Source organism: Paraburkholderia sp. A1RI_3L, from assembly GCF_048957895.1.
Classification (GTDB): domain Bacteria; phylum Pseudomonadota; class Gammaproteobacteria; order Burkholderiales; family Burkholderiaceae; genus Paraburkholderia; species Paraburkholderia kururiensis.
Genome location: NZ_JARCHA010000017.1, coordinates 57,672 through 106,916, shown reverse-complemented (window position 1 = coordinate 106,916; position 49,245 = coordinate 57,672). Strand labels below are relative to the sequence as shown.

The following is a 49,245-nucleotide window of genomic DNA, read 5'->3' as shown; positions in this document are numbered from 1 at the left end:
CGGCTCCGGCACCGGCACCGGCACCGTCGGGGGCTCGCGGCGGTAACGGCGGCGGTGGCGGTGGCGGGGGAGGAACCCGGCGCGGCCCGCAATGGGGCCAGGGCGGCGGCTGGCATTGATGGACCCTAAGGGGTCCCGATGAAGCGCCGAATGAGCGCCAGGAAGCGCTCTGACGAAAGGTAAATGAAACTTTGTGTGCCGCTTGCCCGTCTGCAGCGGTGCGCGCACATGAGCCTCGCGCCTCGCCTCCTTTGGGCGCTTGTCGGAAAACCCCTACACGCAACTCGTCCTGCGCTGATTTCTTCGAATCGGCGTGTTGTGGATACTGCACCTATGAATGCGGAAACCCTCGTGCCCTCCCTGAACATCTTTCTCGTGGAAGATTCGACGCTCGTGCGCAAGCGGCTTGCCGCTTTGCTAGAGGCGCTCGGTGGCGTGAAGATCGTGGGCGAAGCGGACGAACCGGTCTCGGCGCTGGCGGGCATTGCCGCTGCCGAAGACGTGGACATCGCGATCGTCGATCTGCAACTGCTCGAAGGCAGTAGTGGCCTCACGGTGCTCAAGGGGCTTGCGAGCCAGCATCCGGGCATCGTGCCCATCGTCCTCACCAACTCGGCTTTGCCGCAGTACCGCGACGCGTGTTTTGCCGCGGGCGCGCGCTACTTCTTCGACAAGGCCACCGAAATCGGCACGCTGCGCGACGTGGTGCGGCGCTTTGCCGAGGGCACCGAGTCTGTCTGAGCCGACAGACGCCCGTCTGCTCCCCGCCTTACCTCCTCAGCGTTTCTCTTCCCACACCGGTTGTCGCACGCTCCGCGTCGTCTGCGCGAGCCGGTTGACGCACGTCAATGCCGCGACCCCGCCGCGTTCTACGCTGAACACGCGCTTCGTCAATGGTCGTCGGAGGCAGACAAGAGGAATTGCATCATGCACGTCGGAAAAATCGTTACGCGTCCCGTGGAGACCTGCGGCGTCAACGAGAGCGCCTCGGCGCTCGCCGCACGCATGCGCCAGTCGCACGTGGGCAATCTCGTGGTCATCGAATATCGCAACGGCGAAGCGGTGCCGGTTGGGCTCGTGACCGACCGCGACCTCGTCGTGACCGTGCTCGCCAACAAGCTGGACGCCGAGCGCGTCACCGCGGGCGAGATCATGTCGCGCGGCATCGTGGTCGCCAACGAGGGCGACGAAGTGAGCGTCGCGCTCGAACAGATGCGCCGCTCGGGCGTGCGCCGCCTGCCGGTGGTCGATGAAACCGGCAAGCTCACCGGCATCGTCGCGATGGACGACGTGGTCGAATATCTCGCCTCGATGCTCGTCGACGTGTCGCGCGTGGGCCGGCTGCAGGCGATCGAGGAGCAGCGCTTCAGGGGCTAGGGAAGTGGGCTGGCGCGTAGCCTCAGTGAAACTGAGCCGTGAAACCTGGCCGCGAAATCTGGCTGTGAAGCCCGGCTGTGAAGCCCGCGGCAAGAAAACCGCATGCTGCACTGCGGCGCTAAATCGGCAAACCCGATAAGCAAGTGAGAAATTGCTGGTAGGGCATCGCGCCCCGGGCTGTTCCAATGGAGGCTTTCGGCCCGTCCATTCGCCTTTGTGCGGGACGGGCGCGTCATTCCTCCGATTCGAACTGCCATGCCGCTCACGTCGCCCAGGTCCATCCAGCAGTCAACGTCTTCAACGCCTCGCCTTCCCCGACCGCCCGATCCCGCACGCGTGCAGCGCATCGCCGACGATGCCGCCGCACTCGCCGCCGCCCGCACGCTGGCCAGCGCCGTCGCAGCAGGCGCTGCGGCGCGCGACCGCGAGCGCGCATTGCCGTGGGACGAACTCGACCAGTGGTCCGAAAGCGGACTCGGCGCCATCACGGTGCCGCGCGAATACGGCGGGGCCGACGTCTCGTACGCCACGCTCGCCGAAGTGTTCGTGACGCTGTGCGAAGCGGACCCCGCCCTCGGCCAGATTCCGCAGAACCACTTCGGCGTGCTCGGTCTGCTGCGCGAAGCCGGCACGCCGGAACAAAAAGCGCGTTTCTACGGCGAAGTGCTGGCAGGCCGACGCCTTGGCAACGCGGGACCCGAGCGTCGCGCCACCCCGGCCGGCGCCGTCGCGGCGCCCACCATCCTGCACGGCACCACGCGTTTGCAGACCACGCCCGACGGCCTGCGCCTCTCGGGCCGGCGCTTCTATTCCACAGGCGCGCTCTTCGCGCACCGCATTCCGACGCGCGCCACCGACGACGAGGGCCGCGCCGTGCAGGTCTGGGTGCCGCGCGACGCGCCGGGCGTCACGGTCATCGACGACTGGAGCGCCTTCGGCCAGCGCATCACCGCGAGCGGGACCGTTGAATTCGACAACGTTCCCATTGACGCGGGCGACGTGGTCGCGGTCTGGCCGCTCGCCGACCGTCCCGGCCTGTACGGTCCGACTTCGCAGTTGATCCAGGCCGCCATCGATCAAGGCATCGCCCAGGCTGCCGTTGCCGACGCGCTCAGTTTCGTGCGCGAGCGCGCCCGGCCCTGGATCGACTCAGGCCTAGAGCATGCGAGCGACGACCCTTACATCATCGCGGACGTCGGCCGGCTGCAGATCGACCTGCACGCCGCGCACGAAGTGCTGATGGAGGCGGGCCGCACGCTCGACGACCTCGCGGCCCGGCAACAGGCCCGGCAACAACAAGGCCCGCTCGATGCCGAAGCGAGCGCGCGTGCCTCGGTGGCCGTGGCCGAAGCGAAGGTGCTCACCACGCGCATCGCGCTCGAAGCGAGCGAGAAGCTCTTCGAACTGGCGGGCTCCGCGGCCACGCGCGCCGCGCACAACCTCGACCGCCACTGGCGCAACGCCCGCACGCATACGCTGCACGACCCGGTGCGCTGGAAGCTGCACCTGCTCGGCAACTATCACCTGAACCACGTGCTGCCTGCGCGCCACGCCTGGAACTGACAAGGAGCCCGACGATGACCGTCGAACTGACCGCGGCGCCCGATGCGGCCGCTACGACCTCGGTTGCGCACGCGCCGCAGCCAGCGGGACTGACGGCCCCCAGCGTGCCCGCTCGAATCGAAACCGACGCCCACGCCGTTCAGACCGCCGTTCGCCTCGCCGCGCAATTCGCGCCGCAGGCCGCGCTGCGCGACCGCGAGCGCCGCCTGCCGTGGGCCGAACTCGATGCCTTCGTCGCGAGCGGCCTGTGGGGCATCACCGTGCCGCGCGAGTACGGCGGCCCTGGCGTCAAGGCGGGCACGCTCGCAGAAGTGATCGCGACGATTTCCGCCGCGGACGGCTCGCTCGGCCAGATTCCGCAAAATCACTTCTACGCGCTCGAAGTGCTGCGCGTAGGCGGCAGCGCGGCGCAGCAGCGCTTCTTCTACGACCGCGTGCTGGCGGGCGAGCGCTTCGGCAACGCGCTCGCCGAGATCGGCCAGCGCGATTTCAAACGCCGCACGCGGCTCACGCGCACGAGCGCAGGCTCGCACATCGACGGCCGCAAGTTCTACTGCACCGGCGCGCTCTACGCGCACTGGATTCCGACGCTCGTCGTGGCCGAAGAAGATGGCCGCGATGTCTCGTATCTCGCGTTCGTGCCGCGCCACGCGCGCGGCGTCACCGTGATCGACGACTGGGACGGGTTCGGGCAGCGCGTGACCGGCAGCGGTTCGGTGCAGTTCGAGCACGTCGAGGTGGAGCCCGAATGGGTGGTGCCGTTCCAGGCGTCGTTCGATCGCGCGACCCCTATCGGCCCGGTTGCGCAGATCATGCATGCCGCCATCGACCTGGGGCAGGCGCGCGGTGCGTTCGCCGCCGCGCTCGAGTTCGTGCGCGAGCACGCGCGGCCGTGGATCGACGCGAAAGTGGCGCGCGCCGCAGACGACCCGCTCGCCATCGTGCAATTCGGCGACCTGGCGGCGCGTCTGCGCGGCGCCGAGGCGTTGCTGCGCCGCGCGGGGCGCTTCGTCGACGCCGCGCAGGCCGCGCCCGACGAAGCCGCCGTTGCCGAGGCGTCGATTGCCGTGGCCGAGGCGCGCGCGGCCACCACCACCATTTCGCTCGACGCCGGCTCGCGCCTCTTCGAGCTCGCGGGCACGGCGGCCACGCTCGACGGTCTCGGCCTCGACCGCTTCTGGCGCAACGCGCGCACGCACACGCTGCACGATCCGGTGCGCTGGAAGTACCACGCCATCGGCAACTTCTATCTGAACGGCACCCGGCCGCCGCGCCACGGAGCCCTGTAATGCCGAACACGCGAGCCCGCAAACGCATCCTGCTCAACGCGTTCAACATGAACTGCGTGGGCCACATCAACCACGGTCTGTGGACGCATCCGCGCGACCGCTCCTCGGACTACCGGCTGCTCTCGTACTGGACGGACCTCGCCCGCACGCTCGAACGCGGCCTCTTCGACGGGCTTTTTCTCGCGGACATCGTGGGCGTCTACGACGTGTATCAGCGCAACGTGGACGTGACGCTGCGAGAGTCGATCCAGCTGCCCGTCAACGACCCGACGCTGCTCGTGCCCGCGATGGCCGCCGCCACGCAGCATCTCGGCTTCGGCGTGACGGTCAATCTCACGTACGAGGCGCCGTATCTGCTTGCGCGGCGCTTCTCGACGCTCGACCACCTCACGCGAGGCCGCATCGGCTGGAACATCGTGACGGGGTATCTCGACAGCGCGGCGCGTGCGATGGGGCAGCCCGCGCAACTGCCGCACGACGAGCGCTACGACCGCGCCGACGAGTATCTGGAAGTGCTCTATCAACTCTGGGAAGGCAGTTGGGAAGACGGTGCCGTGCGGCGCGACAAGGCCGCGCGCGTCTACGCGGACCCGGCAAAGGTGCACCGCGTGGAGCACACGGGCCGCTATTACGACGTGCACGGCTACCACCTCGCCGAACCATCGCCGCAGCGCACGCCGGTGCTGTTCCAGGCGGGCAGTTCCGGCCGCGGCCAGCGCTTTGCCGCGCGCCACGCGGAATGCGTGTTCATTTCGCCGCCCAACCGCGAGGTGGGACGCGAAACGGTGCGCGCGTTGCGCGAGCAACTCGTAAAAGCGGGCAGACGGCCCGAGGACGTGAAGGTGTTCGTCGGCGCGGCCGTGGTGCCCGGCGCAACCGAGGCCGAAGCGCGCGAGAAGCACGCCGACTATCTGCACTACGCGAGCCGTGAGGCGGGCCTCGCGCACTTCGCGGCGAGCACGGGCATCGACTACGCGCAGTACGACCTCGACGAGCCCGTGGACTACTCGCCGGGCAACGCCATCGAATCCGCGACGCACACCGCGCAGGCGCACGGCTGGACGCGCCGCAAGCTGCTCGACCTGTTCGCGTTGGGCGGCCGCTATCCGGCGATCGTCGGTACGGCGGACCAGGTGGCCGACGAGTTGCAGAAGTGGGTGGACGATGCCGACGTGGACGGTTTCAATCTGAGCCGCACGGTGGTGCCCGAAAGCTACGAAGACTTCGTGGATCTCGTGGTGCCCGAACTGCAGAACCGCGGCATCTACAAGACGGCTTACGAAGCGGGCACGTTGCGGCACAAGCTGTTTGGCGAAGGCGACACGCTGCCCGCGCGGCATGCGGGGGCGTCGTTTCGCGTGGGGCGTGCGCATGCTTCGGAACCCGAAGTAGCGGCCGGCAGCGAACGAGGCGACTCGCAGCTGTTCGTGTCCACGTCCGCGAAAAGCATATGAAAAAACGTTGCTTGGTGCGCTGCGGCGCGTTCGCTACGATGCAGCGGACTTGCCACCATCGCGCATAAGCGCCTCGTCCTCATGTCCACCGTTGCCGACGCTTCAAATCTTCCCACCGCCGTTTCCATCGATGCCGCCGATGCGGTCCATCAACCGTTGCACAACGACATCGCAGCACCGCTCGTCGTGCGATCCGCCGAAGACGTGGCGCGCATTGTCGGCTCGGGCGCCGCGAAGGGCGGCAACGCGCGCTGGGTTATCGCGATTGCGCTGGGCGGCGTGTTCCTCGATGCCTATGACCTCACGTCGCTCGCGTATGGCGTGAAGGACATCGCCCGCGAGTTCGCGCTGAGTCCCGCCCAGGTGGGGCTCGTGTCGGCGGCCATTACGTCTGGCGCGATCCTGGGGGCGCTCGTGGGCGGCTATCTCACCGATCGTATCGGGCGCTATCGCGTCTTCATGGCCGACATGCTGTTCTTCGTGGTGGCCGCCATTGCGGCCGGCCTCGCGCCGAACGTGTGGGTGCTGGGTGGCGCGCGTTTTCTGATGGGCTTCGGCGTTGGGCTGGACCTGCCGGTGGCCATGGCGTTTCTCGCGGAGTTCTCGAAGGTGACGGGCAAGGGCAGCAAGGCCGCGAGCGTCGCGGCATGGTGCCCGGCGTGGTACGCCGCCACGAGCACCTGCTATCTGCTCATTCTCGGGCTCTACGCGGTGCTGCCCGAGCATCAGCTGGGCTGGCTGTGGCGCTTCACGCTCGCGTTCGGCGCGGTGCCTGCGCTGCTCATCATCGCCGTGCGCAGCCGCTATATCAGCGAGTCGCCCGTGTGGGCCGCGAATCAGGGCGACCTGGAAGGCGCGGCGCGCATTCTCAAGCGGGCGTATGGCGTCGAGGTCGTCGTTCAACGCGACGCCGCGCCCGTGTCGAAACCGCGCGTGGCCTCGTGGCGCAGCTACGGCGCGCTCTTTCGCGGACGCTACGCGCGGCGCACCGTGCTGGCCGCGACGATCGGCGCGGCGTCCTCGTTCGGCTACAACGCGATCGTTTACGGCTTGCCCGTGATTCTCGCGAGTTTTCTCAAGCAGGGGCCGCTCACCACCATCGTCGCGGCCTTGGCCCTGAACCTGCTGTTCGCGTTCGTGGGCGGCTTGATCGGCGTGCGCTTCGTGTCGCGCTTCGGCGCCTGGAAGATGACCGCGGTGGGGCACGCGTTGCAGTTCGCGTCGCTGATCGGGCTCGCGCTGATCGGGCGTCCGGGCAGCGGCCTCTTCGTGGTGCTCGCCATTCTGCTGCTGGGCGGGTATCTGCTGGGGCAGGGGTTCGGGCCGGGCGCGCACAGCATGAGCTTCGCGTCGCTCAGCTACCCGACTTCGTTGCGCGGCGTGGGCGTGGGCTTCAACCAGACGCTCGTGCGCACGGCGTCCACGGTCTCGCTGTTCCTGTTTCCGATTCTCGCGGCGGCGCTCGGCACCCAGGTGTTCTGGGTCATCGCGCTCGCGCCGTTGACGTCGCTCGTCGTGCTGCTGCTCATCCGCTGGGACCCGGCGGGCTACGACATCGACGCCGAGGACTACGGGCGAGGGGCGGCGGTCGGCGCAGCGTAGGCCGCTTCTTTTCTCCAGGGCTTCGGGCCGGGCTGCTCGCCGGCCCGAACGGTTCGCACAAAGAGGACTTCGCGAGGCACGAACAGGAATCGCCCCTGCGTTCCCCTTGCGTTCCTTTGTGTCCTGATATGCGAGGCGCGGCTTCTGAGCCGCCCCTCGTGTGTCGTTTCGGCAAGCACGTGACACGTCGCCGCACCTGGGTGCGGCGCGCGCCTTTCGTCGCCTTTAGTGGCCTTCAGTAGCCCTTCGCGGCTTTCCCTGACGCTCCCTCGCTTTCTCTGACGGATACCTGCCATCAGGCCTGGGGAACGCGCCCATTTCGGACTATCGTGGAAGAGTCAGCCTGCGTGTCGGTCCGGCTCATCGTCAAAGCTATCGCGCCAGCCCGCCCGCAGGCCGCGCCCGAGAAACACAGCACCGCGCGTCTTTGCGTTCTGCCCTTGATTTCTCCGCCACCGCGCGCACCTTGCAGAAAGCGCACAGGTGCGCGGTTTGCGCGTCCTGTGTTTTGCGGTCAATGGCTGCGCCGGCCCGGCGCGCCGTCACACAACGGGAACCCGATATGGCACGACAGACCTGTGAAATCTGCGGCGCGCGGCCCGCCGCCGTTCGCGTCGCAATCATCCAGAACGGCTATCGCCGTTTCCTCGACGTCTGCGACTACCACTACGCGCAACTCACGCGCCATCAGCGCACGCTTTCGCCGCTCGAATCGCTGTTCCTCGGCGCCATGGCCGACAACGGCGGTCAACCCGCGGGCTACGGCCAGCCGCAACCGGACACGCCCGCGGGCGTCGCGACCGGCGTGCCGCCCGAGGAAGGCCCCGGCCTCGAACGCTACTTCAGCGAAACCGCGCGCGAGCTGCTGCAGCGCGCCGCGGAGCGCGCGGTGCAGTGGGGCCGCCGGCAGATCGAGTCCGACCACCTGCTGTACGAACTGGCACGCAACGACGTGGCGGCCGGCATTCTGGCGCGGCTCGGCGTGGACCCGAGCCAACTGCGTGCGTACATCGATGCGAACGCGCCGAAGGGCGCGCCCAGCGACGTGCCCGAAAACGACGCGATTGCGGTCTCGCCGCGCGTGAAAAGCGCGCTGGACCGCGCCTTCCTCGCCTCGCGCCAGCTGGGCCAGGGCTTTGTCGGTCCGGAGCATCTGCTCGTGGGTCTTGCCGACGTGCCCGACAGCTTCGCGGGCAACGTGATGCGCAACTACGGCATCGACGCGCGCAAGCTGCTGGAACAGATGGTGCAGTCGGGCACGGTGCAGGCCGGGCGCGACCGCGCGGGCCCGCCTAGGGGACCGAGCACGCCGCATCTGGACCGCTATAGCCGCGACCTCACGGCGCTCGCGCGCGAGGGCCGGCTCGACCCCGTGATCGGCCGCTCCAGCGAGATCGAAACGATGGTCGAAGTGCTCGCGCGGCGCCGCAAGAATAACCCGGTGCTGATCGGCGAGCCCGGCGTCGGCAAGACCGCCGTGGTGGAAGGGCTCGCGCAGCGCATCGTGGGCGGCGACGTGCCCGAGTCGCTGCGCGACAAGCGGCTCGTGGAACTCAACGTGAACTCGCTCGTGGCGGGCTCGAAGTATCGCGGCGAATTCGAGGAACGCGTGAAGCAGGTGATCGATGAAATCACCGAGCACCGCGAGGCGCTCGTGGTGTTCGTCGACGAGATTCATACGATCGTAGGCGCGGGGCAGGGCGGCGGCGAAGGCGGGCTCGACATCGCCAACGTCTTCAAGCCGGCCATGGCGCGCGGCGAACTGAACCTGGTCGGCGCCACCACGCTTTCCGAGTACCAGAAGTACATCGAGAAGGACGCCGCGCTCGAACGGCGCTTCCAGCCCGTGTTCATCGCGGAGCCGAGCGTCGAGCAGACCATCACGATTCTGCGCGGCCTGCGCGACAAGCTGGAGGCCCACCACAAGGTGACGATCCAGGACTCGGCGCTGGTGTCCGCGGCCGAGCTGTCGAACCGCTACATCAGCGGCCGCTTCCTGCCCGACAAGGCCATCGACCTCATCGACCAGGCCGCGGCGCGCGTGCATCTGTCGGGCACTTCACGGCCCGCGCGCATTCTGGAACAGGAAGCACAGCTTGCGCAGTTGCGCCGCGACCAGGACTACGCGGCCTCGCGCAAGCAGTACGAAAAGGCCCACACGCTCGGCGAGGAGATCACCCAGGCCGAACGTGCGCTCGCCGAGGCGACGGACTCGTGGAAGCGCCAGATGGAGTCGAACACGTCGGACGTGCGCATCGAGCACATTGCCGAGATCGTCGCGAAGATCACCGGTATTCCGGTCACGAACCTCACCACCGAGGAGCGCGAGCGCCTGCTGCACATGGAAGAGCGGCTGCACGAACGCGTCATTGGCCAGCAACGCGCGATTGCCGCGGTGAGCGACGCGGTGCGCCGTTCGCGTGCGGGGCTGCACGACGTGCGGCGTCCCACGGCGGTGTTCCTGTTCCTCGGGCCCACGGGTGTGGGCAAGACGGAACTCGCGAAGGCGCTCGCGGAAGTCGTATTCGGCGACGAGAACGCTGTGGTGCGCATCGACATGAGCGAGTACATGGAGCGCCATTCGGTGGCGCGGCTGATCGGCGCGCCGCCGGGTTACGTGGGCTACGAGGAAGGCGGGCAGTTGACCGAGCGCGTGCGGCGGCGGCCCTATTCGGTGATCCTGCTCGACGAGATCGAGAAGGCGCATCCGGACGTCTACAACGTGCTGCTCCAGGTGTTCGACGATGGCCGCCTCACCGACGGCAAGGGGCGCGTGGTGGACTTCAGCAACGCGCTCATCATCGCGACGAGCAACCTCGCGTCCGACGTGATCGCGGGTCAGCGCCAACGCGGCCCGGGTTTTCTGTCGGGCGGTGCGGCGTCCGTGGAAAGCGGCGTGATGGGCGAGTTGCGCCAGCACTTCCGGCCCGAGTTCCTGAACCGCATCGACGACATCATCATCTTCAATGCGCTCACGCAGGAAGAAATGCGCGCCATCACGACGTTGCAGCTCGACCAGGTGAAGCGCGTGGCGCGCTCGCAGAACGTGGAGATCGACTTCGACGAGAGCGTGGTGGACCGGCTCGCCACTCAGGGCTACCGGCCCGAGTACGGGGCGCGCGAACTGCGGCGTCTGGTTCGTCAGACCATCGAGAACGAACTGGCGAAGCGCATGCTGAGCGGCGACATTCGCGAAGGCGCGCACGTGCGATGTGCCATCGACGCGGCAACGGGCGAGGTAACGTTCGAGCCCGCGGCATCGGGCCCGGGTCGCGCGGACGGCGAGACGAAGGTGGTGAAAGAGGAACCTTCGATCCCGCCGCTTCATGAGCGCAGTGCGGACGGCGCGGCGCGAGGACCCGCAGGCAGTGAAGCGCGACCGCCCTCGGCCGAGGGCAACTCGCAGCAGCGGGGTTCCGGGCCGCTGCACTGAGAAGGGACGCCCTCGCGTCACTTCACGTAGAACGGCAGAACGACGCGCGCGGCGGGGCAACCCCTGCGCGCGTCACTGCACGTCCTGCTTCAACGCGCCCGCCATCCACCGTTCTTCCGACGCCTTCAGGTGAGCGCGCATCGCGGTCTGTGCCGCGATGGGGTCGCCCGCCTGCAAGGCCTTCAGAATGTCTTCGTGCTCGCGCACGGCCACCGACCACGTCTGCGCGCTCTCGGCGTGCCCGCGCATGGCCGCGGCAATGGGGTCGTGCCGGCTGTCGAACAGTTCGCCCACGAAGCGCGCGAGCACCGAATTGCCGGTGGTCTCCGCAATCAACATGTGGAATTGCCGGTCGGCATCCACCGGCGACTTGCCGGCCGCCGCCAGTTTTCGCATGCGTTCCACCACGCGGCGCAGGCGGTCCAGGGTCGCCGCCGTGAACTTGCCGGTGGCCAGCACGATCACGGTGCCCTCGATCGCGATGCGCGCCTGCATCAGCTCCGACGGGCTTTCGCCCAGCGCGGCGATGGCGTGTTCGCCGCCTGCGCTGCCGCCGCCCGCCACGTCGCGAACGTACACGCCCGAGCCCATGCGAATCTCGACCTGACCACCTATTTCCAGCGCGATCAGCGCCTCGCGCAGCGACGGACGCGACACGCCCAACTGCTGCGCCAGCTCCCGCTCGGGCGGCAGACGTTCGCCCGGCGGAAATTCGCCCTGGCGGATCAATGCGAGGATCTGCGCAGCCACGGATTGGTAAAGCCGCTTGGGTTCTGTCTGTTTCATCGGAGGCTCGTTTCTGAGCGGTTTCACGCGCGAACGACCAGTGTCGCAAGCGGGGACGGAGTCTAGCATACGCGCCTCCTGCCCCATTCGGCGCGGGTTTGCGCGTTCCTCGGGGTTTTCACCAATGGTCAGGGCACTTATAAAAAAACGATATTGGCTTGACCAAACGGACGGCGGCGACACGAAATTCAGTTGAATTGATCGCAACCGGCCTGACCGGTGCCAACCCGGACTGACGTAGAGATGGCGCGAGACTGCGCGAAATTGCAGGAGCGGGCAGGTCCGCAGCCCGGGTTTTCGTCACACAGAACAACCATGGAGACGGGAATGGCAAGTCCCAGCGTCCAGCCGGCCGGCACGGCCGCGCCGGAGCAGTCGCTGCGCGAGATCCTGCGGCTGGAAGGCGTCGGCAAGCGCTTTCCGGGCGTGGTCGCGCTCGACGGCATCGACCTCGATCTGCGTTACGGCGAGGTGCATGCCATCTGCGGCGAAAACGGCGCAGGCAAATCGACGCTGATGAAGATCATCAGCGGACAGTACCGCGCGGACGAAGGCGCGATCCACTACAAGGATCAGCCGGTGCAGTTCCAGTCCACCACGCAGGCGCAGGCCGCGGGCATCGCCATCATTCACCAGGAGCTGAACCTCGTTCCGCACCTCTCGGTCGCGGAGAACCTCTACCTTGCGCGTGAGCCCAAGCGCGGCCCGTTCGTCGATTACCGCCGGCTGCACGAGAACGCGCGGCGCTGCCTCGTACGCATCGGACTCGACGTGTCGCCCACCACGCTCGTGGGCGCGCTCTCCATCGCGCAGCAGCAGATGGTGGAGATTGCGAAGGCGCTGTCGCTCGACGCGCAGGTGCTCATCATGGACGAGCCCACGTCTTCGCTCACCGAGCAGGAGACGGTGCAGCTCTTTCGCATCATCAAGGAACTGCGCGCCGCGGGCGTGGCGATTCTCTACATCTCGCACCGGCTCGACGAAATGGCCGAGATCGTGGATCGCGTCACCGTGCTGCGCGACGGTCGCCACATTTCCACCCAGGACTTCGCCGCCACCACCGTCGATGAAATCGTCGCACGCATGGTGGGACGCCCGCTGCACGACGCGTATCCGCCGCGCCAGTCGGTGCCCACCGACGAAATCCTGCTTGCCGTGAAAGACCTGCGGCGCGAGGGCGTGTTCGGCCCCGTGTCGTTCGAGTTGCGCCGCGGCGAGATTCTGGGCTTCGCCGGGCTGATGGGCGCGGGCCGCACCGAGGTGGCGCGCGCCATCTTCGGCGCCGACCACACGGATGGCGGCGCAGTGCTGCTCGCCGGCAAAGCGGTCACCATCCGCTCGCCGCGCGAAGCCATCAAACACGGCATTGCCTACCTCTCCGAAGACCGCAAGAAGGACGGCCTCGCGCTCGCCATGCCGGTGTCGGCCAACGTGACGCTCGCCAACGTGCGGGCCATTTCGTCGCGCGCCGGCTTTCTGCGCTTCGACGAGGAAACGGCCGTGGCGGAACGCTACGTACGCGAACTCGGCATTCGTACGCCGGGCGTCGGGCAGACCGCGCGCAATCTCTCGGGCGGCAACCAGCAGAAGGTCGTGGTGAGCAAGTGGCTGTACCGCGGCTCGAAGATCCTGTTCTTCGACGAACCCACGCGCGGCATCGACGTGGGCGCCAAGTACGCCATCTACGGGCTCATGGACCGGCTTGCCGCCGACGGCGTGGGCGTCGTGCTGATCAGCTCGGAGCTGCCCGAACTGATGGGCATGACCGACCGCATCGCCGTGTTCCACGAAGGCCGCATCACCGCGGTTCTCGAAACGAAACAGACTTCTCAGGAAGAAATCATGCACTACGCGTCGGGGCGCACTCATGCTTGAAATGACATCGGATCGAAGCGAAGCGGTCGACAAGGCCGCACGGCAGCGGCGCCGTGACCTGATTCAGAAGTTCGCCGCATTGGGCAGCCTCGTCGTGCTCGTGATCGCGTTCTCGCTCACGAGTGCGGCGTTCTTCTCGGTGGGCAACCTGATGACGGTCTCGCTGCAGGTGACCTCCATCGCCTACCTGGGCGTGGCTGCAACCTGCGTGATCATCACGGGCGGCATCGACCTTTCCGTCGGATCGGTGCTCGCGCTGGCGGGCGTGGTGGCCGCGTTGCTGGTGAAGGCGGGCGCGCCGGTGCCGGTCGCGATGCTGGGCGGCGTGCTGGTGGGCGGGCTGTGCGGCTTCGTCAACGGACTGTGCGTGACGCGCATGGGGCTGCCGCCCTTTATCGCGACGCTCGGCATGATGCTCGTGGCACGCGGCGTCGCGTTGCAGATCACGGGCGCGCGGCCTGTTTCGGAACTGGGCGACGCGTTCGGCGCACTCGGCAACGGCGCGCTCTTCAAGATTTCGCACATCGGCGCCGATGGTTTTCCGGACACCACGTTCCCCGGCATCCCGTATCCCGTGGTGATCATGGTTGTGCTGTTCATCGCGGCGTCGATCTTGCTGTCGCGCACGGCGCTGGGTCGCCACATCTACGCGGCCGGGTCGAACGCCGAGGCCGCGCGGCTCTCGGGCGTCAACGTGCGCGGCGTGCAGCTCTTCACCTACGTGCTTTCGGGCCTGCTGGCGGGCGTCACGGGCTGCGTGCTGATGTCGCGGCTCGTCACCGGTCAGCCCAACGAAGGCGTGATGTACGAACTCGATGCGATTGCGAGCGCCGTGATCGGCGGCACTTCGCTGATGGGCGGCGTGGGCACGATCTCGGGCACGGCCATTGGCGCGTTCGTGATCGGCGTGCTGCGCAACGGCCTGAACATGAACGGGGTATCGAGTTTCATCCAGCAGATCATCATCGGCGTCGTGATTCTGGGCACCGTGTGGATCGATCAGTTGAGAAGCAGGAAGCGGTAAGCCATTACAGGCGCAATTCCAACAACACGTCCCTAACCACGGGCATAGGAGCGAGACATGAAAAAGCTTTCCATCCTGGCCGCGGCCGCCACGCTGTGCGCCGCGTTCACCACTTACGCACAGGCTGCGGGCGGCGAGATCGCCGTGATCGTGAAGACCGCCAATTCGAACTACTGGCAGAACGTGCAGAAGGGCGCCACCGCCGCCATGGCGAATGCCAAGGGCTACACCATGACCTTCCAGGGTCCGGCCGCGGAATCCGACATCGCCGCCGAAGTGAACATGGTGGAGAACGCCGTGAACCGCCACGTGGCCGGCATCGTGCTCGCGCCGTCCGACCCGGACGCGCTCGTGCCCGCCATCAAGAAGGCGTGGGAGGCACACATTCCGGTCGTGCTGATCGACTCGATGATCTCCGACGCGGGCAAGCAGTACTACCAGTCGTTCCTTTCGACGGACAACAACAAGGCCGGCGAACTCTGCGCGAAGGCGATGATCGCGAAGCTCGGACAGACGGGCAAGGTGGCGATCATGTCGTACGTGCCGGGCGCGGGCTCGGAAATCGGCCGCGTGGGCGGCTTCCGCAAGTACCTCGCGGCGCATTCGAAGCTGCAGATCGTGGGGCCGTTCTACTCGCAGTCGCAGATGGCCACGGCGCTGAACCAGACCACCGACGTGCTCTCCGCGAACCCTGACCTCAAAGGCATCTTCGGCGCCAACGAGCCCACGGCGATCGGCATGGGCCGCGCGCTCGCGCAGTCGGGCAAGGCCGGCAAGGTGGTGGCGATCGGCTTCGACGGCAACCAGGACCTGCAAGGCTTCGTGCGCGACGGCACCATCCAGGGCATCGCCGTGCAGAGCTCGTATCAGATGGGCTACAAGGGCATCCAGACGCTCGTCAACGTGATTGACCACAAGCCGGTCGAAAAGGTGGTGGACACCGGCGTCGTGATGGTCGACAAGCAGAACATCGATACACCCGAGGCGAAGAACGTCCTCTATTGATTCCGCTTTGAAGCAGTCGTATTGAACCCGACCGGCCACGCCCGTCGTATGGCGCGGGAAACGTTACGCGTTGCCAGGCGCGGCCGGTCCACTGGAGAAGAAGTCACATGCTGAGCGTCATTTGCGAATCCCCCGGCGTGCTGCGTTCCGAGCAACGCGACACGCCGCTGCGCGGTGCGGGCGAGGTGTTGCTGCGCGTATCGCGCGTCGGCATCTGCGGCACCGACCTGCACATCTTCACGGGCAACCAGCCGTACCTTTCGTATCCGCGCGTGATGGGGCACGAGCTTTCAGGCATCGTGGTAGAGGCCGAGCCGCAGACGAAGCTTGCCGCGGGTGACGCCGTGTACGTGATGCCGTATCTCTCCTGCGGGCAATGCGTGGCGTGCCGGCAGGGCAAGACGAATTGCTGCGTGAACATCAAGGTGCTGGGCGTGCATCGCGACGGCGCGCTGGCCGAATACCTGAGCGTGCCCGCGCAGTTCGTCCACAAGGCCGACGGCGTGACGCTCGACCAGGCCGCGATGCTGGAATTTCTCGCCATCGGTGCGCACGCCGTGCGCCGTGCCGACGTGCAGCCGAAAGAGCGCGTGCTCGTGGTGGGCGCGGGGCCTATCGGCATGGCCGCGATGATCTTTGCGGGGCTGCGCGGCGGCGAGGTGACCTGCCTCGATACGCGCGCCGACCGTCTCGCGTTCTGCGCGAGCCACCTCGACATCCAGGCCACCGTGCAGACCGGCGCGGGCGACGTGGAGGCACTCTCGAAGCGCACGAACGGCGAGTTCTTCGACGTGGTGTTCGACGCCACCGGCAACGTGAACGCGATGAACCGCGGCTTCGAGTTCATCGCGCACGGCGGCAAGTACGTGCTCATCTCCATCGTGCCGGGCCAGATCACGTTCTCCGACCCCGAGTTCCACAAGCGCGAGGCGACGCTGCTGGGCAGCCGCAACGCGACGGCGCAGGACTTCGAGACGGTGCTCGCGGCGATGCGCGAGGGCAAGATTCCGGACAAGGCGCTCAACACGCACCGCATGCGGCTTGCCGACGTGCCCGAGGAATTCCCGAAGCTGCTCGATCCGCAGCAGACGGTGGTGAAGGCGCTTGTCGAATGCTGAGCGCCGCTTGTAGCTTGCCTGCCTTCCCTAGTTTCGAACGTCGTCGTTGCGCATGAGCGAACCCATTCGCGAACCTATCCGGGCACCCATCCAGGCGCCCATTCTTCAGTTCGGCACCAGCCGGTTCTTGCAGGCGCATGCTGCGTTGTTCGTTTCGGAGGCGCTCGCGCGCGACGAGGCGCTGGGCGGCATCGCCGTCGTGCAGACGACGGGTAACCCCGTGAGCCGGGCGCGCATTGCGGCGCTCGCGTCGGGCGAGGGCTACCCCGTGCGGATTCGCGGCATGGAGGCGGGCGCCGCCGTGGATCGCCTGGTGATGGGGCGTGCCATCCGCGAGGCGTGGATCGCCGACGATGACTGGCCCGCTATCCGCCGTGCGGCGATTGAAGACATGCGCGTGATCGTCTCGAACACGGGCGATACGGGCTATCGGCTCGACGAGCGCGACGCCGCTTCGCTACTCGCGCAGACCGACCACGTGCCGCGCAGTTTCCCCGCCAAGCTGCTCGTGCTGCTGCACGCTCGCTGGACCGAACGCGCCGAGGCGCCGGTGTCCCTCTTTCCCTGCGAGCTGGTGGCGAACAACGGCGACACGTTGCGCGACATCGTGATAGGCCTTGCGCGGCAGTGGCAGGCCGCGCCCGCGTTCGTATCCTGGCTCGCAACGCATTGCGTCTGGGCCAATTCGCTGGTGGACCGCATCGTTTCCGAGGCTATCGAGCCGGTGGGCGCCGTGGCCGAGCCCTATGCGCTCTGGGCCATCGAACGGCAGCCCGGACTCGAGCTGCCGTGCACGCACCCCGCCATCGTGCTGACCGACGACCTGAACAGCTTCGAACAGCTAAAGCTGTTCTTCCTGAACCTGGGCCACACCTGGCTTGCCGGGCAGTGGCTCGCGCAAGGCCGGCGCGCGGACGAAACCGTGTTCGAGGCCATGAACGACGAGGCCATGCGTGCTTCTGTGGAAGCCGTCTGGCAGGAGGAGGTCATGCCCGTGTTCGTGGCCATGGACCTCACCGAACGCGCCGAGGCGTACGTGGCCAGCGTGCGGGAACGGTTTCTGAACCCGTTCCTGCGGCATCGCCTTGCGGACATTGCGCAGAATCACGCGGAGAAGGTGAAGCGGAGGATGGCGCCGCTCGTGGCGTTGGCACAGGAACGCGGAGTGGGTGCCGCGCAAGCGCGATTGAAGGCGGTGATCGCGCGGCTAGAAAACGCTTGAACGGCAGTACCGCCTCCGGCTAGGTGGCGTCGCCTCCGGCTTACGGGACCACCGCAGCCGTATCCACGCGGTAGCAGGTGGGAATCACGTTCTTCTTCGGGCGCTGATCGATCAGCTTGTAGCCGCGCGCCGACACGCGCGACTGCGGCGAACCGAACGTCACCACCTTGCCGAAGTCGCCGTCCGTGGTGCTCACCTGGCCGATGACGAGCGGCGCAACCACGGGGGCGGTGCGTGCCGAGTCCGCGTCGATGACGCGGCGCACGTGCGAGAGAGGCTGCACGTACCAGTCCGCCTTCATTCAGGCCGCCGGAATCACGAACGGACGGCACGCCTCGCCCGCGAAATGGCGGTCGATGATCATCCACGGGGCTTTGCCGGCGCTGCTTCGCCGTGGCGGGATCGTAGAGGCTGCCGCCCGGACCGTTTCCCAGATCGCTGAAGTGCTTGCCCCTCCCCATGATGACGGGCGAGACGATGTAGCCGTTCGCATAGGTTCGGTAATTCACTCCGATGAACGGGTGAAGGTTGGGGTGTCCGGAAATGGGGGCGTCTCGCTGATAAATAGCGGCAGGATCATAGCCGGTATCGTGATGTGGATGGTTTATAAAAAGCTTTGAGAAAAACGCCAGGGCGGATTATCGAAAAATGCGCCCGGATACAATAAAAATCGCAGGCAGGATCAAATTCCATTGACCGCCGTGAAGTTATTCAACCCCACTGGAGACGGCCGAGCCGGATAGCCGGCAAAACGGTCGCCGCCAACCCCGCGAAACCTGACTGTGACTGCCTTGCGGCCTTATCGGGGCCCCAGCGTTCGCCCTTCGAAAAGTCCTAAAGAATCCCTTTGCGATGCCGTTTATGAGTTGTTTCGCGCTGGAATCTTTACTTCGCAAAAAGAGATCGCCCAATAAAAGGGAATAAAAATGCGATCGCACAACAATGGCGCCGGGTTGCATTGATTTGGTGCGATCTGTCGCCCAGGAAGGGCGAATTTAAACCATAGGTCGAGGGGAAGTCATGGCGGATGCCAATGAGATTGTCGATTTGACGCGAGAAGTTCACCGTATTGCGAAGGGCAACGTATCGGATATCAACGACATCAATCGTGAAACCACGTTCCTCGCCATCAACGCGCTGATCGAATCGGCCCGTGCCGGCGACGCCGGGCGCGGTTTTGCCGTGGTCGCGAATCAGGTCAAGGTGGTGTCGCAACGCATCGGACAGTTGACCACCGAGCTGGGCCGCGAACTCACGGCCCTGGGCGACCGGATGATCACGCAGCTCGAGCAGCAGGAAGCGCAGCGCCTCACGGATCTCGCGCTCAACATGATCGAGATCATCGACCGCAATCTCTACGAACGCTCCTGCGACGTGCGCTGGTGGGCCACCGATTCCGCGATCGTCGATTGCCTCGCACACGACAGCCCCGAACATCGCGCGTTTGCGTCCGAACGTCTGGGCGTGATTCTCGACAGCTACACCGTGTACCTCGATCTGTGGGTGATCGACATGGCAGGCAACGTCGTCGCCACCGGCCGGCCCGGCCAGTTCGCGGCGGCAGGGCACGAGAACGTTGCGGACAAACCGTGGTTCAAGGCGGCGGCGAAGTCGGCGTCGGGCGCCGAGTACGCCGCCGCCGAACTCGAGTCGATGGAGGCGCTCGGCGGCGCCGCCGTGGCGACCTACGCCGCGGCCATCCGTGAAGGCGGCGCCAACAGGGGGCGTCCGCTCGGCGTGCTCGCGGTTTTTTTCAACTGGGCGCCGCAAGCCTCGACGGTGGTCAAGGGCGTGCGTCTGTCAGCCGAAGAGTGGACGCGTACGCGCTGCCTGCTCGTCGATGCGCGCAAGCGCGTCATCGCCAGTTCAGACGGCAAAGGCGTGCTGCAAGAAGTGCTGCCGCTCAAAGTGAGCGATCCGAAGGCCGGCGCGTACCGACCGGACGCGGACACATTGGTGGCCTACGCGCTCACGCCGGGCTATGAAACGTACGAGGGGATGGGGTGGTACGGCGTGATCGTGCGCAAGCGGGCGGGGCGGTGAGGTGAAGGGAAGTGAAGTGAAGGGAATTGCATGCACCATCCACGGTTTGAGCGGATGGATGGTGCATTTATCAGGGCGCGCCGGTTATCTAGATTTCCGCGGTAGCCGTGGCCGGCAAATGGGTACGCAAAATTTCCAGGCTTCGTTGCTGGTCGGCCCGCGACATTTCATAGAGCGACAACCGGGCTTTACGCACTTTGCTACGGGCATCGTCCGGGCGGGTATAGCGGATGACCAGGGTAAACCAGCCGCGTTTCAGGCTGATGATATTTTTGTAGTGAATGACCGATTTTTCGACTTGACAAAATTCGTCATAAAATCTGGCGCGAGTCATGAAAATCAGCCAAACGAGCATGATGGTAGGCAAAATAAAAATTTTCCAGAGATCGCTAAAATCCAGACCGGAAAACGGACCCGAGAAAAAGTACATGACCACTGGCAGTACGACGATCCAGAGTATGATCAGAGAGGGTATCGCAAACCGGTTTCCGCGTACGACAAATTGCGGCTCGAGGATGGCCGGATTATCGGGTGAAGTGAGTTGTGTCATTGGTTTTCTCGTCAAAATGGATTGTGCGTGAAAATGACGGCGGGATGCCATAAAACCCGTAAATCCCATAAATCATTGCAGCGGCGATGCCATCTTAGGCACCTGCCGCCCATAAATCAATCTCGAATCCGGGTTGACGGATTATGTTTATCTATTCTGCATATTTGGGAAAAACATAATCGGATTCTGGTCATTCCCTTCATTTCCTGCGCAGTCGCGCCTGGGAAATCACGCCAGGCGTCCGAAGCCACGGCGGCATCCGAACCTGAAACGCATCGCGCGCGGCCGAGCACAGCGACCCGCTGCCAGGTCAGCTCGTAACGTGTCAAAGCGTGTCAAAAGCGCGCCGCCGGCCACCATCCATGCCCGTTGAGCGATAATCCGGTGTTCGCCTTCTTGCTGCCTCAACTTCTTCGAAACGTCCAATGAACCGCTGGCGCGTGCTGTTGCTGATTCTGCTGCTGACCGGGGCAAGCCTGCTGCTTCGCCCTGCAGCGGCAGCGTGGGCGCGTGCGGCCATGCCCTGCGCGGCGCAGCAGTGCAGCGCGCCGGCCTTGTCTTCGTCAATGGCACACGACGAGGCCCACATGGCCGCGCCCGAGGCGCCGGTCGGGCGTCCTCATCACGCGCTCGCCGCCACGGTAATCGGTGATTCCGCCAGCGCGGCTCATGGCGGTTGCGGCGTGAGCGGCCATTGCCACGTGGCGGGCCAGTGCGGCGGGATGGCCGCCGCCTGTTGTACCGCGGCAGCGGCGCCCGGATTCCTGTTTTGCGCTGGCCTCACGAAAGTCGCGATGCTGCGCGCCTTGCCGCCCCGCTCCGACGCAGCCGCCCATTTCCTCACGGACGGTATCGAACGTCCGCCCCGGCTTTTCCTTGCCTGAGTGTCCCGGCCGTTGCTGACGGCCTGTCGCTTGTGGGCTGCCCGATCGTCGGGCTGCCCGGCCCATTCATGTCAAGGAAAGCATCATCATGAAACGCTTCAACGACGCGCACGTTGCGTCTCTCCACACGCCCGGCTCCGCCAGTGAGCCCGACAAGACCACGAGCCGCCGACGGTTTGTGACCGGCGCACTGGCCGGCGCCGCCGCGCTCGCGCTTTATCCTGCGCGCCTGCCGCGCGCATGGGCGGCCGAGGCTCCGGCGGCTGCCGCCCCCAGCTCTGCCGGAACGGCAGCGGCAAAGCAACTGGCCGTCGTACGCCGCACGATCGAGGTGAACGGCCGCGCCGCGAGCGTCTACGGTGTCGTGCAGCCGAACGGCGCGCAAGGCATCCGGTTGACTGCGGGCGAAGCGTTCGACGTCGCGCTGCGCAATGAAACCAGCGACGCCACGCTGATCCACTGGCACGGCCTCACGCCGCCCTGGAACCAGGACGGCGTGCCCGACGCTCCCATGCCGCTGCTCGGGGCGCACGCTCAGCAGCGCTACCACTTCCCGGTGAACGCGCCCGGCACCTACTGGATGCACGCGCACACGTTGCAGGAGCAGCAACTCCTCGCGGCGCCGCTGATCGTGGCCGATCCGGCCGATGGCCGCCGCGACGAACAGGAAGTCGTCGTCATGCTGCACGACTTTTCGTTCAAGTCGCCCGAAGAACTGCTGGCAGGTCTGACGAAGGGCGGCCAGCACGGCGCCGCGCCGGATGCCCACGGGAGCCACGGCGCCATGAGCAGTCAAGGCGCCATGGGAGGCGCGCACGCGGCGGGCGACATGAACATGAGCGGTATGAAGATGCAGCAGCCTTCATCGGCCCACGACGCGATGGCCGGCATGGACATGAGCGGCATGAACGACAACACGCACGACATGAGCAGCATGGCCGGCAGCATGCCCATGGACCTCAACGACATCGACTACGACGCCTATCTCGCCAACGACCGCACGCTCGCGGACCCCGAAGTCGTGAAGGTGGAGCGGGGCGCACGGGTGCGCTTGCGCATCATCAACGGCGCGACGGCTACGGCGTTCACGGTGGACCTCGGCGGCCTCACCGGGTCGCTGATCGCCGTGGACGGTCAACCCGTGCAGCCCGTAACGGGCCGTCGGTTCCCGGTCAGCATGGGGCAGCGCATCGACGTTCGTCTGCAGTTGCCCGACGATGCACGCGCATTCCCGGTCCTCGCGCTGCGCGAAGGCGCAAGGGAGCGCACCGGCATCGTTCTGCAACCCGCCGGCGCTCCGGTGCGCAAGATTGCCTCCACGGGCGCTGCCGCAGGGCCCGTGCTCGACCTCGCGCTGGAATCCCGGTTGCGCGCCGCTTCGCCGCTTGCGCCACGGCGCCCGGCCCAAACCTTCCAGATGACGCTCATGGGCGACATGGCCGCTTACCGCTGGGCGCTCGCCACGCAGCCGCGCATCGAGGTGGACCGCGGCGAGCGCGTCGAAGTGACGATGCGCAACGCGAGCATGATGGCGCACCCGATGCATCTGCACGGCCACCACTTCCAGGTGGTCGCCATCGACGGCCATCGCGTCAATGGCGCGGTGCGCGACACGGTGCTGCTGCCGCCGGGACGCTCGGTGACGATTGCCGTCGATGCGAACAATCCCGGGCAATGGGCCTTTCACTGCCACCACCTGTACCACATGGCGGCGGGGATGATGACGACCTTCGCGTATCGCGCTTAGCCGCAGTAACGAACGCGGCCCCGGGCGAACCATCAAGCCAGGGGCGGCGGCCACTTTCTTCCGCCCAAAACAAAGCCGGCCTCGCCAGGAGCAGTCCCTGGGAGGCCGGCGTACTGTCGGTCAAGACGGCATCGACTTCGCTCGCCTTATCGGCGAGCCCGCCGTGCTCAGGCCGTGACGTTGATCATCGTGCCGATGGTCTGGCCGCTCGCGTTGACGACGGGCGGTTGCGTCTGCGGTTGGGCCTGCACCGCTTTGGCGCCGCTGTCGTCTGCATCGCCGTCGATATCCGGGCCCACTTCCTGTGCTTCGTTCCCCGTAGAAGCGTAGCGTGCCGACTGCTGGGTAGCCTGCATCGACATGGCGACCTGGTTGCCAATTGAAGAGATGGTCATTGCGCACCTGTTTTATGAATGGAAAATGACCAACCGCGCCGGAGCCACCTTCACTTCGATCACCACAACCGGACGGCCCACGCGCGAGTGGCCGCCTGCATCTTACGCGCCCGCTGCTGAAGGGAGCCTTAAGGACGCACTTAAGGACGCGCGCGCCGCGCCGCCTGCTGCCCCGCGCCGGCCTTTGTCCTCGTCTGCTCACCATGCCGCCGCCGCGCCGCGAGGCAGTGTTCCACCGCCTCGCTCACGGTCGCGAAGAACGGTGTGCGGCTGCCGAACCGTCCAAACATGCCGTAGGCGCGCAGCCAGTCCTTGACCGGATCTTTCATCTCGGCAAAGCCGAGCCGGATGCCCTCGGCTTCCAGTTCGTCGCGCAGGGCGTCGAGCACGTCGGCGGCGGTCACGTCGATGTCGGTAATCGGCTCGGCGGCCACGATCGCCCATTCCACCCGGGTCGGCGAATCGGCAATGGCGCGGCGCAGATGGTCCGCGAAGATGTTCGCGTTGGCGAAGAAAAGCGGCGCGTCCCAGCGGAACAGCACGAGCCCCGGCAGTTGCTGTGCCTCGGGATGACGGCTCACGTCGTGATAGCCGCGCATGCCCGTGACGCGGCCCAGGACGGCGTCGTAGGGGTGCCACGCGCGCCACACGAACGAGAGCAGCGCGAGCCCCACCGACAGAAAAATGCCCTGAATCACGCCGAGCAGCACGACGCCCGCGAAGCACAGCATCGACACCGCGAACTCGCTGCGCCGGGTGCGAAAAAGCCGCGCCACGTTGCGGATTTCGACGATGCCCACCGACGCGCAGATCACGATGGCCGCCAGCGCCGAGTACGGCACGTGGGCCAGCAGCGCGGGCGCGGCGAGCAGCAGCGCGGCCATGCAGGCGGCGGCCACAAGCCCCGTGACCTGCGTCTGCGCGCCGGCCGCCTGCGCCACCGGCGTGCGCGACGAACTGCTGCTCACCGGGCATCCCTGGAACAGCCCGGCCAGCAGGTTCGCCGCGCCCAGCGCGATCAGTTCCTGATTGCGGTCGGCCTCGGTGTCCGTGCGCGGGGCAAACGCGCGCGACAACACGCTGATGTCGGCAAACGAAACGAGCGCGATGGCAATCGCGCCGCCCGCGAGTCCGCCGATCTCGGCGAATGTCAGCGTTGGCCATTGCGGCCGGCCCCCGCCGGACGGCAGCGCCCCGATTACGGCGAGCGGCACCTGGCGTTGGTCGTGCAGCCACCAGCCGGCGAGTGCGGCCACCGCGCAGACCACCAGCATGCCCGGCAGCGACGGCGCGACCCGCCGCAGCACCATGATCGCGACGATGCACGACACGCCGATAGCCGCCGCGGCCACGTTGGCCTCACCGTCGGCCACGCCATGCGCCACGTGCAGCAGCGAGCCGGCGAAGGTGTGGCTGCTGCCGTCGAGCCCGAGCAGCCGCGGCAACTGGCTTGCCGCAAGCGTCACGGCAATGCCGTTCAGATAGCCATAGCGGATAGGCTGGGAGAGCAGGTCGGAGACGAAGCCGAAGCGCAGCAGGCCGAACAGCACGCAGACGGCGCCGGCCATGATGGCCAGCATGGCGGCCAGCGCCACGGTGTGGCCGGCGTCGCCGTGTGCGAGCGGCAGCACGGTAGCGGCAATGAGCGCGGCGAGGGCGGAGTCGGGGCCGAGCACGAGGATGCGGCTCGGGCCGAACACGGCGTAACCCACGAGCGCGGCGATCGTGGCATAGAGCCCGGCCATGACGGGCAGGCCAGAGGCCTCCGCATAGCTCATGCCGACCGGAATCAGCACGGCCGTCAGCGCGAGGCCGGCGAAGAGGTCCTTGGCGAACCACTGGCGCTGGTAGCCGCGCAGCATCGCGACGCCCGGCACCCAGCGATCGAGACGCGACACACCACGTGCGGCGCCGGAGGGCAAGGGCGGTTCGGGACTGGACATGGTGAGCTGGGGTGTGCGGGTGGTGTGATGGAGCGACTGGATGAGACGTCGGGGATATCCCCACATTAGTTCACTCGCGCCCCGGCCGCGGTTTGACGTGGGTCATCCGTGGCGGGGTGCGCGTGCGTTGCACGCCAGCGGGGCACTCGGGGGCACTCGTCCGGAAACTCGCCGCGCCGCTCGCTCAAGCCTCGCTCAAGCCTCGGTCGCCGAAAACTCCTGGAACGCCTTCAGCGCGTGCGCGGCGTACATCATCGACGGACCGCCGCCCATGTACACCGCGGTGCCCAGCACGTCGTCCAGTTCCGCGCGCGTGATGCCGAGTTTCACCAGCGTTTGCACGTGAAAGCCGATGCAGTCGTCGCACCGGCCGGCAATGGCGATGCCGAGCGCGATGAGTTCGCGCGTCTTCCTCGTCAAGGCGCCGTCTTTCGTGCCCGCCGCCGCAAGCTGGCTGAAGGCGGTCATGAGTTCGGGCTGGGTCTCGCGCATGACGCGCATCTGGCCGGAAACCGCGGTGACTGTGTCCTTGAAGCTGGGGATGCTGCTCATGCTGGCCTCGCTGTTGAATCGACGGGGCTTTAACGATACGAAGGTTCGTGCCGACATCGTTTGATCTGCTGCAATAGACGGTTGAGCGCCTTCACCGGCGCGCTGGGCCGACGGCCCCGTGTGCGAACCGTCCCCGGCGCATGACCGGAATAGCGTCTATGATCACGTTTTCCGCCACGTATTTGCGCGACCGCACACGGCGCGCACGGAGCACTCGCATGCATCGCATCGGCTATCTGTTGTCGGACGGGTTTCAGATCATGGCGCTCGCCACCCAGGCGGTGTTCGAGTACGCCAACGACACCGCGGGCAGCCCCTTCTACACCATGGCGCACTACTCGGCCGAGGGCGGCGAGGTGCGTTCGTCGGTCGGCCTCGCGGTCGGCACGCGGGCCGCGGGGCCGCGCACGCAGGCGGACACGTGGATCGTGGCGGGCGTGAGCGACCCGCTCGCCATGCCCGCAGAGCCCGCCGCGCTCGCCTTCATCCGCAAGGCCGCAGACCGCGCGCGCCGCGTCGCGGCCATCTGCACGGGCGGTTTCGTGCTGGCGCAAGCCGGCCTGCTCGACGGACGCCGCGCCACCACGCACTGGGCCTTCGCCCGCGAGATGCAGAAGCGCTTTCCCGGCATCCGCGTGGAAGAAGACCGCATCTTCATCATCGACGGCCCGCTCTGGACGTCGGCCGGCATGACGGCGGGGCTCGACCTCGCTCTCGGCATGGTCGAGAAAGATCTGGGCGCGGACGTGGCGCGCACGGTCGCGCACAAGCTCGTCATGCATCAGCGGCGCGCGGGCGGCCAGTCCCAGCATTCGGAGATGCTCGATCTCGCGCCGAAGTCCGACCGCATCCAGAACGCGCTCAACTACGCGCGCAAGAACCTGACGCGTCCGCTCACGGTGGAAGAGCTGGCCGCGGCGGCGCATCTGAGCGCGCGCCAGTTCAGCCGCGTGTTCACGATGGAGACGGGGCAGTCGCCCGCGAAAGCTGTGGAAGGGCTGCGGCTGGAAGCGGCCCGGCTCATGATCGAGCAGAGCCGGCATTCGCTCGACGTCATCGCGAAGGAGACCGGTTTTCGCGACCGGCGCCACCTGCGCGAGGCGTTCGTACGCGGCTTCGGCGTGCCGCCGCAGGCGGTGCGGCGCGAAGTGCGCAGCGGGGCTCACGCCACCGCCACCTCCGCGTAGGCCTCGCGGCTTGCCACCCGCAACGCTTCCACCATCACCTCCGCCGCCGGCGAGAGCAGCCGGTCGGCCCGCGTGATGATGCCGAAGTCGTCCATCTGGCAATTCATCTGCAGCGGCAGGATCTCCACCATGCCGTGGCCCGCGTAGTAGCGGCCCACGTCTTCGGCGATCACCGCGATCATGTCGCTCTGTTCCAGCACTCGCGTAATGAAGAGCAGGGCCGAGGTCTCCACCACGTTCGACGGCGGTGCGAGGCTCGCGCGCTGGAACATCATGTCGAAGCGGTGGCGCAACACGCTGCCCGCGGGCGGCACGACCCAGGCGAAGCGCTCCACGTCGGGCAGTGCGGCCGGCGCGAGGGCCAGCATCGGATGGCCCGGCCGCACCACGGCGCAGATCGGCTCGCCGGCGAGCGGCTCGTAGCGCAGTTGCAGCGCGTCGTGGTCGGCGGAAAGACGCCCGAGCACCACGTCGAGCTTGTCCTGCGCGAGCCGCTCCAGCAGCACGTTGCTCGCTTCGATCTCCACGGAAACACGCATGTTCGCGTGCGTGCGCTTGACCGCTGCCACGGCCGCGGGCAACACGCGCACGCTGGGCGAGGTGATGGCGCCCACGGCCACGTGGCCGAGCCGCCCGGCCTTCAGCGCCGTCAGTTCCTCCTGAGCCTGGTCGAGGCTCTCCAGCACGGCGCGGGCATGGCGGATCAACGCGTCGCCGTAGAGCGTGGGCCGCATGCCGCGCGGCATGCGCTCGAACAGCACCGCGCCCAGCAGTTCCTCCAGTTCGCGCAGCACCTTCGAAGCGGCCGGCTGCGTCATGTTCAGCGTGGCCGCCGCGCGGTGGATGTTGCCGGTCTCCGCCAGCGCCACGACCAGCAGCAACTGGCGTGTTCTCAGGCGGGTTCGGACGTAGGAAGGGCTCGTTTCCAGCATGGCGTAGGTATTTACACTAATGTCGAAATAGATATCGGAAACGTCTGGATTTTCATTGGAAGGTTATCAGACTTGTCCTTAAACTGTGCCGCATATTTCGCCTTGAGAACAAACAGAGACGATGTCGGCTTCGAAACCCAAACTGCGCTCCCAACAGTGGTTCGGCACCACGGACAAGAACGGCTTCATGTACCGAAGCTGGATGAAGAACCAGGGCATTCCGGACCACGAATTCGACGGCCGGCCCATTATCGGCATCTGCAATACGTGGTCGGAACTCACGCCGTGTAATGCCCATTTCCGCAAGCTCGCGGAGCACGTGAAGCGCGGCATCTACGAAGCCGGCGGTTTCCCGGTGGAATTCCCGGTGTTCTCGAACGGCGAGTCGAACCTGCGGCCCACCGCCATGCTCACGCGCAACCTGGCGAGCATGGACGTGGAAGAGGCCATTCGCGGCAACCCCATCGACGCGGTCGTGCTGCTCGCCGGCTGCGACAAGACCACGCCGGCGCTCTTGATGGGCGCGGCCAGTTGCGACGTGCCGGCCATCGTCGTCTCGGGCGGGCCGATGCTCAACGGCAAGCTGGAAGGCAAGGACATCGGCTCCGGCACGGCCGTCTGGCAACTGCACGAGTCGCTGAAGGCGGGCGAGATCGACCTGCATCATTTCCTTTCGGCTGAAGCCGGCATGTCGCGCTCGGCCGGCACCTGCAACACGATGGGCACGGCCTCCACGATGGCGTGCATGGCCGAAGCGCTCGGCGTGACGCTGCCGCACAACGCCGCCATTCCCGCCGTGGATGCGCGCCGCTACGTGCTCGCTCACATGTCGGGCATCCGCATCGTCGAAATGGCGCTGGAGGGGCTCACGCTCTCCAGGCTGCTCACGCGCGAAGCGTTCGAAAACGCGATTCGCACCAACGCGGCCATCGGCGGCTCGACCAACGCCGTGATCCACCTGAAAGCGATTGCCGGCCGCATCGGCGTGCCGCTCGAGCTGGAAGACTGGATGCGCATTGGCCGCAACACGCCCACCATCGTCGACCTGCTGCCCTCGGGCCGCTTCCTGATGGAAGAGTTCTATTACGCGGGCGGCTTGCCCGCCGTGCTGCGGCGCCTGGGCGAAGCGGGCCTGATTCCGCATCCCGACGCGCTCACCGCGAACGGCAAGACGCTGTGGGACAACGTGCGCACGGCGCCGAACTACAACGACGAAGTGATCCGCCCGCTCGACAAGCCGCTCATCGCGGACGGCGGCATCTGCATCCTGCGCGGCAACCTGGCGCCGCGCGGCGCGGTGCTGAAGCCCTCGGCGGCCACGCCCGAGCTGCTCAAGCATCGCGGCCGTGCCGTGGTGTTCGAGAACTTCGACCACTACAAGGCGACCATCAACGACGAGTCGCTCGAAGTGGATGCGAATTCCGTGCTTGTCATGAAGAATTGCGGTCCGCGCGGCTATCCTGGCATGGCCGAAGTGGGCAACATGGGCCTGCCGCCGAAGCTCTTGCGGCAGGGCGTGAAGGACATGGTGCGAATTTCGGATGCCCGCATGAGCGGCACCGCTTACGGCACCGTGGTATTGCACGTGGCGCCGGAAGCCGCGGCGGGCGGTCCGCTCGCGGCAGTGCGCACGGGCGACTGGATCGAGCTGGACTGCGAAGCCGGCCGTCTGCATCTGGACATCAGCGACGAAGAACTCGCGCGGCGCCTGTCCGACGTCGATCCGCTCGCAGCGCCGGGCGTGGCCGAGCAGAGCGACCGCGGCGGCTACGCGCGGCTCTATGTCGACCACGTGCTGCAGGCCGACGAAGGCTGCGACCTCGACTTCCTCGTGGGCCAGCGCGGCTGCGCCGTGCCGCGTCACTCGCATTGAGTCATTGAGGCATTGAGCAGGACTTGAGAGTCATGAACACGAACGCGAAGCGTCCTTACAGCGGCATTTTCCCGGTGGTGCCCACCACCTTCACCGAGACCGGCGAACTCGATTTGGCGAGCCAGAAGCGCGCCGTCGACTTCATGATCGACGCCGGTTCGGACGGCCTGTGCATTCTTGCGAACTTCTCCGAGCAGTTCGCGCTGACCGACGACGAGCGCGAGACGCTCACGCGCACCATGCTCGAACACGTGGCAGGCCGCGTGCCGGTCATCGTGACGACGACGCACTACGGCACCCGCGTCGCCGCCGAGCGCAGCCGCCGCGCGCAGGACCAGGGCGCGGCGATGGTCATGCTGATGCCGCCGTATCACGGCGCCACCTTCCGCGTGCCCGAGCCGCAGATCTACGACTTCTACGCGCGCGTGTCGGACGCCGTCGACATTCCCATCATGATCCAGGACGCGCCCGCGAGCGGCACGGTGCTCTCCGCGCCGTTTCTCGCCCGCATGGCGCGCGAGATCGAGCAGGTGGCGTACTTCAAGATCGAAACGCCGGGCGCCGCGAACAAGCTGCGCGAGCTGATCCGGCTGGGCGGCGAAGCCGTGGAAGGTCCGTGGGACGGTGAAGAGGCCATTACGCTGCTGGCCGACCTCAACGCGGGCGCGACGGGCTCCATGACGGGCGGCGGTTTTCCCGACGGCATCCGTCCGATCATCGAAGCGCACCGCGAAGGCCGCCTCGACGACGCCTTCACGCTCTATCAGCGCTGGCTGCCGCTCATCAATCACGAGAACCGTCAGGCGGGGCTGCTCGCGTGCAAGGCGCTCATGAAGGAAGGCGGCGTGATCGACTGCGAACTGCCGCGCCATCCGCTGCCGGCCATGCATCCCGAAACGCGCGCGGAACTCGTCGCCATTGCGCGCCGGCTCGATCCGCTCGTGCTGCGCTGGGCGAAGTAAGCACACCAGAACCGCGCAAAGCAAAGCCACCATGACGACGAATTCGACCTACAGCATCGCCATCGCGGGCGTCGGCAAGATTGCCCGCGACCAGCATCTGCCCGCCATCGCGGCTCACAGCGGCTTCGACCTCGTCGCCTGCGCGAGCCGCCATGCCGAGGTGGACGGCGTGCGCAACTACAAGACCATCGACGAACTGCTTGCCGCCGAAAGCGAGCTGGACGCCGTGTCGCTCTGCGCGCCGCCCCAGGTGCGCTACGCGCAGGCGCGCGCCGCGCTGGAAGCCGGCAAGCACGTGATGCTCGAAAAGCCGCCCGGCGCGGGCGTGAGCGAAGTGGAAGCGCTGCGCGAACTCGCGAGCGCCCACAACCGCACGCTCTTCGCGACGTGGCATTCGCGCCATGCCAGCGCCGTGGAACCGGCGCGCGGCTGGCTCGCGCAACGCACCATCCGCGGCGTGCACGTGCGCTGGAAGGAAGACGTGCGCCGCTGGCATCCGGGCCAGCAATGGATCTGGGAGCCGGGCGGTCTCGGCGTCTTCGATCCGGGCATCAACGCGCTTTCCATCGTCACGCGCATCCTGCCGCGTGCGGTGCTGCTGCGCGCGGCCACGCTGTGGATGCCCTCGGACGCCGCCACGCCCATCGCCGCTGAACTCGACTGCATCGATACGCTCGGCGTGCCCGTGCGCGCGGAGTTCGACTGGCGCCATGGCCCGGTCGAACAATGGGAAATCGACGTGGAAACTACCGATGGCCTGCTCTCCATCAGCGAAGGCGGCAAGCGGCTGTCGATTGCGGGCGAGCCGGTCGAGCTTGGACCTGAGCGCGAATATCCGTCGCTCTATGAACACTTTCACACGCTCATCGCGAACGGCGCGCACGACGTGGACGTGCGTCCGCTTCAACTGGTGGCCGACGCGTTCCTGCTCGGCCGGCACGTGGAGGTGGAGGCGTTCGGCGGCTGAGCGGTCTTGTTCGGGACCGCACCTGCCGCAGCCGGCAAGGCAGAACAAAACAGAAGCAGCACCCACGCCTGAAGCAGCTTGAAACCAGCTTGAAACAAACGGTTGAACAACAACCACTCACCAGGAGACTCGCATGACCCGCACCCTTCGCCGTCTGACTCTGCGCGCCGCGCTCGCCGCCATGTGCGTGGCGCCGCTCGGCATGCTCGCCACGGCCCAGGCCGACACGCCACTCAAGATCGGTTTTCTCGTGAAGATGCCTGAGCAGGCATGGTTCATCAACGAGCAGAAGGCCGCCACGGCGCTCGGCAAGCAGGAAGGTTTTTCGGTGGTGAACATCGGCACGCCGGACGGTGAAAAGGTGCTGTCGGCTATCGACAACCTCGGCGCACAAGGCGCGCAAGGTTTCGTGATCTGCGCACCGGATGTGCGTCTCGGACCGGCTATCGCCGCGCGCGCGAAGCGCTACAACATGAAGTTCGTGACGGTGGACGACCAGCTCGTCGACTCGTCGGGCAAGCCGCTTGCCACCGTGCCGCACCTCGGCATGTCGGCGTTCAAGATCGGCAACCAGGTGGGCCAGGCGATCTCGGACGAAATGAAGAAGCGCGGCTGGAAGCCCGAAGAAGTGGGCGCGCTGCGCGTGACTGACTACGAACTGCCCACGGCCAAGCTGCGCACCGACGGCGCCACGCAGACGCTGCTTGCCAACGGCTTCAAGAAGGAAAACATCTTCGACGCGCCGCAGAAGACCACCGACGACGAAGGCGGCTTCAACGCAGCGTCGCCCGTGCTCGCACAGCACCCGAACATCAAGAAGTGGGTAGTGTTCGCGCTGAACGAAGAAACGGTGCTGGGCGCCGTGCGCGCAACGGAACAACTGCACATTCCGTCTGCCGACGTGATCGGCGTGGGCATCAACGGCGCGGGCGAAGCGTTCGCCGAGTTCCAGAAGAAGGAACCCACGGGTTTCTACGGCACGATCGCGGTGAGCTCGACGAACCACGGCAAGCAAAGCACGCAGAACCTCGTGGACTGGATCCGCAACGGCAAGCAGCCGCCCGCCGACACGCAGACCACGGGCAAGCTGATGACGCGCGAAAACTGGCAAGCCGTGCGCACCGAGCTGGGCATTTAATCTGAAGGCGTGCGGGCAGGGATGCAATGACTGAAACGATGACTCATGCAGGCGCGGCCGCCGCGCCTGCGAGCGGCGGCAACAACGGCGCCGGGCGCGCTTACCTCGAACTCGACGGGATCTCCGTGAGTTTTCCGGGCGTGCGCGCGCTCGACCGCGTGTCGCTCACGGTGCGCGCCGGCGAAGTGCTCGGCTTGATGGGCGAGAACGGCGCCGGCAAATCGACGCTGCTCAAGGTGCTCTCGGGTGTGAACCATCCGCAGGAAGGCACGCTGCGCTTGAACGGCGTGGAGCACCGCTTCGCGACCACGCGCGCCGCGCTGGATGCGGGCATCGCGATCATCTATCAGGAACTGCATCTCGTGCCCGAGCTGACGGTGGCGGAAAACCTGATGCTCGGGCAGTTGCCGAACCGGCTCGGCGTGGTGGACGAGAGCACGCTCGTCTCGCGCGCCATGGACGAATTGAAGCGTCTTGGCGAGCGCATCGACCCCAACACGCCGGTCAAGAATCTTTCCATCGGCCAGCGCCAGATGATCGAGATCGGCAAGGCGCTGATGCGCGACGCGCGCGTCATCGCCTTCGACGAACCCACGAGCTCGCTCTCGGCGCGCGAGACGGTCAACCTCTTTCGCATCATCAACGCGCTGCGTGCCGAAGGGCGCGCGATCATCTACGTCACGCACCGCATGGACGAGGTCTACGAGCTGTGCGACCGCGTCACGGTGTTTCGCGACGGACGCCACATCGAGACGTTCGAGTCGGTGGACGGCCTCGAGCGCGACCGGTTGATTGCCTGCATGGTGGGCCGCTCGATTGCCGACGTCTACGGCTACCGGCCGCGCGAGGCCGGCGACGTGATGATCGAGGCGAAGGGCCTGATGGGCCCGGGTCTGGCCGAACCGATCTCGTTTGCCGCGCGGCGCGGCGAGATCGTGGGCTTCTTCGGGCTGGTGGGCGCAGGGCGCTCCGAACTCATGAAGCTGCTGTACGGCGCCGAGCGGCCGAGCGCGGGCCACGTCGAACTGAACGGCCGGCGCGTGGCCTTTGCGAGCCCGCGCGACGCCGTGCGCGCCGGCATTGCGCTGTGCCCCGAAGATCGCAAACAGGAAGGCATCGTGGCCATCGCATCGGTGGCGGACAACCTCAACATCAGCGCGCGGCGCCATTTCAGCCCCGCGCGCTTCCTGCTCAATGCGCGCCGCGAACGCGAACTCGCGCAGGAATACATCGCGAAGCTCGCCATCAAGACGCGCAACGGCGACACGGCCATCGGCACGCTGTCGGGCGGCAACCAGCAGAAGGTGATCCTGTCGCGGTGGCTCGCCGAGCGCATCGAAGTGTTCCTGATGGACGAACCCACGCGCGGCATCGACGTGGGCGCGCGCGCCGAAATCTACAACCTGCTGTACGACCTGGCGGCGGCCGGGCGCACCGTCGTGATGGTGTCGAGCGATCTGGCCGAGGTGATCGGCGTGGCCGACCGCATCATCGTGATGCGCGAGGGCCGCATTGCCGGCACCGTGCCGAAGGCGCAGGCCACCCCCGACGAACTGATCAAGCTGGCGCTGCCGCGCTAGCGCGACGGCATTGCTGATTCACCCGCTGATTCACCCGGATTCTCCAAAGACCGGACGTACCACGAAAGACGAACACGAGATGAGCCAAGCCATGCAACCCCAGGGCACTTCCTCCGTTACCGAACCGGCCGCCGACGCAGTTGCCGAAGCAGCCGGGCCCATCACGCCCCGCAAGGCGCGCACATGGGACGTCATCAACAAGTCGGGCATCGTGGTGGTGTTCGTCGTGCTGTTCGCGGTGCTCTCCGCGACCGTGCCCGACTTTCTCACCACCCGCAACATCCAGGGCCTGCTGCTCTCGGTCACGCTGATCGGCTCGATCGCGGTCACCATGATGTTCGTGCTCGCGCTCGGCGAGGTGGACCTTTCCGTCGCCTCCATCGTCGCGTTTTCGGGCGTGGTGGCGTCCACCGTCATCACGCAGTCGCATAGCGTGATGCTCGGCATTGCGGCCGGCGTGCTGGCGGGCGGGGCGGTGGGCCTCGTGAACGGCGTGCTGATCGCGCGCTTCAAGATCAACTCGCTGATCGCGACGCTCGCCATGATGGAAGCGGTGCGCGGCCTCGCGTTCCTGACCTCGAACGGCGACGCCGTGATGATCTCGGAAGAGCGCTTCTTCGACCTGGGCGGCGGCTCGTTCCTCGGCATCTCGTTTCCGATCTGGAGCAACATCATCGGCTTCGTGGTGTTCGGCTTCCTGCTCAAGAAGACAGTGTTCGGCAAGAACGTGCTCGCCGTGGGCGGCAACAGCGAGGCGGCGCTGCTCGCGGGGCTGCCCGTGACGCGCATCAAGGTGGTCGTGTTCGTGCTGCAAGGCCTCGTGACCGGCTTCGCGGGCGTGATGCTGGCCTCGCGCATGAGCCTGGGCGACCCGAAGACCTCGGTGGGGCTGGAGCTAGGCGTGATCTCGGCGTGCGTGCTGGGCGGCGTGTCGCTCACGGGCGGCGTGGCGACGATCTCCGGCGTGCTGGTGGGCGTGCTCATCATGGGCGCGGTGCAGGACGCCATGAGCCTCATGAACGTGCCGACGTTCTACCAGTACCTGATTCGCGGCGGCATCCTGCTGCTCGCGGTGCTGTTCGACCAGTTCCGGCGCAGCCGCCGGGCGGTTTGAAGCACGGCTGAGGGAGCCGCTGAGGCACGCAGGCGTTCGGGCTCACCAACGCCACGCCAGCACTTCTTGTGCATCGCCCACGCGCTCCACGCGCACCCCGAAACGCTCGCCTTGCTGCGCGAGCGTTTCGTGCAACCAGGCCACATCTTCGTCGCGTGCATGCGCCAGCCGGAAATGACGGATGCGCATGGGCACCGCTTGCAGTTCTGTGAGCAAACCGGTGGCCGCGTCCAGCACCGGAAAATACATCAGCGTGAGGTCGGGCCGGTACTGCGCGTGGCCTGGAATGCCCTCGTAGTCGTTCAGAAAGTCGCCGCAGCCGTAGAACACCGGCTTGCCGCGATACACCTCGATCGCCCGCACGTGATGCGACGAGTGGCCGTGGATCACGTCCGCGGCGCCCGCGTCGATGAGCCGCTCGGCGAATGCCTGTTCCGCGCGCGAAACGTGGAAACCCCAGTTGTCGCCCCAATGCAGCGAGATCACGACGAGGTCGCCGGGCCGGCGCATGTCGGCGACGTGGCGGGCAACGGCGTCGGCGGTTTTTATCGATAGATCGGGCAGCACGTTCACGCCGTTGTGCCGGGCGCTCGCGGCCCAGGCGGGCGGCACGCCCGCGGTTTCGCTGCCGTATGCGTAGACGAGAAGCCGGCGGAGCGGGGCGGCGTGTTCGTCCTCCTGAACGGATACGGGCGGGCCGCCCGCTGCACTGTCCTCTCCCAGCTCGATCACAGCCGGCGCCGCCGCGGCTTGCGCGTCGTGGCCCGCACCTGCCGTCCGGATGCCCGCTTCGTGCAGGCACGCGAGCGTTTCGTCGAGCCCCGCGTAGCCCCAGTCGAGCACGTGGTTGTTGGCGAGCACGCAGCAGTCGGTGCCCGCTCGCACGAGGCACGTCAGACTCGCCAGATTCGCGGGATGCATGCGGTAGTGAATGCGCTTGTCGGGCCACCAGGTCTCGCTCGTCGTCACGGCCGTTTCCAGATTGACGATGCGCGCGTGCGGTGCGCGCTCGGCCAGCACGGCGAGCGCACCGCCCCACGGATAAGCGGCATCGACAGGTGACGGAATGCGGCCCGTGGCGCGCACGGCGAGCTTCACGTACCCGGTGGCGGAGCGCACGTAGGGCTCGTGGAGATCAGGCTGGCCCGGGTGGGGCAGGATCTGGTCGATGCCGCGGCCCAACATCACGTCGCCGCACAGGAAGAGGCGCACGGCGGTGCGCGTCGCGGCCTGCTGCCTGGCGGCGTCCGGGGCAGCGTCCGGGGCGGGGATAGGGTTCAGCTTGGGATCGAGCTTCGCTTTTGGCGTCATGTGCGTGTCCGGCGGGTCGCTGCGGACCAGTCTGGAAACGGTTCGCCCGCGCTCTTTGATCTGTGTCAATTGAAACGCCTGTGCGGCCGCCACAATCATTCCGATCTGTTCAGCATCGGACCGTGGCGCGCACCCGCCGGACCAATAAACCAATGAATTCACCCGCCATCCTGGTCCTCACCGTCCTGGTTCTCAGCGTCCTGCTGATTGCCGCACTGGCGGCATCGGCCTGGCTGTTCGCCAGAATGCGTCGCGCCGTGAAGCAGGCCGAAACGCAGGAGAACCAACTGCAAGCCATCGTCTCGACGGCGGCAGACGCCATCGTCACCGTGGACGAGCAGCACCGCATCGTCATGTTCAATCCCGCCGCGGAACACATGTTCGGGCGCGCGGCCGCCACCGTGCTGGGCGAAGACGTGGGCGTGCTGATTCCGGTGCGCTTTCGCGCCGGTCATCGCCAGCACGTGGCCCGCTTCGGCAAGGAAGGCGTAAGCCTCAAGACCATGAACGGCGGCCGCGACGTGGTGGCGCTGCGTGCCGACGGCACCGAGTTCCTGATCGATGCGTCCATTTCCCGCGCAACCGCACAGGGCAAGCGGCTCTACACCGTGGTGGCCCGCGACATGACGGAGCGCCACCGCTTCCAGAACGCGCTGCGCGAGAGCGAGATGCGCTACCGCGAACTCGCGCGTTCGCTGCAACGCGTGCGCGAGGACGAGCGCGCCGTGCTGGCGCGGCGGCTCCACGAGGGGCTCGGGCAGCCGCTCACCGCGCTCAAGATGGAGATGTCGGCGCTCGACGCGCAAACGCACCGCGACAGCCTCGCGCGCATCGAAGGCGAGAGCGACGCCGCCCGCGCGCTGCGCGAGAACGTGGACGGACTCGTGGACCATCTCGTCGCGCTGGTGCGCTCGCTCGCGTCCGAGCTGCGTCCGCCGATGCTCGACGACCTGGGCCTCGCCGCCGCGCTCGACTGGCTGGCCGGCGACCTCGCCACGCGCTACGGCCTGCGCGTGGCGCTCGACGTGACGGAGACCGAACTGGATCGCGACGTGGCCACCGTGCTCTATCGCATCGTGCAGGAAACCCTCGACGACGCGGGCCGGCAGCAGCGCGATGCGGACTTTTCGCTGGTGCTCGGGAAGGCGGGCGGGTTGGTGGTGCTGAGCCTTGGTGAAGAGCCACGGCGTGGCGCGGATGCAGGTGGCGAGCGCGGCGAGGCGAATGATGCGAATGGTGCGAATGGTGCGAATGGCACGAGTGGCCCGGCCAATGTGAGCGGTACGGTGGCTGCGGCGGGTGTCATCGGTGCAGCCGGTGCAGCCGGTGCAGCAGGCGTGAGCGTCGTGTCGCAGCCGGCCATCCGCACGCCCACGCCCGCGTGGCTGCTCTCCGTGCAGGAGCGCGTGGCCGCCTTGGGCGGTCGCGTCGAGTATGTGCCTTCGAATGGGCCCTCCAGCGCGTCTCCGACGGCGACAGGCGGCACGCTCGCCATCTCCATTCCGCACAACGGCGAGGCAACCGCCGCCATGCCGGACTGACTAACTCGGGTTGGCCTGGGTTGGCTCGCGTCGGCTCACCTAAGCCGACAACCGACCGTGCTGCGTTCTTCGACGGCGTGGCGAGCTTCGCGTAACGGCGGACTTCGTTGCGCCGCCTCGTCAACGCCTGGCTCGTTTGCCTTCGCCACACTGCGCCGGTTCGGTGACAGTGTGTGCCGCTCCCTCCCATCGAACCTTGTGCTGCGCTCATCACGCGCGCCGTTGCAGCAAGGCCTGCGCGCCATCGCCGGCGCCTTGGCCCACACCGTTGTTCGCTCTGCTGCACTGCGATCGGCATGAGAGCTGCTTGCGGCCTCGCGGTGCGGCCGGTCGGCAGGTGTCGTCGCCTCCCCAATCGGGGCCGCCAGGAGAAGAAGGAGGAGCGGCCAATGGCATTGGGCGAGAGACTTCAGGACTGGCGCGCAAACGCGCTGCGGCTCGAAGACGAAGTGGGCAAGGTCGTGATCGGCCAGCAACCGACCATCCGCCTCATCACCGTGGCGCTCTTCGCGCGCGGCCACGTGCTGCTGGAAGGCGGCGTGGGCGTGGGCAAGACCACCGTGCTGCGCGCCTTCGCGCGCGCCGTGGGCGGCGAGTTCGAACGCGTGGAAGGCACCATCGACCTCATGCCGGGCGACCTCGTCTACCACACCTACGTGGATGCCGAAGGCAAGCCGCGCATCGACCCCGGCCCGCTCTTGCGCAAAGGTGAGCGGCTCACCACGTTCTTCTTCAACGAGATCAACCGTGCGCGCCCGCAGGTGCAGTCCCTGCTGCTGCGGGCGATGGCGGAGCGCTCGGTCTCCGCGTTCGACCGCGAATACCGCTTTCCGCACATGACCGTGTTCGCGGACCGCAACAAGGTGGAGAAGGAAGAAACCTTCGAGCTGGCCTCCGCCGCGCGCGACCGCTTTCTGTTCGAACTGAACATGCCGACGCCGGCCGACCCCGACGTGCGCCGTGCCCTCGTGTTCGACACTGTCTTCCACGACGCCGACGCGCTCATCGAAACCGTGCGGCCGGGCGTGGTGGCCTGGGAGGAACTCAACAGCATGGGCGCGGCGATCCAGCAGGGCATTCACGCGAGCGAGGCGATCGAGCGCTACGTGCTCGACATCTGGAGCGCGACGGAAACGCCGCAGACCTTCGGCATCGCACTCGACGACGTGGACATGGACCGCCTGATTCTGGCGGGCGCAAGCCCGCGCGGCATGAGCGCGCTGCTGCGCGCCGCGCGCGTGAGCGCCTGGCTTGCGGGCCGCTCGCACCTCACGCCGGAAGACGTGCACGCCGTGCTGCCCGCGGCGCTCGGCCATCGCGTCTTCTTCACGCCCATTTACGAACTGCGCCGCCAGGAACTGGCCCAGGCGCTGGTGGCGCAGATCGTGGCGCGCCTCGCGGTGCCTTGAGCGCCGGGGGGGAGGAGGGAGACACCGTTCATGAAGGCGCCGCGCGAATTCCATTACCGTCTGCCGGGCCGCGCAAGCGGTTTTCGTCCTGGCTCGCACCCGGGCACGAGCTTCGGGCCTGGGCAGGAGTTCGCGCTGCACGCGCGGCTCGTCGATTACCCCGACCCGCGCCGGCTCGACTTGCGCGCGAGCATTCAGTCGGTGCGCGGCGAATGGCTCGTGCGGCTCAATCTGCAGCGCGTGGCGGTGCCGGTGCAGGTGATCGTGGACGTGTCGGCGTCCATGCGCTTCGGCGTGAAGCGTTCGAAGCTCGACGTGGTGGCCGACTTCGTCGAGGCGCTCGGCTACAGCGCATTCCGGAGCGGCGACCGCGTGGGCATGGCCGCGTTCGACCACACCGAACGCAACGATCTGAGCGCGCCGCCGCGCTACGGACGCGGCAGCGGCGACGTGATGGCCGCGATGCTGCGCAGCGAGGCGGCTGCGTCCCACGCGGACATGCCCACGCCGTGGAACAGCGCCGCCGCCGGCGCCGGCAATGGCACGGCAGCGCTGGCGCGTGTGGTGGCGAAGCTCGCGGGCAGGCAGGCGCTGGTGTTCATCGTCTCGGATTTTCATTGGCCGCTCGACGGCATGCCCGCGATCCTCGACATGCTCCTGCACGCGCACGTCGTGCCGATGGTGGTGTGGGACCCCGCGGAACTGGATGCGCCCGAACGCGGCGGCCTGCTCGACGTGCGCGACATGGAGACCGGCGCGCGCCGCACCGTGTGGCTCTCGGGCCAGGTGCGCGCGAAGTGGCGCGAGGCCGTCGCGCGACGGCGTGCGGAACTGGTGAGCCTCTTCGGCAAGCGCGCCATGGCGCCGTTCTTCATGGAAGGCGAGTTCGAGCCCGAGGCGCTCTCGCGGTACTTTCTGGAGCAGAGCGTATGAGGCAGCGTGCGGCGCGTCGCGACGAGGTCCGGCGAGGCGGCGTGATGCGCGTCGCTGCGCGGACCCTGGCGAGCTCCGTGGCAATTTCCGTGGCAACTTCCATGGCAACTTCGGCGCGGCTCGCGGTTGCGGCTTCATGGGTGACGTTTGCTATGTTCGCGACGTTCGCCTCATCCGCGGCCGCCGCAGAGTGGCCAGCCCGCGTGGCCGAGCCGCGCGCGTTCGGCCACACCATCGGCGACGTGCTGACACAACGGGTGCTGCTCGAAGCGAACGGCCATTCCGTGAGCGCTGTCGCCATGCCCTCGGCGGGCCGCGTCGGCGTCTGGTTCGAGCGTCGTGCGGCGCGCGTCGAGACCGACGCCGACGGGCGGCGCTGGCTGGTCCTCGACTATCAGCTCACCAATGCGCCGCTGGCGCCCACGCAGGTCGCGTTGCCCGCGCTCGAACTGAACACCGCGGCAGGCGACGTGCTGCGCGTGCCCGAATGGCGCGTCGGCATCGGGCCGCTCGTGGCGGATGGGGCGTCCACCACCGTCTCGGCGGATGCATCGGGTGTGTCGCCGATAGCCGAGCCGCAGGCCGGTTTGAGCGGGATACAGCCCGATCGCCTCGCAGCGCCGGTCGCGCTTGCGCCCATCCGTCGGCGGCTGGGCGTCGCGCTCGCCGCGCTCGTGGTCACGCTCGCCGCGTGGGGCGCATGGGCGTGGTGGCGCAATGCGCGCGAAGCCGCGCGGCTGCCGTTCGCGCGAGCCTGGCGGCAGATGCGGCGGCTCGATGCACGAGCGGCGCAATCCGAATCCGCGTGGCGCGTTCTGCACCGCGCGCTCAATGAGACGGCGGGGCACGTCGTGCATGCGGGGTCGCTTGCCGCGGTGATCGGTCGCGAGTCGTGGCTGCAACCGCTGCGGCCTCGGCTCGAACAGTTCTACCGGCAATCGGACGAGCACTTCTTCGCGGCGGCGCGGCGCAGCGATGCCGCGCCCGCCGCTGCGGCCACCGACGCCGCCACTGCTGCGGTCACCGACGCTGCCACCGCTGCTGCGACCGATACGCGCGGCCTCGTCGATCTGTGCCGCGCGCTCTATCTCGCGGAAAGGCGCCGGCAGTCATGAGTGCGTCCCTCATTGCACCTATCGGCTCGCCCATCGACTTTGCCGCGCCGTGGATGCTCCTCTTGCTGCCGCTCGCGCTGCTGCCTTTCGTGCCGCGTCGCGACGACACGCTGCCGTTCTCGTGGTCCGCGTGGCTGCCGCCCGACCGTGCGGGCCGCGTGCTGGGCTGGGTCTCGCGCGCGGCCGCCGCGCTCGCGATGGCCGCGATCGTGGTGGGACTCGCACAGCCGGGCCGCATCCATCTGCAGGCGCACCGCACGGGGCGCGGTGCGGAGACGCTGATTCTGATGGACCGCAGCGGCAGCATGAACGGCGTGATGGCGAGCAAGGGCGCCAACGCCACCGGCGACGCCAAGAACACCGTGGCGCGCGCCGCGCTCGACGAGTTCGTGAACGGCCGGCCCAACGACCGGTTCGCGTTCATGATGTTCGGCATCAACCCCATGCTCGCCGTGCCGTTCACCTACGACCACGCCGTGATTCGCGCCGCGATCGGCAGCACGCAGATTGGCCGCGGCATGCCCGATACGCAGCTTGGCCGCGGCCTGCTCGCGGCCATCGGGCAATTCGACGGGCTGCCCTGGACGGGCCATCGCGCCATCGTGATGGTCTCCGACGGCGGCGCGAAGCTCTCGGACACCGAACGCAAGCTCATTGCCGAAGGGCTCGCGCGCAACCGCATCGCGCTGTATTTCGTCTTTCTGCGCAGCAGCTTCTACGGCGCGAAGCTCGACGCGGCCGCGCGGCAGGGCAGTGCGGCGCCCGAGGCGGACCTGCACCGCTTCTTTCTTTCGCTTTCCACGCCGTACAACCTCTACGAGGCGGGCGACCCCGGCGCCATGACGGCGGCGATGAACGAGATCGACCGCCAGCAGAGCTTCCCCGTTTCGTTCGTCGAGCAGTTGCCGCGCCAGGACCGCAGCGGCGTCTGCTTTGCCGTGGCGCTCGCGGGCTGCGCCGTGCTGCTCGCGGCGCGCGTCCTTCAGGTACGGAGCTGGGCATGAAGCGCACCACCGTTCACGCCGTATTTGCCGTCGCCGCACTTGCGTGCGCGGTGTTTGCGGGTGCAGAGGCGATCCGGCTCGTGAAGGCGCAGCGCGTGAACGACGAAGTCGCGGCGGTGACGCGCGGGCTGGCGGCTGCATCGGCTGCTGCACCGGCCGCTTCGTCGGGCATTGCCGCTGCCGCAAGCAGCACCGATACGATCGATTCGCTCGCGCCGCGCCCCGTGCAGCTTGCGCAGGCCGTGGCGCTTGCGGCGCAGCGCCGGTACGACGCCGCGGGACGCCGCTTCGAGGCGCTCATCGAAAACGGTGTGCACGACGAGACCGGCCGCGCGGCGCTATTCGATCTCGCCAACATGTATCTGCGCGAGGGCGCGGGCACCAGCGACGACGCGGGCACGAGCCGGTCGGCTCCGATGATCGAGCAGGCCAAGGCGCGCTACCGCGCGCTGCTGCGCATGACGCCCGACGACTGGGACGCGCGCTACAACCTGGAGCGCGCGCTGCGGCTTGCGCCCGAGCAGCCTTCGGAAGCCGCCGCCGAGGTCGCGACGAAGAGCCGGATCAAGCTGCGCGGGGCGCAGAGCGAGGACCTGCCATGACGCGTCGTGCGCCGGCAACATCGCCCGGGCGGGTTGGGTGGGTCGGCCCCCTCGCGCGCCGTCTTCTGCATGCGCCGAGGCACGTCCTCGCGGGCCGCGACTGGGCGGTGGCGGCCGCGCTCGTGCTGCTGGCCGCGGCGTTCGCGGTGCCGTCGGTGGAACTGCCGCGCGATACGTTCACCTACATGGTCACCTTCGACATTACGCAGAGCATGGACGCCGAAGACATGAGCCTGAACGGGGCGCCCGCGAGCCGGCTCGACTTCGCGAAGGCCGCGATGCGCGATGCGCTGGGCCAATTGCCGTGCGGCTCGAAAGTGGGCTGGAGCGTGTTCACGGGCCAGGCCGCGCTGCCGCTCGTGACGCCCGTGGAGGTGTGCCGGCACTACGACGCGCTGCTGGCGTCGCTAGGCGCGATCGACGGCCGCATGCGCTGGACCAACTGGAGCCGCATCGCGGAGGGCGGTATCTACTCGGCGGTGCGGGTCGCGCACACGATCGGTCAAAGCGCCGCGCAAGGCAGCGGCCCGGGCATCGCGCAAGCGGACGGACAAGCCGACGAACAGCCAGACGAACAAGCGGATAAATCAACGGACGAACCAGCGCGCGGACGCGCCCCGGCCGCACGCGGCGTCGCGGTGGTCTTCTTCACCGATGGCCAGGAGGCGCCGCCCATCCTGCCTTCGAACGGGCCCACGATCGAAATCGGCGTGCCGGGCGTGAAGGGCTGGCTCATCGGCGTGGGCGGCGACCAGCCCGTGCCGGTGCCGAAGACCGACGCGACCGGCCGCAAGACCGGCTACTGGAGCGCGGCCGACGTCGTGCAGGTCCCGCCCGCGGATCGCCCCCCGGGCGCGGGCGAAAGCCACGAGGAATTGTCGGGCCTGCGCGAGCCGTACCTGGCTACCGTGGCGAACCGCATCGGCTTCGGGTATCGGCGGCTGCTCGGGGCGGCATCGCTCGCGGCCGCACTACGCGACCCGTCGCTCGCGCACCGGGAACCCGTGCCCACCGACGTGCGTTGGGTGCTCGCACTCGCGGCGCTGTTGCTGCTCGCGTGGCGCCATGCGCGGTTCAGCCTCCTCACGGTCTTCACAGCCCGTACTCGCCGGGAAACGTTCGCAGCGAACTCTGCACCACCGTTGCCGCACCGTCGATGAGACCGCAACGCCCCGAGCGAGGCAGCAGCGTGGCGAGGCTGGCAAGCGCATCCACATCGCGCTGCGTGGCCACGCCAGTGTCGATCCGGTGCAGCAGGCGCGCCATCTGGAACGTGCCGCACTTGCAGGACGGACATTGCCCGCACGACTCCGCTGCAAAGAATTCCACGTAGCGCGCGACTTCGCGCACGATGCTCGTGCCTTCGCCCAGCACGATCATGGCGCCCGTGCCGAGGCTGGAGCCGCGTGCGCGCACCGAGTCGAAGTCGAGCGCGACGTCGAGGTCGGCGGCGGTCAGGAGCGTGTTCGACGGACCGCCCGTGAACACGGCCTTGAACGCCTTGCTGCCCAGCATGCCGCCGCCGCAGCCGAACACGAGGTCGGCGAGCGGGGTGCCCATCGGCAACTCGTACAGGCCGGGGCGCAGCACGTCGCCCGAAAGCGAATAGAGCTTCGTGCCGCTCGCCTCGCCGATGCCGAGCGCGCAATGCGCCTGCGGCCCGTCGCGCAGGATGTGCGGGACGTTGGCGATGGTCTCGACGTTGTTGATGAGCGTAGGTGCCCCGCCGATACCCGACTGGGCGGGAAAGGGCGGCTTGCTGCGCGGGAAGGGGAAGCCGCCGTCGAGCCACGAGACGACCGCCGTTTCCTCCCCGCCGATGTAGCGGCCCGAACTCTCGTTCAGCGCAAGCTCGAGCGGATGCCCGAGCGCCGCCGCGAGGCGCGCAAAGAGCTGGCTTGTCTGCCATTGCGCGAGCGCTTCGCGCATCGCGGCGAGTGCATCGCGCTGACGCCGGTTCACGTAGAACACGACATGCGTGGCGCGAATCGCAAGGGCGGCGATCAGCGCGCCTTCGATCACCTGGTGCGGCGTGTGCAACAGGAGATGGCGGTCCTTGAACGTACCGGGCTCGTCCTCGTTGCCGTTGACGACGACGTAGCGAATCGTCGGTGTCGTGCCGGGCGAGGCGGCTTCTTTGCCCGGCACGGCGGCCGCGCCCGCCTGCGCGGCCGCGCGCCACTTGCGGTGCGTCGGGAAACCCGCGCCGCCCATGCCGACGAGGCCCGCGGCCTCGATGGTATCGATGATCGCTGCGGGATTCGCAAGCGCGGCATCGAGTCCGTGTCCGCCGCCCGCTGCGAGCCAGCGCCGGTAATCGGTCCCTACGTCGAAGCGGGAACTCAGCAGACGTTGGTTCAAGCGCTTGTTCAGGTGATAGTTCTGGCGTGCCATGTCTAATCCCCCCTCGCGCCGCCAGCCAGATGGCGGCGCAGATCGAAGTTGCCGTACCCGGGGTACAGGAGCGGAGCGCGCGGGGCGGCCGTCTCGCCCGCCATGGCTAGCGCTCGCCGGAACGCGGCTACGTGGCCGAGACCGGCGCGGCCCGTCGGTCCACGCTCTGCCGCGCATGCGGCCGAGTGCACGCCCGCGCGCCGGCCGAACGCGATGATGTCGAGCAGCGCATTGCCCATCAGCCGGTTGCGGCCGTGTACGCCGCCCGCCACCTCGCCGGCGGCGTAGAGCCGCGCGACGTCGGTCGCGGTGTCTGTGCCGATGACGACGCCGCCGTTCTGGTAATGCAGCGTCGGATAAACGAGCAGCGGTTCGCGTGTGGGGTCGATCTGGCATTTCGCGGCCAGATGGGCGAGCCCCACCAGTTGCGTCGTGAGCAGATCCGGCTGGCGGGCGAGCAGGTCCGGTGTGTCGATGAACACGCCCCGGGCGCCGTCGCGTTCGATGCCGCGTCCTTCTGCGCATTCGCGCAGGATCGCGGCGGCGACGACGTCGCGTGGCGAGAGTTCGTCGATGAAGCGCTCGCCCAGACCGTTGACGAGACGCGCGCCCGCCGACCGAACGGCCTCCGACACGAGCGCGCCCGCCAGATGCCGCGGCCATGCGATGCCGGTAGGGTGGTACTGGAAGCTGTCGAGGTCGGTCACGCGGGCGCCCGCCCGATACGCGATCACGAGGCCGTCCGCCGTTGCGCCGTAGTGATTCGAGGTGGCGAAACCTTCCAGGTGCAGCCGGCCCGAGCCGCCCGTGGCGAGCACGACCGCCCGCGCCAGCACGGGGCGCAGCCGGCCGTGCTCGAGATCGCAGAGCACGGCGCCCGCGCACGCGCCGCTCTCGTCGGTGAGCAGTTCGAGCGCGGGCGCCCGGTTCAGCACCGTGATGCGCCGGTCGAGTTCCACTGCTTCGCGCAGCACGCGCATCATTTCGAGCCCGGTGAAGTCGCGATGCGAGAGCACCCGGGCCGCGCTCGTGCCGCCCGCGCGTTTGCGCAGCAGCCGTCGGCCGTCGGGCTCCAGATCGAACGCGACGCCAAGGCCGATCAGCCAGCGGATCGCGCCGGGGCCATCGGCCACGAGTTGCGCCACGAGTTCGGGCCGGGCCGCGCCGTGTCCGCCGCGCAGCGTGTCGTCGTAGTGGCGCGCGATGCTGTCGTCGCTGCCCACGGCGGCCTCTATGCCGCCCTCGGCCATCACCGTGTTGCTGTCGCCCACGCGCAGTTTGGTGGCGACGATCACGTCCGCACCCGCGGCCGCGGCTTCGAGCGCGGCGGCCGCCGCGGCGCCGCCTCCGCCGATCACGAGCACGTCCGTGACAAGCGGCGGGGCGCCGGCCAGATCGACTTCGTCGATCAGCGCGTCCGATTCGAGAAGCCGCGCAAGCGCGGGATGGCATGCGTGACCCGCATTCGGGCCGACGCGCAGCGGCGTGCGCGCACTTGCGCGGTGGTCGGGGTGATAGGCGGCGAGGAGGTCCGCGGCGGAGGTGCCGGATTCCCGCAAGGGCACGTCGCGACCCGGCAGCAAACGCATGCGTGCGTCGTCGTAACGGATGGAGGCAGCGGTCATGGTCGTGTCACTCCGTGTGAGCGTGGCGTTCGACGCTGTGCGCCGGACTACCTTGGCCGGCCGTGTCCTGACCGGCCGTGTCCTGTTGCGCGAGGCGCGCGATGAGATCGACGGGCCGCAGCGTCAACGCCGTGTGCACCCGCCGCGCCGCGAGGCCCAGATGATTCGGCCAGATCCGCTCGGGGCAGGCGAGTGTGCAGAGGTTGCACATCACGCACGCATCGAACACGCCGGACGCGCCGGGCAGGTCGCCCGCCACCGCGAGCGCCACGCCGCGCTCGACGTCGATGCCTTTTGGACACGCGCGCGTGCAGCCGCCGCAGTGGCGGCAGTCGTGCGCCTCGGGAAACACGCGCATCAGTTCGCGGTGCGCCTGCCAGCCGTCGGCGAACTGGCCGATCTCGTAGCGGTGCGGCTTATCGGGCGTGAAGTAGTCGATGAAGCTCACCTGCATGCCGTCTTCCACGCGCGTTTCGCAGGCCAGCAGCGGCGTGACCTGGCGCTCGCCCGCGCGTCGCACGAGGCAGCGGCACGCGCCGCATACGCCCTGGCCCATGCAGCCGACGTTCGCCGTGAGCGCGCCGGCATGGGCGGCGGCCTCGACGATGGAAAGCGTCGCGGCAACTTCGGCCGTGCGGCCGTCGATCACGACGGTGATGTGCCGTTCGTTCGTCATCCTGATCCTCGTGGACGAATGGTTCGAGTGCGCCTGCCGTACCGGTGCGGGACCGATGCCGGAAGGCGCGACGCGCTGTTCAACGCAAGGAGCAGGCCACGCGGGATGCGGCGGGTTGGCGCAGAGGCCGCGAACCGCCCGGCGCTGGTGACGGCGGCGGCAGCGTCCCGCGCCATCCGGGGAGCAACGCTTCGGCCGCGGCCCGGCGTTCGGTTTTTCGAACCCGTTACGCGGCCTGTGTTCGGAAAACCGAACGCGCCGCGCACAAAGCACGGGGAAGCTTGCGCTGTATCAACGGGTGAGGGCTTCTGGTCTGGTGGCATGAGGCTTGCCTTGAAAGAGCGCGCACGACGCGCGCCGCCAGCCCATCTGGCGCGGCAAAAGCAACGGAACACCACGATGACCACGACTGTAACGATCAAGCGCGCCGACGACGAAACGGGCAGCGACCCGCCGGCCGACTGCCGTTACCACCGGCGTTGTGCGGGGCGATGCGAGCGTCTCGCGACGGAAGCGGGCGACCCCGCCGAGCTTTCCGGCCTCTCGTGCATCCGCTCGTTCCGGCGGCGCGACGCCATCATCTATCTCTCGCTCACCTTCGTCGTCACCGTGCTGTGCTTCGTGGGCGCCTACCGCTACTTCTTCGACCTGGGCATGGCCAGTCTGGAGGCTTCCACGAGCCGCGAGTTGCCGGTGTACGTGCAGCGGCTCGAACGCGAAACGGACCGGTTCGACACGCTGCTGCTCGCGCTCTCCATGAACCGCGACGTGGCGGCGTACCTGAAGGGCGACCATTCACGCGAGCTCAGCGATGCGCTCGACAGGATGCTGCGCGACCTCAACGACAGCACGGGGGCGCTGCAAACGTATCTGGTGGATACCACGCTGCACGTGGTGGCGTCGTCGATGCCCGACGGGCCGGGCAGCTTCGTCGGCCGCGACATCTCCTACCGGCCCTATGTGCAGCGCGCGCAGCCGGGGCGTGTGGTGGGCTACTACGCCGTGGGGACCACGGGCAAC

Annotated in this window: 41 protein-coding genes (1 of these 41 cut by a window edge); 30 read left to right on the top strand and 11 right to left on the bottom strand. The window is 67.6% G+C overall.

Annotation, left to right across the window (positions count from 1 at the left end):
- The first annotated feature begins 333 nt into the window (after positions 1–333).
- The 7 genes from PXJ20_RS29520 to PXJ20_RS29490 all read left to right on the top strand — a co-directional run bounded on the left by PXJ20_RS29520 (position 334) and on the right by PXJ20_RS29490 (position 10,718).
- Positions 334–741: a response regulator gene (locus PXJ20_RS29520; protein WP_017775791.1), complete on the top strand. Its 408-nt coding sequence runs from the start codon at positions 334–336 to the stop codon at positions 739–741.
- A gap of 186 nt (positions 742–927) precedes the next feature.
- On the top strand, positions 928–1,377 hold the full coding sequence (locus tag PXJ20_RS29515; protein WP_199541880.1) for a CBS domain-containing protein: 450 nt from the start codon (positions 928–930) through the stop codon (positions 1,375–1,377).
- 255 nt (positions 1,378–1,632) lie between these two features.
- Positions 1,633–2,940 (top strand): SfnB family sulfur acquisition oxidoreductase, encoded by a 1,308-nt coding sequence (locus PXJ20_RS29510; protein WP_421032297.1) that lies wholly within the window; start codon positions 1,633–1,635, stop codon positions 2,938–2,940.
- 14 nt (positions 2,941–2,954) lie between these two features.
- On the top strand, positions 2,955–4,229 hold the full coding sequence (locus PXJ20_RS29505) for an SfnB family sulfur acquisition oxidoreductase (RefSeq protein ID WP_421032298.1): 1,275 nt from the start codon (positions 2,955–2,957) through the stop codon (positions 4,227–4,229).
- Positions 4,229–5,683, top strand: a complete 1,455-nt coding sequence (locus PXJ20_RS29500) for an LLM class flavin-dependent oxidoreductase (RefSeq protein WP_421032299.1) — start codon at positions 4,229–4,231, stop codon at positions 5,681–5,683. The genes PXJ20_RS29505 and PXJ20_RS29500 overlap by 1 nt, the downstream gene beginning before the upstream one ends.
- 81 nt (positions 5,684–5,764) lie before the next feature.
- Positions 5,765–7,285: an MFS transporter gene (locus tag PXJ20_RS29495; RefSeq protein WP_421032300.1), complete on the top strand. Its 1,521-nt coding sequence runs from the start codon at positions 5,765–5,767 to the stop codon at positions 7,283–7,285.
- A 562-nt stretch (positions 7,286–7,847) separates the two neighbouring features.
- Positions 7,848–10,718 carry an ATP-dependent Clp protease ATP-binding subunit gene (locus PXJ20_RS29490; protein ID WP_421032301.1) on the top strand — a complete coding sequence of 957 codons (2,871 nt, stop codon included), beginning with the start codon at positions 7,848–7,850 and terminating at the stop codon, positions 10,716–10,718.
- A gap of 72 nt (positions 10,719–10,790) precedes the next feature.
- Here PXJ20_RS29490 and PXJ20_RS29485 read toward each other — a convergent pair whose 3' ends face one another.
- Complete coding sequence (locus PXJ20_RS29485) at positions 10,791–11,504, bottom strand: FadR/GntR family transcriptional regulator (protein WP_126878273.1); 714 nt, start codon at positions 11,502–11,504, stop codon at positions 10,791–10,793.
- A gap of 327 nt (positions 11,505–11,831) precedes the next feature.
- On the opposite strand from PXJ20_RS29485, the gene PXJ20_RS29480 reads away from it, so the two are divergent.
- From PXJ20_RS29480 to PXJ20_RS29460, 5 genes are all read left to right on the top strand, one after another.
- Positions 11,832–13,379, top strand: coding sequence for a sugar ABC transporter ATP-binding protein (locus PXJ20_RS29480; RefSeq protein ID WP_421032302.1), 1,548 nt, complete (start codon positions 11,832–11,834; stop codon positions 13,377–13,379).
- On the top strand, positions 13,372–14,403 hold the full coding sequence (locus PXJ20_RS29475) for an ABC transporter permease (RefSeq protein WP_017775800.1): 1,032 nt from the start codon (positions 13,372–13,374) through the stop codon (positions 14,401–14,403). Before PXJ20_RS29480 ends, PXJ20_RS29475 begins: the two co-directional genes overlap by 8 nt.
- A 57-nt stretch (positions 14,404–14,460) precedes the next feature.
- Positions 14,461–15,408 (top strand): ABC transporter substrate-binding protein, encoded by a 948-nt coding sequence (locus tag PXJ20_RS29470; RefSeq protein WP_017775801.1) that lies wholly within the window; start codon positions 14,461–14,463, stop codon positions 15,406–15,408.
- A 107-nt stretch (positions 15,409–15,515) separates the two neighbouring features.
- Complete coding sequence (locus PXJ20_RS29465) at positions 15,516–16,526, top strand: zinc-binding alcohol dehydrogenase family protein (protein ID WP_277598180.1); 1,011 nt, start codon at positions 15,516–15,518, stop codon at positions 16,524–16,526.
- 88 nt (positions 16,527–16,614) lie between these two features.
- Positions 16,615–17,748 carry a mannitol dehydrogenase family protein gene (locus tag PXJ20_RS29460; protein WP_413215936.1) on the top strand — a complete coding sequence of 378 codons (1,134 nt, stop codon included), beginning with the start codon at positions 16,615–16,617 and terminating at the stop codon, positions 17,746–17,748.
- 40 nt (positions 17,749–17,788) lie between these two features.
- Here PXJ20_RS29460 and PXJ20_RS29455 read toward each other — a convergent pair whose 3' ends face one another.
- Positions 17,789–18,049 (bottom strand): hypothetical protein, encoded by a 261-nt coding sequence (locus tag PXJ20_RS29455; protein ID WP_421032303.1) that lies wholly within the window; start codon positions 18,047–18,049, stop codon positions 17,789–17,791.
- A 719-nt stretch (positions 18,050–18,768) separates the two neighbouring features.
- Here PXJ20_RS29455 and PXJ20_RS29450 point away from each other — a divergent pair.
- Positions 18,769–19,791, top strand: a complete 1,023-nt coding sequence (locus PXJ20_RS29450; protein ID WP_277599817.1) for a methyl-accepting chemotaxis protein — start codon at positions 18,769–18,771, stop codon at positions 19,789–19,791.
- An 88-nt stretch (positions 19,792–19,879) separates the two neighbouring features.
- On the opposite strand, the gene PXJ20_RS29445 is transcribed toward PXJ20_RS29450, so the two are convergent.
- The gene (locus PXJ20_RS29445; RefSeq protein WP_421032304.1) at positions 19,880–20,341 is read right to left on the bottom strand and encodes a hypothetical protein; all 462 of its coding nucleotides are present in this window, start codon (positions 20,339–20,341) and stop codon (positions 19,880–19,882) included.
- A 425-nt stretch (positions 20,342–20,766) separates the two neighbouring features.
- Here PXJ20_RS29445 and PXJ20_RS29440 point away from each other — a divergent pair, with 425 nt between their 5' ends.
- Complete coding sequence (locus PXJ20_RS29440) at positions 20,767–21,225, top strand: hypothetical protein (RefSeq protein WP_126878268.1); 459 nt, start codon at positions 20,767–20,769, stop codon at positions 21,223–21,225.
- A gap of 88 nt (positions 21,226–21,313) precedes the next feature.
- Positions 21,314–22,972 (top strand): multicopper oxidase family protein, encoded by a 1,659-nt coding sequence (locus PXJ20_RS29435; protein WP_421032305.1) that lies wholly within the window; start codon positions 21,314–21,316, stop codon positions 22,970–22,972.
- A 167-nt stretch (positions 22,973–23,139) separates the two neighbouring features.
- On the opposite strand, the gene PXJ20_RS29430 is transcribed toward PXJ20_RS29435, so the two are convergent.
- The 3 genes from PXJ20_RS29430 to PXJ20_RS29420 all read right to left on the bottom strand — a co-directional run bounded on the left by PXJ20_RS29430 (position 23,140) and on the right by PXJ20_RS29420 (position 25,862).
- Positions 23,140–23,367: a hypothetical protein gene (locus tag PXJ20_RS29430; RefSeq protein WP_233411611.1), complete on the bottom strand. Its 228-nt coding sequence runs from the start codon at positions 23,365–23,367 to the stop codon at positions 23,140–23,142.
- A 140-nt stretch (positions 23,368–23,507) separates the two neighbouring features.
- Entirely contained in the window at positions 23,508–25,310 is a 1,803-nt protein-coding gene (locus PXJ20_RS29425) for a SulP family inorganic anion transporter (RefSeq protein ID WP_421032306.1), read from the bottom strand.
- A 195-nt stretch (positions 25,311–25,505) separates the two neighbouring features.
- A complete protein-coding gene (locus PXJ20_RS29420) occupies positions 25,506–25,862 on the bottom strand; it encodes a carboxymuconolactone decarboxylase family protein (protein ID WP_421032308.1) in 357 nt (118 codons plus the stop codon).
- Positions 25,863–26,080: 218 nt separating this feature from the next.
- Between PXJ20_RS29420 and PXJ20_RS29415 the strand changes: the two genes are divergently transcribed.
- Positions 26,081–27,049: a GlxA family transcriptional regulator gene (locus tag PXJ20_RS29415; RefSeq protein ID WP_421032309.1), complete on the top strand. Its 969-nt coding sequence runs from the start codon at positions 26,081–26,083 to the stop codon at positions 27,047–27,049.
- Here PXJ20_RS29415 and PXJ20_RS29410 read toward each other — a convergent pair.
- Positions 27,025–27,981, bottom strand: a complete 957-nt coding sequence (locus tag PXJ20_RS29410) for a LysR family transcriptional regulator (RefSeq protein ID WP_421032310.1) — start codon at positions 27,979–27,981, stop codon at positions 27,025–27,027. The two genes, PXJ20_RS29415 and PXJ20_RS29410, sit on opposite strands and share 25 nt — an antisense overlap.
- A gap of 121 nt (positions 27,982–28,102) precedes the next feature.
- Between PXJ20_RS29410 and PXJ20_RS29405 the strand changes: the two genes are divergently transcribed.
- The 6 genes from PXJ20_RS29405 (at position 28,103) to araH (ending at position 35,615) form a co-directional block, all read left to right on the top strand.
- Positions 28,103–29,854 carry an IlvD/Edd family dehydratase gene (locus tag PXJ20_RS29405; RefSeq protein ID WP_421032311.1) on the top strand — a complete coding sequence of 584 codons (1,752 nt, stop codon included), beginning with the start codon at positions 28,103–28,105 and terminating at the stop codon, positions 29,852–29,854.
- A gap of 32 nt (positions 29,855–29,886) precedes the next feature.
- Complete coding sequence (locus tag PXJ20_RS29400) at positions 29,887–30,816, top strand: dihydrodipicolinate synthase family protein (RefSeq protein WP_421032312.1); 930 nt, start codon at positions 29,887–29,889, stop codon at positions 30,814–30,816.
- 31 nt (positions 30,817–30,847) lie between these two features.
- Complete coding sequence (locus tag PXJ20_RS29395) at positions 30,848–31,783, top strand: Gfo/Idh/MocA family protein (RefSeq protein WP_421032313.1); 936 nt, start codon at positions 30,848–30,850, stop codon at positions 31,781–31,783.
- A gap of 133 nt (positions 31,784–31,916) precedes the next feature.
- Entirely contained in the window at positions 31,917–32,921 is a 1,005-nt protein-coding gene (locus PXJ20_RS29390; RefSeq protein WP_017775819.1) for an arabinose ABC transporter substrate-binding protein, read from the top strand.
- A gap of 26 nt (positions 32,922–32,947) precedes the next feature.
- A complete protein-coding gene (gene araG, locus PXJ20_RS29385; protein ID WP_017775820.1) occupies positions 32,948–34,501 on the top strand; it encodes an L-arabinose ABC transporter ATP-binding protein AraG in 1,554 nt (517 codons plus the stop codon).
- Between the two features lie 79 nt (positions 34,502–34,580).
- Positions 34,581–35,615, top strand: coding sequence for an L-arabinose ABC transporter permease AraH (gene araH, locus PXJ20_RS29380; protein ID WP_017775821.1), 1,035 nt, complete (start codon positions 34,581–34,583; stop codon positions 35,613–35,615).
- A 42-nt stretch (positions 35,616–35,657) separates the two neighbouring features.
- Here the strand turns inward: araH and PXJ20_RS29375 are convergent, their stop codons facing one another.
- Positions 35,658–36,926 carry a CapA family protein gene (locus tag PXJ20_RS29375; RefSeq protein WP_421032314.1) on the bottom strand — a complete coding sequence of 423 codons (1,269 nt, stop codon included), beginning with the start codon at positions 36,924–36,926 and terminating at the stop codon, positions 35,658–35,660.
- A gap of 152 nt (positions 36,927–37,078) precedes the next feature.
- On the opposite strand from PXJ20_RS29375, the gene PXJ20_RS29370 reads away from it, so the two are divergent.
- The 7 genes from PXJ20_RS29370 to PXJ20_RS29340 all read left to right on the top strand — a co-directional run bounded on the left by PXJ20_RS29370 (position 37,079) and on the right by PXJ20_RS29340 (position 44,690).
- Entirely contained in the window at positions 37,079–38,467 is a 1,389-nt protein-coding gene (locus PXJ20_RS29370; protein ID WP_421032315.1) for a PAS domain-containing sensor histidine kinase, read from the top strand.
- Between the two features lie 389 nt (positions 38,468–38,856).
- A complete protein-coding gene (locus PXJ20_RS29365; protein WP_126878258.1) occupies positions 38,857–39,876 on the top strand; it encodes an AAA family ATPase in 1,020 nt (339 codons plus the stop codon).
- A gap of 30 nt (positions 39,877–39,906) precedes the next feature.
- Positions 39,907–40,809: a DUF58 domain-containing protein gene (locus PXJ20_RS29360; RefSeq protein ID WP_421032316.1), complete on the top strand. Its 903-nt coding sequence runs from the start codon at positions 39,907–39,909 to the stop codon at positions 40,807–40,809.
- 101 nt (positions 40,810–40,910) lie between these two features.
- A complete protein-coding gene (locus PXJ20_RS29355) occupies positions 40,911–41,924 on the top strand; it encodes a calcium incorporation protein MxaA (protein ID WP_421032317.1) in 1,014 nt (337 codons plus the stop codon).
- Positions 41,921–42,928: a vWA domain-containing protein gene (locus tag PXJ20_RS29350; RefSeq protein WP_421032318.1), complete on the top strand. Its 1,008-nt coding sequence runs from the start codon at positions 41,921–41,923 to the stop codon at positions 42,926–42,928. The genes PXJ20_RS29355 and PXJ20_RS29350 overlap by 4 nt, the downstream gene beginning before the upstream one ends.
- Positions 42,925–43,530 carry a hypothetical protein gene (locus PXJ20_RS29345; RefSeq protein WP_421032319.1) on the top strand — a complete coding sequence of 202 codons (606 nt, stop codon included), beginning with the start codon at positions 42,925–42,927 and terminating at the stop codon, positions 43,528–43,530. The genes PXJ20_RS29350 and PXJ20_RS29345 overlap by 4 nt, the downstream gene beginning before the upstream one ends.
- On the top strand, positions 43,527–44,690 hold the full coding sequence (locus PXJ20_RS29340; RefSeq protein WP_421032320.1) for an MxaL protein: 1,164 nt from the start codon (positions 43,527–43,529) through the stop codon (positions 44,688–44,690). The genes PXJ20_RS29345 and PXJ20_RS29340 overlap by 4 nt, the downstream gene beginning before the upstream one ends.
- On the opposite strand, the gene PXJ20_RS29335 is transcribed toward PXJ20_RS29340, so the two are convergent.
- Genes PXJ20_RS29335 through PXJ20_RS29325 form a run of 3 tightly spaced genes read right to left on the bottom strand, consistent with a single transcriptional unit; the run spans position 44,623 to position 48,225 of the window.
- A complete protein-coding gene (locus PXJ20_RS29335; RefSeq protein WP_421032321.1) occupies positions 44,623–45,924 on the bottom strand; it encodes a complex I 51 kDa subunit family protein in 1,302 nt (433 codons plus the stop codon). The genes PXJ20_RS29340 and PXJ20_RS29335 overlap by 68 nt on opposite strands.
- Positions 45,925–45,926: 2 nt before the next feature.
- Positions 45,927–47,549 carry an FAD-binding protein gene (locus PXJ20_RS29330; RefSeq protein WP_421032322.1) on the bottom strand — a complete coding sequence of 541 codons (1,623 nt, stop codon included), beginning with the start codon at positions 47,547–47,549 and terminating at the stop codon, positions 45,927–45,929.
- A gap of 7 nt (positions 47,550–47,556) precedes the next feature.
- Entirely contained in the window at positions 47,557–48,225 is a 669-nt protein-coding gene (locus PXJ20_RS29325) for a 4Fe-4S dicluster domain-containing protein (protein ID WP_421032324.1), read from the bottom strand.
- Positions 48,226–48,624: 399 nt separating this feature from the next.
- On the opposite strand from PXJ20_RS29325, the gene PXJ20_RS29320 reads away from it, so the two are divergent.
- Positions 48,625–49,245, top strand: partial view of a sensor histidine kinase gene (locus PXJ20_RS29320; protein ID WP_421032325.1) — the beginning only. It continues 1,392 nt past the right edge of the window; the window shows 621 of its 2,013 coding nt (coding positions 1–621); it begins with the start codon at positions 48,625–48,627; its stop codon lies beyond the right edge, outside the window.

Coding starts and splice junctions, on each gene's coding strand:
- PXJ20_RS29520 (WP_017775791.1), top strand. CDS start 334: ATGAATGCGGAAACCCTCGTGCCCTCCCTGAACATCTTTCTCGTGGAA.
- PXJ20_RS29515 (WP_199541880.1), top strand. CDS start 928: ATGCACGTCGGAAAAATCGTTACGCGTCCCGTGGAGACCTGCGGCGTC.
- PXJ20_RS29510 (WP_421032297.1), top strand. CDS start 1,633: ATGCCGCTCACGTCGCCCAGGTCCATCCAGCAGTCAACGTCTTCAACG.
- PXJ20_RS29505 (WP_421032298.1), top strand. CDS start 2,955: ATGACCGTCGAACTGACCGCGGCGCCCGATGCGGCCGCTACGACCTCG.
- PXJ20_RS29500 (WP_421032299.1), top strand. CDS start 4,229: ATGCCGAACACGCGAGCCCGCAAACGCATCCTGCTCAACGCGTTCAAC.
- PXJ20_RS29495 (WP_421032300.1), top strand. CDS start 5,765: ATGTCCACCGTTGCCGACGCTTCAAATCTTCCCACCGCCGTTTCCATC.
- PXJ20_RS29490 (WP_421032301.1), top strand. CDS start 7,848: ATGGCACGACAGACCTGTGAAATCTGCGGCGCGCGGCCCGCCGCCGTT.
- PXJ20_RS29485 (WP_126878273.1), bottom strand. CDS start 11,504: ATGAAACAGACAGAACCCAAGCGGCTTTACCAATCCGTGGCTGCGCAG.
- PXJ20_RS29480 (WP_421032302.1), top strand. CDS start 11,832: ATGGCAAGTCCCAGCGTCCAGCCGGCCGGCACGGCCGCGCCGGAGCAG.
- PXJ20_RS29475 (WP_017775800.1), top strand. CDS start 13,372: ATGCTTGAAATGACATCGGATCGAAGCGAAGCGGTCGACAAGGCCGCA.
- PXJ20_RS29470 (WP_017775801.1), top strand. CDS start 14,461: ATGAAAAAGCTTTCCATCCTGGCCGCGGCCGCCACGCTGTGCGCCGCG.
- PXJ20_RS29465 (WP_277598180.1), top strand. CDS start 15,516: ATGCTGAGCGTCATTTGCGAATCCCCCGGCGTGCTGCGTTCCGAGCAA.
- PXJ20_RS29455 (WP_421032303.1), bottom strand. CDS start 18,049: ATGAAGGCGGACTGGTACGTGCAGCCTCTCTCGCACGTGCGCCGCGTC.
- PXJ20_RS29450 (WP_277599817.1), top strand. CDS start 18,769: ATGGCGGATGCCAATGAGATTGTCGATTTGACGCGAGAAGTTCACCGT.
- PXJ20_RS29445 (WP_421032304.1), bottom strand. CDS start 20,341: ATGACACAACTCACTTCACCCGATAATCCGGCCATCCTCGAGCCGCAA.
- PXJ20_RS29440 (WP_126878268.1), top strand. CDS start 20,767: ATGAACCGCTGGCGCGTGCTGTTGCTGATTCTGCTGCTGACCGGGGCA.
- PXJ20_RS29435 (WP_421032305.1), top strand. CDS start 21,314: ATGAAACGCTTCAACGACGCGCACGTTGCGTCTCTCCACACGCCCGGC.
- PXJ20_RS29430 (WP_233411611.1), bottom strand. CDS start 23,367: ATGACCATCTCTTCAATTGGCAACCAGGTCGCCATGTCGATGCAGGCT.
- PXJ20_RS29425 (WP_421032306.1), bottom strand. CDS start 25,310: ATGTCCAGTCCCGAACCGCCCTTGCCCTCCGGCGCCGCACGTGGTGTG.
- PXJ20_RS29420 (WP_421032308.1), bottom strand. CDS start 25,862: ATGAGCAGCATCCCCAGCTTCAAGGACACAGTCACCGCGGTTTCCGGC.
- PXJ20_RS29415 (WP_421032309.1), top strand. CDS start 26,081: ATGCATCGCATCGGCTATCTGTTGTCGGACGGGTTTCAGATCATGGCG.
- PXJ20_RS29410 (WP_421032310.1), bottom strand. CDS start 27,981: ATGCTGGAAACGAGCCCTTCCTACGTCCGAACCCGCCTGAGAACACGC.
- PXJ20_RS29405 (WP_421032311.1), top strand. CDS start 28,103: ATGTCGGCTTCGAAACCCAAACTGCGCTCCCAACAGTGGTTCGGCACC.
- PXJ20_RS29400 (WP_421032312.1), top strand. CDS start 29,887: ATGAACACGAACGCGAAGCGTCCTTACAGCGGCATTTTCCCGGTGGTG.
- PXJ20_RS29395 (WP_421032313.1), top strand. CDS start 30,848: ATGACGACGAATTCGACCTACAGCATCGCCATCGCGGGCGTCGGCAAG.
- PXJ20_RS29390 (WP_017775819.1), top strand. CDS start 31,917: ATGACCCGCACCCTTCGCCGTCTGACTCTGCGCGCCGCGCTCGCCGCC.
- araG (WP_017775820.1), top strand. CDS start 32,948: ATGACTGAAACGATGACTCATGCAGGCGCGGCCGCCGCGCCTGCGAGC.
- araH (WP_017775821.1), top strand. CDS start 34,581: ATGAGCCAAGCCATGCAACCCCAGGGCACTTCCTCCGTTACCGAACCG.
- PXJ20_RS29375 (WP_421032314.1), bottom strand. CDS start 36,926: ATGACGCCAAAAGCGAAGCTCGATCCCAAGCTGAACCCTATCCCCGCC.
- PXJ20_RS29370 (WP_421032315.1), top strand. CDS start 37,079: ATGAATTCACCCGCCATCCTGGTCCTCACCGTCCTGGTTCTCAGCGTC.
- PXJ20_RS29365 (WP_126878258.1), top strand. CDS start 38,857: ATGGCATTGGGCGAGAGACTTCAGGACTGGCGCGCAAACGCGCTGCGG.
- PXJ20_RS29360 (WP_421032316.1), top strand. CDS start 39,907: ATGAAGGCGCCGCGCGAATTCCATTACCGTCTGCCGGGCCGCGCAAGC.
- PXJ20_RS29355 (WP_421032317.1), top strand. CDS start 40,911: ATGGCAACTTCGGCGCGGCTCGCGGTTGCGGCTTCATGGGTGACGTTT.
- PXJ20_RS29350 (WP_421032318.1), top strand. CDS start 41,921: ATGAGTGCGTCCCTCATTGCACCTATCGGCTCGCCCATCGACTTTGCC.
- PXJ20_RS29345 (WP_421032319.1), top strand. CDS start 42,925: ATGAAGCGCACCACCGTTCACGCCGTATTTGCCGTCGCCGCACTTGCG.
- PXJ20_RS29340 (WP_421032320.1), top strand. CDS start 43,527: ATGACGCGTCGTGCGCCGGCAACATCGCCCGGGCGGGTTGGGTGGGTC.
- PXJ20_RS29335 (WP_421032321.1), bottom strand. CDS start 45,924: ATGGCACGCCAGAACTATCACCTGAACAAGCGCTTGAACCAACGTCTG.
- PXJ20_RS29330 (WP_421032322.1), bottom strand. CDS start 47,549: ATGACCGCTGCCTCCATCCGTTACGACGACGCACGCATGCGTTTGCTG.
- PXJ20_RS29325 (WP_421032324.1), bottom strand. CDS start 48,225: ATGACGAACGAACGGCACATCACCGTCGTGATCGACGGCCGCACGGCC.